This is a genomic window from Microbacterium sp. BWT-B31 (assembly GCF_041379855.1).
In the GTDB taxonomy this organism is placed as follows: Bacteria; Actinomycetota; Actinomycetes; order Actinomycetales; family Microbacteriaceae; genus Microbacterium.
Genome location: NZ_JBFECU010000012.1, coordinates 56,960 through 109,667, shown reverse-complemented (window position 1 = coordinate 109,667; position 52,708 = coordinate 56,960). Strand labels below are relative to the sequence as shown.

Sequence of the window (52,708 nt, the reverse complement as noted above, 5' to 3'; positions counted from 1 at the left end):
GCGTCGCCGCCAGACTCCTCGCCCTCGCCGCCGGCATCTGGCACAACTGGGTCACCGGCGCCCCCGCCAAACGCTCCCTCATCGCCTACGACCACTGAAGACGATCGGACTCACTCATCTAGGAGGCTTCCGACCCGGCGCGGGTTCAGAAGATGTGTGCTCAGAGCTCAGCGCCTGACACAGCGACATCGGAGTTGTCGTCTCGCTGCGCTCACTCAACCACCGACGCGAAGGGAGCAACCTGCGACCCCCGCCCCTACTCGACGAGCGACCCGAGTTCCTCGCTCACCGAAGCGGCGGCGAAGCGGTCGGTCGCAGCGCGGAGCGCAGCGGCGATGCCCGGCTCGGATGCGAGGTGCGCGGCATCCGGAACCATCGTGAAATCGGCCTCCGGCCACGCGCGATGCAGGTCCCACGCGGTCATCGGGGGCGCGCAGATGTCGTAGCGCCCCTGCACGATCGCTGCCGGAAGGTGGCGGATCGAATCGACGCGGGCGATGAGCTGCCCCTCTTCGAGCCACGCCCCGTTGAGGAAGTAGTGGTTCTGCAGCCGCGCAGAGGCGACGGCGCGCGAAGGCTTCAGCAGCTTCTCGACGGCCTCGGGCTGCGGCAGCAGCGTCGCGAGGGACGCCGTCCACCGGGTCCATGCGACAGCTGCGGGAACGTGCACGGCCGGGTCGGGGTCCGTCAGGCACCGGTGGTACGCCTCGAGCAGGCGCGCGCGCTCGAGCACCGGGATCGGCGCGATGAACTCCTCCCACAGGTCGGGGTAGATCGCTGCGGCACCGCCCTCGTACATCCACTCGATCTCGTGCCGGCGCAGGGTGAAGATGCTCCACAGCACCAGTTCGCTCACCAGCTGCGGGTGGGCTTCGGCGTACGCGAGGGCGAGTGTGGAGCCCCACGAGCCGCCGAACAGCTGCCACTGCTCGATCGCGAGGTTGCGCCGCAGCAGTTCGAGGTCGGCGACCAGGTGCCACGTGGTGTTGTGACGCAGATCCGCCTCGGGTTCGTGCGCGGGAGGGGTGCTGCGGCCCGCGCCGCGCTGGTCGAGCTGCACGATGCGGTACACGTCCGGGTCGAAGAAGCGGCGGTACGACCCGCGCGACCCCGATCCCGGACCGCCGTGCAGCACGACGACGGGCTTTCCGTCAGGCGAGCCGCTCTGCTCCCAGTGCACGCGCTGACCGTCGCCGACGATCAGTTCGCCCGTCTCGTAAGGCTTGATCGGCGGGTACAGGATCCCGTCGAGATGCGTCATCATAGGCTGCCCCCCGGCACCGCGAACGTATCACAGACCCTCACACCTCCCTGGTATCCCGCGGCGAACCAGCGCTGACGCTGCTCGCTGGAGCCGTGCGTCCAGCTCTCGGGATTCACGAAGCCGCCCGACTCCCGCTGGATGTGATCGTCGCCGACGGATGCCGCGGCGCCCAGGGCATCCTGCAGCTGCTGCGGTGTCGGCTCCTGCATGAACGGCACGCCGTTCTGGTCGACCTGCGCGGTCATGTCGGCGATCCAGGCCCCTGCGAAGCAGTCCGCCTGCAGTTCGGTGCGCACCCCGTTGCTGCCTGCCCCGGTGCCGTTGTTCGGGTTCCTGGTCATGGTCCCGGTGATGTTCTGGATGTGGTGCCCGTACTCGTGCGCGAGCACGTACAGCTGCGCGAGGGGGCCCGCCGTCGCGCCGAACTGCTCGCGCAGCAGCGCGAAGAAGGTGGGGTCGACGTACACGCTCTCCTCGGGCGGGCAGTAGAACGGCCCGGTCTGGTTCGACGCCGTGCCGCACTGGGTCGGCGTCGAACCGTCGACGATGATCAGCTGCGGTGCGCGGTAGTCGTCCACGACGCTTCCCCAGTACTGGTCCAGATTGAGGGATGCCGCGGCCAGCCGGCAGTCGTCACGTGCGTTCGCATCCGCCCCGGTCTCGCACTGTGCGATCTCGGTCTGGCCGCCGCCGCTGCCACCGGCGATCGGCGCGCCTCCCCCGCCGAGAAGGCTCGTGAAGTCGCCGCCGGTGAACAGGCTCAGCAGCAGCACGGCGATCGCGCCGATGCCGCCGATACCGCCGACCGCGATCCCCGCCCCGGCGCCGCGCCGACGCGCCCGGTTTGCGCCGACGCTGGCGTTGTCGTTGAAGGTCATGCCGTCACGGTACCGGGCATAGGCTCTGCACATGCAGCCCTTGACTGTGCACCGCCGCGCCGCCCACCCGGAGGCCGCACGGTGAACGAGGAGTCGCTGATCTTCGCGATCATCGCGATCGTGGTCATCGCGGTCGCCACCGCGATCGCGCCGAAGCTGAAGATCGCCGGACCGCTGATCCTCGTCATCGTGGGGCTCGGGGTGAGCCTGCTCCCCTTCGTCCCGGCCATCACGGTCAATCCCGACCTGATCCTCGTGGGGGTGCTGCCGCCGCTGCTGTACTCGGCGGCGGTGTCGCTGCCCGCGATCGAGTTCCGGCGCGACTTCTGGCCGATCGCCGGGCTGGCGGTGATCCTCGTGGCGGTGAGCGCCATCGTGCTGGCGCTCTTCTTCCGCGCGATGATCCCGGGTCTGGACTTTCTTCTGGCACTCGGGCTCGGAGCGATCCTCAGCCCGACCGACGCCGTGGCCACGTCGATCGCCAAGCGCATGGGCCTCGGACGACGCGTCATCACGATGCTCGAAGGCGAGAGCCTGCTCAACGACGCGACCTCGCTCGTGCTGCTGCGCACGGCTGTCGCGGCATCGGTCGTCGGAACCGCCACGGCGATGCAGGAAGAGGCCGCGGTCGCCCGACCGGGGTTCTTCGGCGCGTTCGTGTGGGGCGTCTTGGTGGCGCTCATCGTCGGCGGGATCATCGGCTGGGTCAACCTGCGCGTGCGCGCGCTCATCTCGAACCCGGCCGCCAACACCGCGATCGGACTGGTCGTGCCGTTCGCCGCGTTCCTGCCCACCGAGCAGCTCGGCGGCTCGGGGCTCGTGGCGGCGGTCGTGGCCGGCATCGTCACGGGGCAGGGCGCCGCGCGGCGCTTCACACCAGAGCAGCGCCTCTCAGACGAGCTGAACTGGCGCATGGTCGAGGTCGTGCTCGAGGGCGCGGTGTTCCTGCTGATGGGGCTCGAGCTCAAAGAGATCGTGCGGGCGAACGGCGAGAGCGAGTCCGGCATCTGGCACGGCGTGTGGCTTGCGGCCGCCGCGCTCGGGATCCTCCTGGCGGTGCGCGCCGGGTACGTCGCGATACTCGTGTGGGGGCAGGCGCTGCGCGCCCGGCGGGATCCGCGTCGCGCCCGCAGGCTCGACGCGTTCTCGCAGACGCTGGACGTCGTCGCCGCCGCACCGCCGACACCGCCGCCGGGTGACAAGGCGCGCGACCCGGCGCACCTGCAGCGGCGCGTGGGCGCGATGCGCAGGCGCCTCATGAGCTCGCGAGCAACCCTCGCCTACTATCGCGACTCACCGATCGGCTGGAAGGAGGGGGCGGTCATCGTGTGGGCGGGCATGCGCGGCGTCGTGACCCTCGCCGCAGCCCAGACCCTCCCGGCCGAGAGTCCTGAGCGACCGCTGCTGGTGTTCGTCGCGTTCCTCGTCGCCGTCGGCAGCCTGATCCTGCAGGGTTTCACGCTGGGGCCGCTGGTGCGGGTGCTGCGCATCGAGCCGGCCGACGAATCCCTCGACCGCAACCAGCAGGCCCGCCTGGACCTCGAACTGCGCCAGGCCGCCGCCGCGACCCTCACCGCGACCGCGCTGCGGCGCGACGACGGCACGCCGTTCCCGGCCGACCTGGTCGAAAAGGCGTCCTCCCTGCTCGTCCGGCCGCCGGACGAGCAGAACCAGGCGTTCGTGAACGACCTCCTCGGAGTGCGCATCGCGATGATCGAGGCGATGCGCGCGCGACTGGTCGAGCTGTCGTCGGGGGGCCAGTACAGCTCCGCCAATCTGCGGCACGCTCTGGCGCAGCTGGACGCCGACCAGCTGAGCCTGCAGATCCGCCTCGACGAGGCTTGAGCAATCCGGCGCGGAGCCCGCCCGAGACGGGGCACAATGGGAGGAAATGAAGGGCAGGACATGAGCGACACGGGCACCACGAATCCGGCGGCGATGCGACCGCCCGGCGAGCCCGCGCCAGAGACGAGCCCGCTCGACCTGCCGCACCCGGCCGCCGAGTGCCCCAAGTGCTTCACCGAACTGCAGCGCGACCGCGACTGGTGGCTGGCACGGCCCGACGGCGCACACCTGGTCGGACTCGTCATCGCCCGCGAGGGGATGCCGTCAGTCGTCGAGCAGCGCGACCTGCTGACGCACTTCGGGGTGCCGATCGAGGGGTTCCGGCATCCGGCGCCCGAGTCCCTCGAGACGTGGGAGGAGCGCCTGACGCGCCTGTTCGGGCGACTCGACCGCGGCGACGTGCTCGTGGTGGCCAACGTGCACGCGCTCGGTCGCGACATCGACGAAGAGACCCGCACCGTCGCCGAACTGCGCCGCCGCGGCGTGCTCATCAAGGTCGTGGCGCACGGCGCGCGGCACCTGCACGACTCCGGCCGCTGAGCCGGTCGGGCCCCGCGCCCGGCTTCAGCCGAGCCGGACGCTCGAGACGATGCCGCGGATCTGCGGCAGCGACGTCTCGTAGTCGGCGGGCGTGGCCGTGCCGGTGAGGCGCAGCACGTCGACGACGTCGCCGTGGTCGACGACGCTCACCGCGACCACCTGGGCGACCGTGCCGGCGGCGTCGGTCGAGTAGGCGAACTCGGTGACCCACCACTCGGCGCCGCCGAAGTCGACGCGCGCGCTGTCAACCGGGGCGACCTCGGGAAGCGACTCGATGTGCTGGGCGACCGCGGCCGCGGCGGCCTCAAGGGTGTGACCGGCGCCCACGCGCGTGATGCCGAGCACCACGTTCGGCGAGAACGCGCTGCCGCGGTCGTCGATCGCCGCGAGGAAGGTGCCGGGCACCGCACGCGGCTTCCAGCCTTCGGGAAGATCGATCGTGACGGCCGGCAGCGCCGGGAACGCGTCGCTGGGGAAGGATGCCTCGGGCATGTCGTCCTCTCAGGGTGTGGGTGCCGGCTGTCAGCCGAACAGGTTCATGATGTCGTGCGCCATCTCGGACGGACTGAAGCTGATGGAGGGCTTGATCGTGAACCCGACTCCGAGCGCAGCACCCAGCTCGAACTCCAGCTCCACATTGTCGAACGAGAACTGGGCGTTCGCCCCGGCGTCGATGCCGATACCGGCGCGCACACCGACCTCGAGGTCGCCGCCGACGCCGAGCACCTCGGCCTCGACTCCGGCCTTGGCCTCAGCCCCCGCGAACGCCCCCGCGCTCGCCCCGAGCTGCAGCCCGTTCTCACCGATCGACGCACCGCCGCCGATGTCGGCACGGGCTCCGGCCATCGCCTCGCCGCTGACCCCGGCCGACCCGTAGCCGGCGTCGAAGCCGGCCGAGCCCTCGGCCCACGCGCCCGCGATGGCCGAGGCCTCGCCGGAGGCCTCAAGCCCGGTCTTGTTCTTGGTGATGTCGGCGCCCCAGTGCTTGGGGTCGCCCTTGCCGTCACCGATGAGGCCGTTCTCGTGGATCGGCCCGCGCTTGACGTCGTCCTCAGTGCCGAAGCTGTACGACCCGCCGGCGTGGGCCTTCACGCCCGCCCCCACCTCGCCCTCGGCCTTGCCGTCGGCGCCGAAGAAGTCGCCCTCGGTCTCGCCCTTGGCGTAACCGCCGAGACGCCACGTGGCGCCGTCCTCGCCGACCTCGCCCTCGCCGCCCCACCCGGTGCCGTGCCACGGCCGGTTGTCGGCCGTGCCGTACCCCTGCGTGATCTTCGGGATCTCACCGGGACCGTACGAGCCCCCCGGGCCCCCGTTGGAGCCTGCTCCACCCTGATGCGCGCCGCCGGATCCGCCGGCGCCCCCCGGGCCGCCGTCCGACATGCTCGTGGCCTCCTGGTCGTCGGCGTTCGCGCGCAGCGACTTCGCGGCCTCGCGCAGCCGCGTGGAGGCGTCGGCGATGCGCCGCGAGTAGTCCGTGTCCCAGTGCGAGCGGAACTGCGTGGCATCCGCCCCCTTCCACGGCGCTCGCGAGAGCTCGCCGCCCAGCAGCGACCCGATCGACTCGAGTGCGCTCGCAGCGCGTTCGAACTCAGCCGCCGTGCCGCGCAACTGCGCGATGTCGGCACCGTACAGGCCCATGTCACCCCATTCTCGACGAGTGGATCAGAGGCTCTGACGAAACATCGGGGAGCGACCGTACCGGCCGCCCCCCGACGCTTCGCGCGTCAGAGCGAGCTCGAGGTGGACTCCTGCGCGCTGGCGTTCTTCGAAGCCTTCTGCGCGGCGTCGTGCAGAGCGTTGATGACGTTCTTCAGCGACGCGGTGTGCTGACCCGACCACTCGTTGCGGAAGCGCTCGGCGTCGGGGCCGTTCCACTGCGTCGAGCTGAGCTTCGAGCTCAGCTGCGTGAGGATCTGCTGGATCTCGCCAGCCTTCTGGTTGAGCTGCGACGAGAGCTCGCGGACCTGCTGAACGTCAAGACCCCAAACGGCCATGGTTTTCTCCTTCGTGCGATGTGAACTGGTTGTGTTTTCCCGACCCGGCCCGGTGTGCCGGGGAGTCCTTCCGAGAGGCTTCCCTCCCGTTGTCTACGACGCTAACGCGACGCGGGACGGACGGTCGATGGGGAGATATCCCCAGCGGTCGCGCGGAGTCACACAGGTGCCTCCGCGACGGCCACCTGGAGGCGCCGGGCGCGCCCCTGGTGGATGACGAATCCCCGGCCCGGGGGGAAGTCCGCGCGACGCACCCGGCCGAGCGACGTGCCGAACAGCCCCTCGCCGTCGACGTCGCTGGGCGCCAGTGCGAGGCCGCGGCGGGCCGCCTTGAACGGCTGCGCGAGGGTCCACGCCTGCCCCCAGGTCGAGGACTCCGCCTCGCCGACGACGAACGCCTCCGCCCGCACCGCGACGCGGATCAGGCGATCGAGCGAGGACTCGGCCTCGGTGCCGGTGAAGTCGGTGACATGCTCGATGAGAATCACCGGCGCCACGAGCAGTCCCGCCTCGATCGAATCGGCGACCCGCTCGGCGAGCTGGGCGACCGACTCCGGGTCGTGAGCCGCGTAGCGCGCCTCGGTCGACAGGCGCGGCGACAGGCGCCGCGGCGACAGATGCACGATGGCGCGTCGGGTCTCGGCCCTGCGGATGGCCGCGGCGATGGTCGCGAGCGCCGTCGTGCGGCCGCTGCCGGGAGGGCCCGAGAGCAGGAACGCGCCCGTGGCCTCGATCCCGGCCGGGTCGAGGTTCTCGTCGCCGAGTCCGATGACGATCTCGCCGGATGCCGCCACCGCCGCAAGCGCGGACAGCTCGACGTGCGCGGGCAGGCGCCCGACCGGCGGCGCCTCGGGCACCCCCTGCCGGCGCATCGCCTCGGCGAGCCGCTCGAGCTCGCGCGACTGCACGGCCATGTTCGAGCTGCCGCCGAGCACGGCGAACTGGATCTCGTCGCCGTCCACCATGCCGCGGCCAGGCGGAGAGGCAGGGCTCAGCACGTCCTTCGGCACGCCCAGCAGCAGATAGTCCTCTTCGGTCGCCAGACGCAGCACGAAGCGCTTCTGCACCGTGGAGGCGATCGAGGTGGGCAGGGCGCTGGGCCGGTCTCCGGTCATCACGAAGTGCACGCCCACCTGGCGGCCGTCGACCGCGAGCTGCGAGAAGAGGGTGAACCAGCCGCTGGTGCCGCTTGCGAACTCGTACTGCTCGCGGAAGGCTCCGAGCCCGTCGATGAGCACGATGATGCGCGCCTCGTCGGGACGGTTCGCGAGCCGGCGGTACTCGGCGATCGTGCCGGCCCGCACCTCGCCGTAGCGCACCGAGCGCTCGTCGACGATGTCGCGCAGCATCCGCAGCAGTCGTGTCACGCGCTCTTCGTCGTCACCGGCGATGATCGCGCCGACGTGCGGCAGGTCTTCGAGCATGCGCAGGCCGCTGGCGCCGAAGTCCAGGCCGTAGACCTGCACCGGCCCGCCGCGCGGGGTGATCGCCGCCGACACCGCGATCCCGCGCAGCGTCGTGCTCTTGCCCGAGCCGCCGGTGCCGAAGATCGCGACGTTGCCGTCGCGGTCGGGCTCGTAGAACGCGGTGGGCTGGGACTGCGTGCTCGGGTCGTCGAGCACGCCCACCAGCAGCCGCTCGTCGGTGCGCGGGCTCGGCAGTCGCGCGAGGTCGTACGCCGCGGCGAGCTCGTCCAGCCACGGCCGGCGCGGGGCCGGGATCTGAAGGCCGGATGCCGCGGTGCGCACCGACCGCACGATGCGGGCGATGTCGCTCGGGCCGGGGTCTGCGACCTTCGCCACCGCGGGGGCGGGGACCTCCCACGTGGCGCCCGCCCCGAAGTCCAGCTCCTGGATGTCGATCTGCGGACGCGGCTTCTCGCCCGTGGTCCAGCCGCCGACGTAGCCGGTCTGGAACGACACGATGCGTCCGGGACCGGTCTTGGCGGCGCCGCGCCCGGGGATCGACGGGTCGAAGTGGGCCGCCATCGGTGTTCCGAGAATGTCGGACGAGTCCTCGGCGTCGGCCATGCGCAGCGCGACGCGCAGGTTCGTGTTGGCGCGCAGGTTGTCTTTGATGACGCCGGCCGGGCGCTGCGTGGCGAGGATCAGGTGCAGTCCCAGCGAGCGGCCGCGCTGGGCGACATCCACGACGCCGTCGACGAACTCGGGCACCTCGCTCACGAGGGCCGCGAACTCGTCGACGACGATGATGAGGCTCGGCGGCGTCTCGGGGTCGCCGGTGCGCTCGAGCGACACGAGGTCCTTGGCCTTCTTGCGGTTGAGCAGGTGCTCGCGGTAGCGCAGCTCTGCGCGCAGCGACGTCAGCGCACGGCGCACGAGGTGCGGCGACAGGTCGGTGACCAGGCCCACGGTGTGCGGCAGGTCGACGCAGTCCGCGAAGGCCGAACCGCCCTTGTAGTCCACGAACAGGAACGTCACGCGGTCGGGACTGTGCGCCGCCGCCATGCCGAGCACCCACGACTGCAGGAACTCGCTCTTGCCCGCGCCCGTCGTGCCGCCCACCAGCGCGTGCGGCCCCTGCGAGCGCAGGTCGAGCTGGAACGCCCCGGCGCCGGCGTACCCGACGAGCGCGCGGAGGTTGCCCTCCTTCGCGCGGCGCTGCGGCGCGCGGCCGTCGCGCGGCGTGATGGAGTCGTTCTCACGCCAGCGGTCCACGATCGCGCCCGGGTCGCCCCCGATGTCGCTGCCGACCAGGTCGAGGTACGACACCGAGCGCGGAAGGTCCGACTCATCGTCGACGGGGGTGCCGGCATCCACCGTCGGCGACAGCACGCGCGCCCATGCGGTCGCCGAGTCCTCGTCGAGCAGCTCGACCCGCACCGGCGTCGACGACAGGCCGCGGCGCACGATGCCGGCGGCCGTGCCCGAGGCTTCGGCCGCGACCGTCAGGAACGTGCGGCACGCGGCCGGGAGCGCCCCGGAATGCGCGGCCACCCACACCAGGTGCACGCCGACGCCGGGGCCGCGCTCGGCCAGGCGTGTGAGGCGGGCGCGGTCGACGGTCGCGTCGTCCTCGACCAGCACGACCACCGCGGGGGTCTGCGGCGGCGTGCTCTCGCGCGCCTTGCCGGTCTCGATGGGGCCGCGCAGGTCGCTCGAGAGCGATCCGGGCGAACTCGACGCGATGCGCGCCTCGACCAGGCCCTCCACGCGCGACAGCAGCGCCGCGCCGGTTCCGGGGCCCGCCGCCAGATGCGCCCCCTCGAGAGGCGTGTGGGGGGAGCTGGTGTGCGGCAGCCACTCCAGCCACGACCACGCCGGACGGGTCGCCGGAGACGTGAACGCCGCCACGACGAGCTCGGCGGGCGAGTGCGTCGCGACCAGCTGCATCACGAAGGCGCGGGCCGCGGCATCGGCCTGCCCCCTCGCACCCGCGATGCCGACGTTGCCCGCCTCGCGCAGATCCGCGACGACCGGCACGTCGTCGATGCCCGCGAAGCGCTCGCGCAGCGCGATGAGGCGGTCGGCGAACTCGGGCAGGGTTTCGTCGAGCCCCGTGACGTCGATGCGGGCGCGGGAGGGCAGGCGCCCGGTGCCGAGCCGGGCCGTCAAGAAGAACGGATGCTCCGGCCGGTGCGTCCACGTCAGGTCGCCCCACGACGACAGCGACGACAGCGCGTCGGCCAGCGCCGGCACCTCGGCGGTGCGCACCGCCCGCTCCTCGACCTGCTCGGCGGCCATGAGCTTGTCGAAGTGCTCCATGCCCGCGTCGAACTGCTGGACGGCCTGCTTGTGCTCGCGCCGCGCCGTGAGGCGGTTGTCGATCCACGCCGCGATCATGATGAGCGGGCTCAGGGCGACGAACACGACCGCCAGGATCTGCTGCGTGAACGCGAACAGGATCGCGCCCATGATGAGGGGCGCGATCAGCGCGATCAGCGGAAGCCGATGCGGAGCCTCGGGCTTGGGCGGCTTGGGCGCCTTGAACTCGGGCTTCTCGTACCGCGGCACGACGCGCGGCGAGCGCACGACCTCCACGACCGGCGACGCGACGTGCGCGACGCCGGGGCGGCTGAGCGGGATCACCGAGATCTCGGTGGAGCCGAGAGTCACGGCATCCGCCGGCGACAGCGCCGTGCGCGCGATCTGCTCGCCGCCCATGACAAGCCCGTTGGCCGAGTTGAGGTCGATGATCTCGACGCCGGCGTCGACGTTGATGCGCGCGTGGCGCTTCGAGATCAGCGGGTCGTCGATGACGATGTCGGCGCCCGGATCGCGGCCCACGATGCTCGAGCCAGAGCGCAGCGGGCGCTCGGTGCCCGCGCGCGGGCCGGAGAGGATGCGCAGCACGGCGGCCGGCGCCTCGTCGCCCGCGAGCGCGGGAGCGGGCGTGACCTGCACCGTCGAACCCGAGCGGATGCCGGACTCGGCCACCGCGCGATCGGGATCGACCAGGCGCCCGCCACCGGACTCGGCGACGGTCAGCGTCACCGCTCCGGGGTCGCCGCCGCCGCCCGGATCGGCGAGCACCAGGGTGCGGGCGAGGTCGCCCACCGTCGAGGTGCCGTCAGCGGTCACCTCGAGGTCGACGGGCGCGCCGGGCCTGTGCAACGTGAACTTGAGCTTCACGCGTCGTCATCTCCCTGGGAATCGTGCTCCTCGTCGAGGAGGGGAAGGTCTTCGCGCGTGACCAGTCGCGCCGAGATCGCGTGCTCGACGAGCCGCACACGGCGGTTCGTCGCGAACGAGCGCACGCCGCCGCGCATGCCCGGCACGCCGATGCGGTCGAGCTTGTCGCACACGTTGTCGAGCTTGCGGTTGAAGCGGGTGAGGGTCCAGCCCAGGCGCTGGGCTGCCTGCGCCGACGTCGGCAGCTCGCTCATTCCGGTGCCCTCGCGCCGCAGCACCGGCTCGGCGAGGGCGAGGATCATGAGCCGCTGGCTGGGCGTCAGCGGCACGGCGCCGATGGTCGACAGCCCGTCGGACTCGTCGGCGGGCTGCGTCTCGCGAAACATCGGCTCGGCGGCGTGGATCGTGAGCTCGTACGTGGTCGGACCGGCGCTGAAGATGACGGTGGTGGCCGCGAACACGAGCGGCAGGCGGGCGCCCGGCGCGAGCCACGCCTGCACGCGGCTTGCCGAATCGGTGACGGTCGCCGACAGCCGGCTGCCGACGTTCGAGAGGATCCACAGCCCGCCGAGGTGCTCGATCGTGAGGAAGTTGCGGTGCAGGAACAGGTTGTCGTCGATCGAGAGGTCGCCCTCGCGGCCCACGGTGAACGGCCGCTGCGGGTCGACCTGGAACAGCTCCCCCGCGAAGTCGACGGTGAGCTCGTCGGTTTCGGCGCCCGTCACGGCGTGCACCCCTGCACTGCGTCGGAGTACGTGCCGTTCGCGCGCACCGTCATCACCTTCACGCAGGTGCGCCCGGACGGATCGGCGGCCACGACCGCCGTCGGCTCGGTGACCGGCTGGTAGTCGATCTCGGCGGCATCGAGAGTGACCACGCCGATCTGGTAGCGGTCGCCGTCTTGCGGGTCGGGGTTCGTCCAGGTGAACACGACGCCGTCGGCGCCCGGCGCCCCGGCGAGGTCGATGGGCGGGGCCACTGTCGTCGAGATCGGGTCCTTCGGGTCGCTGGTCGCGTCAGGGGTCGCCGCGGGGTCGGGCGCGCCGCCGAGAAGCCCCGGCAGTGACACAGCGACGACGATGACCACCAGCACGGCGACAACGCCCGCCACGATTCCGACCACGAGCGGCGTGCGCGACTTCGCGCGGGGGGCCGCGGCGGCGGAGTCGAAGTCGGCCGAGGCGCGCACGATGGTCTCATCGAGGGTCCCCGCGCCCGCTCCGAACGCCGCTGACGCGGCGCCCGGGGCCTCTGGGCGCGTGGCCCCCGCCGCGGGCGCGAACGCCGATCCGGGGCGCACCGTGTCGTCGACGAACGCGGCGGGCGAGGCATCCCTTCGCACCGTGTCTGCCGGCTCGTACGCGTCGACGCGCGGCGGCATGACCACCGGCTGCGCACGGAAGCCGGGAGTCGCCGACGGCTGGGTCGGGCCGGCCGCGGGCCTGGTCTCGGGTGCGATGCTGACCACGCCGCGCACGCGGGTGAGGCCGTCGTCCTCGTCTTCCGGCACGTCGTCGATCGCGGCGTCATCGAGGATGTCGATCGGCGTCACCGAGAGCGACAGCTCGATCTGCACCTTCTGCAGCGCGCGGGCGAACGCGAGCGCGCTCTCGTAGCGGTCGGCGGAGGACTTCGCCATCCCCTGCGCGAGCGTGTGCTGGAGGGATGCCGGCACGTCGGCGCGCGCGAGGGGGGGAAGGGCCTGCCGCTCGATGCGCTGGATCAGGTCGGCGGCGGTGTTGCGCTCGCCCGGCTGCTCGAACGGCGAGTGTCCGGCCAGGAGCGTGTACACCGTCGCGCCGAGCGCCCACACGTCGGAGCGCGGGTCGCTGCGCGGCACATCGGCGAACGACTCGGGCGGCGACCACGGAATCGAAAGGCCCGCCGACTCGGCCGCGGCGCTGGTCGTCGAGGCGATGCCGAAGTCGGTGAGGGCGGGCCGGTTGTACTCGGTGACCAGGATGTTCGCGGGCTTGATGTCGCGGTGCAGCACCCCGGCGCGATGGGCGGTCTCGACCGCGGCCGCGACCTGCACGCCGACCCGCAGCGCCTCGGCGACCGAGAACGGCTCGCGGCGGTAGCGGGCCTGCAGGTTGGGCCGAGGGCAGTACTCCATGACGAGGTACGGCCGCCCGTCGCGCGAGACCCCCGCCTGGTAGATCGTGACGATCGCCGGGTGCGTCGACAGCATCGCCATCACGTTCGCCTCGGCGGTGAACTCTGCCACCGACCCGCTCGACATGCGCTCGGTGAGCAGCACCTTCACCGCGACGCGGCGCTTGGGCAGCTGCTGCTCGTACAGGTACACGTCGGCGAACCCGCCCGAGCCGAGCACGTCGACGTACGTGAACCCGGGAAGGTCGGGCGGCGACATCGCCGCGCGCCGGGCGCTCACGAGGGATCCTCGACGGCCACGGTGATGCCGTCGCCGAGGTCGATCACGTCGCCGGCGACCACGATGGTGGCCTCCCCCGGGTGCAGGCGCATCGGCTCGCTCCCCGGACGGCGCAGGGTGGTGCCGTTCGTGGTGCGCAGGTCTGTGGCCAGGATCGCGCCGCCCTCGACGCGGATCTCGACGTGGCTGCGCGAGATGTCCTGCTGCGGGCTGTCGACGGCGACCAGGTGCGGCAGATCCGTGCCGGTCATGCGCGTCGCGCGCGGACGCCGGCCGATGACGACCGTCCGGTCGAGCACGAGCACCTGGCCGGTCGACATGCGCAGGCGCCCCGGCGCCGGCAGCCGCGGCGGGGCGAGCGGCGGCGGCGCCGAGTCGGCGAGGCCTCCGCGCATCGCGCGCAGCTGGGCGACCGAGATCGTCGCGCCGTCGTGGTCGCCCTCGTCGGATGCGGCGGTCCCCACACCTGCTCCAGACGCCGACGCAGCGCCCGGAGCCTCCCCGCGCGCGGCCTCGGTCGCCTCGTCGTCGGCGACCTCGCGCACGGCCGCGTCTTCGACAGACCGCACGACGGTCATTCCCCACAGGTGGTCGTAGCCGGTGGTGGCCTCCACCGCCTCGGCCGTCGGCTCGTCGCCGCGATCGGCGGGGCGGGGCGGGATGATCGTCGACGCCGTAGGAAGCAGGGTGTCGGCATCCACCGCCGAGAGCACCGCGGCGGAGCCGACGAGAGCCGGCTCGTGCGCTGCGGGTGCGGGCGGGACGGGCACGGGCGGGACGGGCGGCGGGGTCGCGGCCAGCGCCGACCACGGGCCGCGCGCGGGGAGGGCGGGCCGCTCGGGTGCAGGCTGCGCTGCGGAGTCGGCCGGGCCGGGCGCCCGCTCGGCAGGTGCGATGGGCTCTGCGGGCGCTGCGGGCTCTGCGGTCTTGAGGAGCGGATCGACGGCGGGAGCGAGCTCGGACGACGGGTCGACGGGCTCGGCCGAATCGACCCGCGCGTCGAACGCGGGCTCAGGCTCAGGCTCAGGCTCGGGCTCGGGGTTCAGCGCGTGGAGGGAAGGGAACGCGAGCGGCGCGGGCACGAACGCCTCGGGCTCGGCCAACGGCGCGGGCGAACCGCCGTCGGTCGCAAGCGACGCCGGCGAGACAGTCCCCTCCGGCCCTCCAGACGTCGCTGTCTCGGCGCCCGGAGCCTCGGCGGGCGCGGAACCGGCACCGGCTGCCGCACCCGGAGTCCACTCCGCGCCCGACGCGAGCACGACGCCGTCGACGATCGGAAGATCGAAGGTCGAGGCTGGGTCCACCCGCCCGGAGGCTCCGGGCGCCGCGTCAGCGGCGTCTGGAGTGGGCGTGGGGACCGTCGCCGACTGCCGTAGCGCGACGCGCGTCACACCCTCGATCACACGCTCGACCCACGTCGTGACGCCGACGCCCGAGATGGACTCGGTGCCCGCGGCCGACGTCACCGTCACCGCGAGGCCGCCGCGCACGGCCAGGCGCACGGCCGAGCCGTCGGCGAGCGCGACCGCGAACGGCGGCAGCGCCGTCAGCGAAGCGCCGTAGACGTCGGTGAGCGCCTCGAACACGGCCGCGAGGCCCTGGCCGTCGCGCACGCGCTGCCAGATGAGGTCGGCCAGCGCCACGGGCACGTCGGAGGGCAGCGCGACCAGACCGCGCGCGGTGACGGCGACCGGCGCGTCTCCGGGACAGTAGTGCACAGACATCAGATGGCTCCTCTCGCGGCGGTGCGCGGAAGCGTGTCGCCCTCGACGACGTCGACCTCTGCGCCCGGCGCACTGTGCGACGGACGGGTGTCCTCGAGATCCGCGATCTTGGCTCTGGCGCCGACCCGCAGCGCGTCCACCACGATAACGGTCACGTTGTCGCGCCCGCCCCGCTCGACCGCGGCGGCCACGAGGCGGTCGGCCGCGACCTGGGGGTCGGGCTCGGTCGTCAGGATCGCGCGGATCTCGCTTGCGGCGAGCTCGCCGGGAAGCCCGTCCGAGCACACCAGCATGCGGTCGCCGACCTCGGCGGGCAGGAGCCAGTAGTCCGGCTCGGAGGCGCTTCCGGCGCCGATCGCGCGCGTGATGACGTTGCGGCGTGAGTCGGTGGCGGCCGCGGCGGCCGCCAGCTCGCCCGAATCGACGAGCTCCTGCACGACGGAGTGGTCCACGCTGATCTGCTCGAGCTCGCCGCCCGACAGACGATAGGTGCGCGAGTCTCCGAGGTTGAGGGCGAGCCAGTAGCCGGCGCCCTCCACGTCGGCGATGACGACGCCGGTGAGCGTGGTGCCGGCCCCTGCTCCGCCGCCGGCAGGCAGCGACTCGACGCGGTGGCGTGCCCGGCGGAACGTCGCGTGCACGTCGTCGATCGTCAGGCTCGGACGTCCCGCGAGCTGCGAGAACTCGGCGACGACCGCGGCGCTGGCGATCTCGCCCGAGTTGTGACCGCCCATGCCGTCGGCGACAAGGAACAGCGGACCCTCGGCGAGATGGGAGTCCTCGTTGATCGTGCGGCGGCGGCCGGGGTCGGTCGCGGCGCCGAAGGCCACAGCGACCGGGCGGGTCTGGGTGGTCACGTCGCGCTGACCGTGGCGCTGCGGTCGCCGAACTCGAGACGGTCGCCGGGCCGCAGCGCCGTCGACGTGCCGGCGACCAGCGCCGAGCGCGCGCCGTCGCGGACCAGGGTGGTGCCGTTCGTGGAGTGGCGGTCGACGACCCACAGCCCGGATGCGTCGCCACCCACCTCGAAGTGCGTCTTGGACAGCGACAGGGTCTCGTCGCGCACCGCGATGACCGTGGCATCGCCCTCGGCCGCCGGGTTGCGCCCGAACAGGGTGCGGCCGTACACCGCCGCACGCGTGCCGTCGTCCCACGTCAGCACCGCGAGAGCGGCCGATTCGCGCACGCTCGCGGGGCGACCCGCGCCGCCGGGCGCGACGGCCCGCGTCGCGTCGAGATCATCGGCGACCGCGGTCGAGGCGGCGCCGGTCGCGACACCACCGGGCGCCGGAGGCGTCGCGCGCGCGGCGGCGGCCTGCTCGGAGGTCACGCCGGGCACGACCGAGATGAGCCCGGACTGCGCAACGGCAAGCGCGCCGGTGGGTGCGGCCGGTGCGGCCGGAGCGGCGAAGCCGCCGGGCCCCGCCCCGCCGGGCGCCGGCACCGGCGGGGCGGGTCGCGTGAACTGCGGGACGGGCGGAGACGGGGATGCCGGCGGCGCAGCGACCGGGGCGGCGCCAGCGGGCGGCGGAAGGTACGGGTTGGCCACCGCAGCGGCGACCTCCGGTTCGGGGCGGGACGAGGCATCCGTCGCCTTCGCATCGATCACGACCGCCTTCGCGACCAGATCATGCCAGCCCTGGCGGCGCCCGCTCGAGTCGAACAGGGGCGAGAAGTAGCCGACGACGATCGAGCCGGCGAGCGCCCAGATGATGTTGCGCCCCAGCGCGCGCCCGAAGCCGATGCGCGCGCCGGTGCCGGCGTCGGCCAGGCGCAGTCCGAGCGCCCGCTGGCCGATCGAGCCCCTGCCGCCCTGCATCGCCGTGTAGACGAACGCCCACGCGAGCGACGCGACGCCGACGAGCAGGTACATGAATAGCAGCGCCACCGCCAAGGAGCGCTCCTCGCGGTTGGCGCCGCTGCCGATGACGACGCCCGCGCCGATGCAGACGAGCACGACCTGGATGCCCCAGGCGATGGCGATGTCGATCGCGTACGCGCCGACGCGGCGTCCGAGGGACGCCGGGACGGCGGCAGTGGCGGAAACGGTGGTCATGCATTCTCCGGGTTGTCGACGGGGGAAGAGGATGCCTCGGCCGCGGGCTTCGGCTCACGCACGGGCTTCGGAGCGCGCGGCGTCTTGGCGGGCAGCGCGAAGCGGGTGTCGGCCAGGAGCGAGCGCAGCGACAGCCGCGCGCCCAGACGGCGCCAGAACGACGACCGCGAGCTCATCGTGCCGACCATCTCGTCGACCTGACGCCAGAACTCGGCGATGTCGGCCTCGTCGGGCTCGGCCGGGCCGAACACCTCGGCGTCAGCGCGCACGGCGAGGGTCGCGACGGCAGGCTCGGCGAACGCGGTGCTCACGACCGCAGCGTCCTCGAGGCGCGTCGCCCCGGGGCGCACGGGCGTGCCGAGGTCGCTCGCGCGGTCGACGAGCTCGTCCCAGCCGCCGCTGATGCGGTCGGAGGGGCGCTCGGCGGCACGGCGACGGCGCCGGCGACCGGCCTTCAGCGCGCCGATCACCACGAACGGGGCGGCGAGCACCAGCAGGATGCCGATCGAGCCCGACGCGATGCCGACGATCAGTGCGAGGTCGGCGCCCTCGGCCCCGTCCTTGTCGTCGTCCTCGCGCTCGTCGGGGATCGTCGGGGGCAGGTCGACCGGCTCCTCCTGCGGGGGCGGCGGCTGCAGCACCTGCGGCTTCGGGTCGGCCTTGGGCTTGGTGGTCTGGTCGCTGGGGATCTGGTCCTCGGGCGGCGTCGGGTCGAACGCAACCCAGCCGAACCCGTCGAAGGCCACCTCCACCCATGCGTGGACGTTCTCGCCCGTCGCGTCGAACACCGGTGCGGGCGCGGCGTCGGGGTCGGGATAGAAGCCGAGCACGACCCGCGAGGGGATGCCGATCGAGTCGGCCAGCAGCGCCATCGCGACCGCGTACTGCTCGTCGTCGCCGACCATCTGCTTGGCGCCGAGCATCGATGCGATCCGCTCCGCTCCGTGACCGGCGCGCGAGGGCGGCTCCCCCTCGAGGCCGTGGCTGAAGAAGCCCGTCGTCGAGAGCATCGTCTGCAGTGCGCGCACCTGCTCGATAGGGGTCGTCGCCTCGGCCACGGCATCCGAGGCCATCTCGGCAATGCCTTCGGGAACGCCCTCCTGCGCCGGGATCTTCACCGGGGCGAACTCCGCGTCGGCGAGGGCGTCGTCGGTCGGCATGGTCGGCACGACGACGTGCAGGTCGTACGCGTCTCCGCTCTTGAGCCGGGAGACCACCACCCCGGTTCCGGTGGACGGGTTGTAGTAGGCCGAACGGCGCAGCGCCTCCGCGCGGTCGCCGTCGAACGTGACGTCCTCGATGGCGCCGACGCCCGGCATCCACACGCCCGACAGCTCGCCGATCTCGACGCGCACCTGCGCCGGGGTGCCCAGGGCGTCCGGCGACATCTCGCCGCGCACCGGGGTGAACGCGCTCGACGAGCCCGCCCCCATGTCGGACACGTTGTAGACCGTGCCCGAGTAGGCGTCCATCGCGGCCAGACGCACGCGCGACCCTTCGGGCATGCCCGACACGGTGAACAGGGTCTCGTCGCGCGAGTCGCGCACGAGGGAGCGGAACGACTGCAGCGGGCTCGCGTACTCGCGCACGTCGAACGGCGGGATCACCACGTCGCGCAGCACGTACCGGGGGCCGGCCGGGGCCGCGAATCCGCTGAGGACCACGCCGACGATCACGGCGACGGCGACCACGCCCGAACCGAGCACGAGGCGCCGGCCCCTGCCACCCGACGCGCCGCGCTCGCCGAGCGAGACGGCGTCGCCCTGCGGCGCCCAGGCCTGACGGATCGCGAGCCACCCGATCGCGGCGACCGCGAACACGACGCCTTCGGCCACGGGGAGGGCCGGGTCGGACGTGCCGAGGGCGATCTGCGCGGCGAGGAAGCCCGTCGCCGGCACGAGCGCCCACGCCGGCACGGGCGCGCGCAGCGCAAGGCTCACCGTGAGCACCGAGGCGACGAGCGCCAGCAGGAACGGCACGATGAGAAAGCCCTCGCCCGCCGGGACGGGCGCGACGGTCGTGAGCAGCTGCTTCCACGAGTCGACCGCGCCGACCGCCAGGAGGCGCCACGACTCGAGCGTCGGAACGACCCGGGCGATCGTCGAGTCCGACACGGCCAGCGCGGGCCCGAGGAGCAAGTACGCCAGCACGGTGAGACCGGCGAGGATCAGGATGCCCCAGCGCTGCCACGCGGCGACGGCGGCGATGGCCGCACCCACGAGCAGGCCGCCGACGGCGGCCACGAGGTATCCGGCCGTCGCGTAGGTCGGCCAGAAGCCGACGATCGGCACCGCCAGCAGCAGGGCCGAGGCGCCGAGGTCGAGGCACCAGCGGCGTGCGGAGGCCTTCGCGGCGCTCATGCGAGCACCTTCCGCAGGGCCCCAGGGAGCTGGTCGAGCGCGCCGATGGTGATCACGTCGGCATCGCCCACGCGGCGCAGCGACGCCCCGGCGCCGGCATCGGCCACGATCGCCAGCACGCGCGTGCCATACGGCTGCCGCGCGCACGCCTCGTGCAGTGCGGCGGCGCGCACCTTCGCGCCGCACACGAGCACGACGACGCTGGCTGCGGCCACGTTGGCGGCGACGGATGCCGCCAGCTCACCGATCCCGCCGTCGCGGGGGCGCGAGTGCCCCACGCCCGAGAGGGCGTCGAGCAGGCGCTTGCCGGTCGTCGCCGAGATGCTGCGGCCGGGCAGGCGCAGGTCGACGTGACGGGAGTCGCGCGCGGCGCGCAGGCCGAGTGATCCTGCGGCCGAGACCGCAAGCTCGAACTCGTCGTCGTTCGCGTAGTCGGCGGGGCTGCACGACAGGCCGAGCACGAAGTGCGAGCGGCGGGTCTGTTCGTACTGGCGCACCATGACATCGCCGGTGCGGGCGGACGAGCGCCAATGCACATGCCGCAGGTCGTCGCCCGGCTGGTACTCGCGCAGCGCGTGGAACGAGATGTCGTCGCGCGAGAGGTCGCGCACCGTCATGCCCTCGAGGTCGCGCACGAACCCGATCGAGTGGCCCTCGAAGGACACCGTGCGGGGGTGGACGAAGAGGTCGACGGGCTCGTCGCGACGGTGCACGCGTTCGAACAGGCCCAGCGGATCGCCGCGCACGACGCTCACCGGGCCGACCGAGAGCACCGCGCGGCGCGTGGTCGGGATCGCGAAGAGCTCCTCGATCGTGTCGCCTCCGGCCAGGCGGCCGATCTCGAAGACGCCCCGGCCCGCGCCGACGGGCAGGATCACGCGAGACGGCAGGATCGCCCGGTCGCCGGAGTTCGACAGCGTCAGGGCGCCGACGGCGCGCTCCCCCACCACCACATGCGTGCGGTTGAGGTCGAGCGAGACGTCGTACGCGGTGCGGCCGATGAGAAACAGCGCGCACAGCGCGAGCACCGCCGTCACCACGACCGCCGCAACCGTCAGCTCCCACCAGCCGAGCACCTGGCCCGCCCACCACAGCGCGATCGCGCCGGCGATGAGCACCCACGCGACCGGTCGAACGACCCTCACCACGCCGCTGGCGCGACGCAGAAGAGCGGCGGCCGCCGGCCCACCGGTCTCGGTCCACCACGAACGCCGCTCCCGAGCCTCGGGAGCGGTACGCGTGAGCGAACTCGATACACCGCCGATGGCGGCACTCGATCCGGCGGCCTCCGCCGTCATCAGGCGGCTGCCCGGGCCTGCGGCGCGGCGACGGCGGCGAGGGTGCGTCCGATGACCGTCTCGGCGGTCGTGCCCGAGAACTCCGCCTCGGGGTCGAGCACCAGGCGGTGCGTCCACACCGGACCGGCGAGCGCCTTGACGTCGTCGGGCGTGACGTAGTTGCGGCCCTGCGCGGCCGCCCAGACCTTGGCGATGCGGATCATCGCGATCGCGCCGCGCACCGAGACGCCCAGGCGCACCGACGCGTCGCCGCGCGTGGCCTCGGCGAGCTGCGCGGTGAAGCGCAGCACGGCGGGCTCGACGTGCACGGTCGCGGCGAGGTCGGCCATGTCGGCGACCGCGGCGGTCGTGATGAGCGCGGACAGGTGCGCCGACGGATTGCGGTCGGAGGCGCCCGCGAGGATGCGCTCGGCGACGGCCAGGTCGGGGTAGCCGATGCTCGTCTTGATGAGGAAGCGGTCCAGCTGCGCTTCGGGCAGCTTGTAGGTGCCGGCCTGCTCGATCGGGTTCTGCGTCGCGATCACGAGGAAGGGGCGCCCCGCCTCGTGCGCGGTGCCGTCGACGGTCACACGCGACTCCTCCATCACCTCGAGCAGCGCCGACTGGGTCTTGGGCGAAGCGCGGTTGATCTCGTCGGCGAGCACGATCGAGGCGAACACCGGGCCCTTGTGGAACTCGAACCGGTGCGCGGCCTGGTCGTAGATCGTCACGCCCGTCACGTCCGACGGCAGCAGGTCGGGGGTGAACTGGATGCGGCTGGACGTGCCCTGCACGGTGGCGGCGAGCGCCTTGGCGAGACTGGTCTTGCCCGTGCCCGGGGCATCCTCCAGCAGCACGTGACCCTCGGCGAGCATCGCGGCGAGCACCAGGCCCACCACCTCGCGCTTTCCCATCAGCGCCTGGTCGACGTTGTCGACCAGACGGGAGAAGGTGCCCTGGAACCAGTGGGCCTGTTCGGGGGTCATGGTCATGTCGGTGTCTCTCGTTTCTGAAAAGGGAAGGAAGGGGACGGATGCCGCGGCGCGGTCACCAGGTGAGTCGTTGCGCCTCACCCCAGCCCTGGATGTCGACCCACGCCTGCTGTCCGGGGTAGCCGAAGTAGCAGGTGAGCTCGACCGTGCCGTTGCGCGGCAGGGACACCGTGCGCCAATTGTTCGGGCCGTCGGCGCTGTCGTTGCATCGCACGCTGTAGCTGCCCTCCGGGAAGTCCTGCACAGTGACCGCCAGGTAGGCGCAGTACTGCGAGCCGCAACCGGATTGTCCCTGAGCGGAGCCGCCCTTCGTCGTGCGCGCCGTCGGCTGCGGCGGGTCGTTGGTGCGGGCGGAGGCGGAGGCGACCGCACTGGTCTGGCCCTCGGTGTCGATCGCGCGAACCTGGATCGAGTGGGTCTGCTGGTAGCCGTCGCCGACGACCGCGCTCCCGCCGGAGGCGCCTCGGTTCTGCCAGCCGCCGCCATCGATGTTCGTCTCGATCCGCGCGATGGGCCTGCCGTTGGCCGCCGGGACGCTCCACGAGACCGTGACCGACGTGCCGTTGTTCGTCGCGCCCGCGCCCGGCGTGTTCACCGGTCCGTACGGCTTCTGCGCGGCGAAGGCGGCCGAGGCGGCGCCGTCGTAGCGCACACCGTCCATCGACGTGTAGGCGCGCAGGCGCACCGAATAGTCCGTGCCATTGGTGAGACCGGTGATCGTGGAGCCGTTGAACGCGGCCCAGCCGCCGCCGTTGAGCGAGTACTCGTAGCGCAGCTCGGTGTCGTTCGCACCGTTGCCGGCCGCCTTGGTGAATCCGACGGTCAGCTGGTGGTCGCCCGGCTGAACCGACGTCACCGTCGGCTCTCCCGGCGCGACGAACGCGCGCCGCGGGGCGGAGGTCGCACCCCACTCGCCCCAGCCGGCCTTGTTCGAGGCCCGCACCCGGAACGTGTAGTCGGTCGTCGACGTGCCGACCACGACGGCCTGGGTATGCTGCGTCGGAGCGATCCCCGGGATCGTGCGGACAACGGTTGATCCCTGCATCACCTGCAGCTCGTAGCCGGTGATCGCCGCGCCGTTGGTCATCGGCTCGTCCCACGACACCTCGAGCTGAGCCTGTGCGCCGACCGGGTCGAGCCGCGCGACGCTGGGCGACGCGACCGGCTCGGGCGCCTTCGCGGGCACCTCGGTCGCCGACCACCCGCTCCAGCTCGACGGTTCGGGCGCGCGGTTGTGCGCCATGACCCGCACGCGGTAGGCGACGCCGTTCTCGAGTCCCGTCCAGACGTAGTCGTTGCCCGTGAGGTCGGCCTTCTGCGAGATGCCCGACGGCGGGGCCGGCGAGATCTCGAGGGTGAACTTCTCGACCGGCGAGCCGGGCGTCGTCGGGGTGACCCACGCAATCGACAGGCTCTTGTCGCCGAACGCCGTGAACGTCGGCGGGTTCGGGGTGTCGGGCCGCGCGTCGGGGCGCGCCGTCTCGGACGGCGGCGACGGGTCGGAGTCGGCGACGCGGTTGGTCGCGATCACTGTGAAGTTGTACTCGACGTTGTTCGTCAGCTTGTCGAGCGTGCACGTCGTCGCCGCGCACTCCTTCGTGTAGTCGCCGTTGACCGACGACACCGTGTACGAGGTGATCTCGGCGCCGTTGTCAGCCGGCGGGGTCCACGACAGCACCACGGTGCGGTCCTGCACGCTCGACACGGTCGGCTTGCCCGGGGCATCCGGCCGCCCCTGCACCGTCACGAGGATGCGACCTTCGACCTCGCGGTCGACGTCGGCGGTGGCGTCCTGGATGCGGTAGCGCACGACCATCGATCCGAAGAAGGTCTTGCCGGGGCTCACCTCGACCTTGTCGCCCTTGACCTCGGCCGTGCCCTCGCCGGTCTCGGTGACCGCACCCACCACCTTCAGCGGGGTCTCGGGGAACGGGTTGAAGTCGTTGGCGAGCACATCGACGGTCACTGTCTTGCCCTGGTGCGCCTCGTCGACGACGTCGTCGGTCGCGGTGGGCAGCGAGCGGGTGGATGCCGTCACAGTGACGAGGATCGTGCCCTCGATCGGCTCCGTCTCGCCGTCGTCGATGCGGACCTTCAGCGTCGCCTGGGTGTCCTTCGGCGTGTTCGAGGCGGCGCCCACGCTCAGGATCGACCCGGACACCGACGCGGTCAGGCCCGCCGGCGCACCGCCGATCAGCGTGTAGGTCATCTTGGCGACATCACCGGGGTCGGGGTCGGTCGTGAGGGGACGCAGGTCGAGCGTCGTGGCGTCCTCACCGGGGGCCACGCTCACCTGCCCGTTGAGGAAGGTCGGCTGCTGGTTCGCCGGGGGCAGCACCGTGATCGGGATCGTCAGCGTCGCCTTGCGGCCCTCCGGGTCGTCGGGCCCCGTGCCGTCGGTGACCTCGAAGGTGATGGCGTCCTGACCGAAGTACCGTTCGGCAGAGGTGTAGACGAGCGTCTTCTGGTCCTTCACGAGGTTCGCGCCGTTGGAGTGCGCGGCGACGACCTTCGCCGCCTCGGTGATCACGACCGGGTTGCCTCCGGCGGCGCGCACATGGTCGGCGAGCGGAATCTCGATCGTCTCGCCCGAGACGACCTCGATCGGCTTGGTCGAGGCGAGGGTCGGCGGCAGATCGGCGAGCGCGGGCACCCGCACGAACGCCGTCGCGGTGAGGCCGTCCTCGTCGGTGATCGTGTAGGTCAGCAGGCGCTCTTCGTCGTCGAGCGTGATGCGCAGCCTCTTGTCGGCGAGAAGCTTGGCCTTGTCGCCGAAGACCTCGACCTTCAGCGCGTCGATCGTGCCGTCCGGGTCCTCGTCGTTGGCGAGGATCTCGAGGTCGACGGTGTCTTCCTCCACGTCGTGGGCGAGCACGCGATCGTCGCGCGCGATCGGCGCGAGCAGCGGCACGTCTTCATCGACCGACACCTGGATGACGGCGACCGACCGCGCACCGCGGGCGTCGCTGATCGTGTACTGCAGCGAGGTCTGCATCGGGGAATCCGGCGCCGTGACGAGCACGCGGTCACCGAGCACCGTGGCCTTCAGGCCCGGCACGTCGGGCAGGATGAGGCCGTTCTTCAGCAGCGAGAGCTGGTCGCCCTCGGGGTCGGAGTCGTTCGCGAGCACGGGGACGGCGACCGTGCGACCCGGGCGCATCACCACGGAGTCCTTCACCGCATACGGGGCCTGGTTGCTCTCGCCGGGCGGCGCGATGCCCACCTGGATCGTCGCCGTCGCCTCTTTGCCGAGGTGGTCGCGCACGCGGTACGTGAACTCGTCGAGGCCTGAGGCCGAGGCATCCGCCCGATAGGTGATCGTCGAGGCGGTGATCTCGTCGATGCGCCCCTTGCCCGGCGCCGATGCGATGCCGAGCAGCTCGACCGAGTCGCCGTCGGCGTCGATTCCGTCCAGCGGCACCGAGACCGTGACGGTCGACCCGGCAAGGACCCGGGTCGTCAGGTCTCGGGGCCGCGGGGCCTGATTGGTCTCGAGATTGACCGGCAGCACCTGGATGGTGAGGTACGCCGCGTCTTTCTGACCCGTGCTGTCGACCGCCTCGTAGGTGGCGTAGACGGTGCCGGGCTGGTCGGAGGCGTGGAAGCGCACGGTGTCCTGCGAGACGAAGATCTCGCCGTCCTCGGCATCGGGCAGCGGTGCCACCAACTGCGGAGCGACGTGGATCGTGTCGCCGTTCGGGTGATAGTCGTTCGCGAGCACCGGGATCGTCACGATGTCGCCCGCGCGCACCACGACCTCGTCGTCGTTCGCAACCGGCGGCAGCAGCTTCGACGGCGCCGGGATCGGGATCACGACGACCTCGCCCTCGGCACTGGAGCGCCCGTTCGAGATCGTGTAGCGGATGGTCACCTGCTCGCTGAGCGCGCCCTGGTCGCTGACGCGGAGGGTCTCGTGGCCGAGCACCGACACCGAGATGCCGCTGCCGGGGTCGACCTGCACCGACTGCACCACGAGAATGCCGCCGGCGGGGTCGGTGTCGTTCGCGAGCACGTTGACGAGCGTCTCGCGGCCGCTCGGCAGCAACGCGATGTCGCGCACCGCGATGGGAGCGGCATCCGGATCGATCTCGTCGCCGATGACGTCTACGCGCACCACGCCCGCCGCGGTGGGCACGCCCGCCGAGACGAGGTACTGCACGTAGTAGACCCCGACGGCGGTCGACGAGAACGTGAAGGTGCTGTTGGCGAAGTCGGGTGAGATCGTGGCGCCGGCCACCTCGTCGACGCGGCTCAGTCGCAGCGGCTCGCGGCTCGCGTTAGTGTCGTTGAGCAGCGGCGAGACCGTCACGGTCTTTCCGGCGCGCACCACGACGTGGTCGGCGTTGGCGATCGGCAGCGTCGAGCCCACGGGCCGCACGTCCAGGCGCAGGACGCCCTCGGTGATCTCGGTGCCGTCAGACACGAAGACCTTGACGTCGACGCGCCCGAGCGCTCCGCCGATCGCGCGGTAGGTGATGCCGCCGTCGGGCGTGATGTCGACCTCGTCGCCGGGTGCGGGCTCGACCGATGTGAGCACCACGTCGTCGCCGTCGGGGTCGATCCAGTCCGGCAGCACGTTGTAGGTGAGCACTCCGCCCGACTCGACAGTGAGCGCCGTGACGCGCTTCTGCTTGGGGGCGGCGTTGCGATCCCAGTCGTGCACGCTGACGGTGACCGAAGCGGTCGCCGTGCCCTGGCGCCCGTCATCGACCTGATAGGGGAACGATGCCGAGCCCGTCGCGCCCTCGGGCACGGCGATCTGGAACCCGGCGCCGTTGTCGATCACCTGAACCTCGCCGAGCGAGGGCTGCCCGTCGCTGAGGCTGACGGTGAGCACGTCGCCGTCGGCGTCGCTGTCGTTGTCGAGCACCGGGAGCAGCGTCGTGCGCCCCGGGCGGACCCCGAACTCGTCGTCGGTGGCGACCGGCGGGGTGTTGATCTCGGACCGCTCGGGAAGGGTCGTCTCGACGGTCTCTTCGACCGTCTCTTCGTCGTTCTGCTCCGTCTCGCCCTCAGGAGGAGTGATGTCGTCCCAGTTGTCGACCTGCTGAAGGGTGTCGCTCGCCGTCCAGGCCGAGCCGCCCACCACGTCGTTGAGCACGATCACATCGCGGTTCACGCGGAACGCCAGCTCGGCATCGTCCTTCGCACCCGGCACGTCCACCGCGAGATCGTCACCCTCGCCCAGGCAGTCGCGCACGAACCTCAGCGATCCCGACCACGCCCCGTACGCGCACCCGCCGAGATACACCGGCGCCGTCGGCACGCCCTGCGGTCCGGCCGACACCTCGACCGGCTCGGAGCCGTCGAGCGGCACGCGCAGCAGCGCTCCGGCCGTGGCCACCGTGACGGAGTCGGTGGCCGCTCCCGGCTGTTGCAGCACGGCCGTGCCGGTGCTGCCCGGGATCGACGCGCGCAGTCCGCCGGTGCTGTAGAGCGTGTTGTCGGCGCCGTCGAGCACGACCGCCGTGGAGCCGACCGCCGTGATGGTCGCCTTCGACGACGACGAGAGCCCGTCGAGCTTTGAACGGGATGCCTCACCCGGCGCGCCCTCGGCGTCGACCGGGATCGTCACGACCTCGCCGTCTGCGGGCGAGACCGCGTACACGGTCCCGTCGAGGCCGACCGCGGCATCCGCCCCCGCGCCCAGCTTGGCCACGGGCGCGTCGGTGGCCACCTCGAAACCGCCCAGCCCCCTGGCCGGCACGACCCACAGCGCGCCCTTCGTCCGGTCGAGAATCGCCAGCGTCGACCCGCCGAGCACCGTCTTGGCGCCGTTGGGAAGGTGGGCCGTCTCGCCGAGCACGACCATCGCGGGGTCGATGCGGGTCACGCTGGAGGCCTCGGCGTCGAGCACGAAGACGTTCGTGCCCGACTGCAGGATGTCGTAGTCCTTCGTCGCCGTGCGCAGGCCCGCGTCGAGCACGGTCGACTCGTGGTTGAAGTGGCCGACGAGCAGGCCGGACTGCTTCGTCACCCACACTCCGCCGTCGTGAAGGTCGACCTCGGTCGTGGGAAATCCCTCGGAGACGACCGCCATCGTCGCGATGACGGCGGCAGCCACGGTGACGATACCGGTCGACGCGAGCGCGCGCGGGCGCGCTCGAAGCCACGACGACGCTTTCACAGGATTCGGCCTCCTTCGGGCGGGGTCGATGGTCGGCGCGGCGACAGACGAATCGATTCGACAGACACACGGGCACCTCGTGCGTGCAGAGAGCCTGCACAGCCTACCTTGAGCGGCTGGAGCCGCCGATTCGGCTGTGGACAACGCCGACACGCGGCGTCATGGCGCCTCGAGCAGGCTACATTCGAGGCCGCCGCAGCGCCGATGGGCACAAATCCCCACCGGCTGCCGTTCTCACAGGGTCACACCGCGTCGAGGTCGGCCTCGAGCGCGAGAATCGCCGTCTGGGTGCGGTTCGAGGTGCCGAGCTTGGTCATCGCCCCCGCGAGGTAGGCCTTCACCGTCGACTCCGCCAAGAAGAGGCGCCGGGCGATGTCCGCGTTCGACAGGCCCTCGGCGACGAGACTCACCACAGCCCTCTCCTGCGGCGCGAGCGCGTACAGCGCCTCCCGCGCCGCCGCGCGGCCTCCTGAGGCGCTCGCACTCGCGATCATGAGCAGCCGTCGCGCGGCCGCGGGCGACAGCACCGAGTTGCCTGCGGCCGCGTCGCGGATTCCGTGCTTCAGCTCCTCGGGCGTGGACTCCTTGAGGAGGAAGCCGACCGCGCCCGCGCGCAGCGCCGGGACGAGGTACTCGTCGGTGAGATAGCTCGTGAGCACGACGATTGCCACCTCAGGGTGCTCACGGCGGATGCCGATGATGGCGTCCAGCCCGTCCAGCACGGGCATCCGCATGTCGAGCAGAACGACGTCCGGGTGCAGCTCGCGCACCAGCGCGATCGCCTCGGCGCCATCGGCGCCCTCGCCGACCGTTTCGAGGTCGGGTGCGGTCGACAGCAGTCGCACGATGCCGGCCCGCACCAGCTCTTCGTCTTCGACGACCAGAACCCGGATCATGCGCCCTTCCTCGGCAGGCGCGCCCAGAGCCGGAATCCGCCGCCGGACGTCGGGCCGGACTCGAACGTCCCGCCCAGAAGGCCGACTCTCTCGCGCAGCCCGGTGAGACCGAACCCGCCCGTCGTGTGCCCGCTCGGAGGCGAGGCCGGCGCATCGTTCTCCACCGTCACCCCCACCCCGCCGTCCAGCTGTTCCACGACCACCCGGGTCGGCGCGCCGGGCGCGTGTCGCACCGCGTTCGTGAGCCCTTCGCGCACGACCCGCTCGACGGTGCGATCGACGAGATCGGGGGGGTCACTCGTGGCGACGCGCTGGTCGAGCACCACCGGCTGACCGACCAGCCCGGCATCCCTGACCAGGTCGGCCAGTCCCGTGGCGGACACCGTCGCCGCGACGATCGGCGACGCAGACGTCAGCGCCAACAGCATGGTCCGCAGTTCTGAGAGCGCGGCCCGGCCGGTCTCGGCGATCTGCCGCGCCAGACCGTGCACATTCTCGTCGTGCGTCTCGGTGTCGATGATCTCTGCCTCGATCACGGTGAAGCTGATCCGCTGCGCAACCACGTCGTGCACCTCCCTGGCCAGCGCTTCACGTTCGGCGACACGGGCGGCCAGCACCGCCGCCTTGGCGGCGCGCTCGGCCGACCTGCGCTGTTTTCGCTGGAAGCGTCCCGCGGCATAGAAGAACAGCAGTTCGAGGATCGTGCTCCACAGGCCCGCCGAATCGGTCTTCACATCGCTGAGCAACCACGCCGGCAAGGTGATGACGACCGCCGCGAGCGCAGCGAACAGGCCGACCGTGGCTGACCCGACGTAGCAGCCGACGGCGTGCATGGCCACCAGCGCCGCCACCACCGGCGTGACCAGCGCCGCGACCAGGCAGCAGGCGAGCAGGACGAGCGGATGCGACCGCCGCACGAGCACCACGAGCGCCGTGGCGCCCTGCGCGGCGAACTCGACCCAGGGCGGGACCCAGCCGACGCCCGCGTCCACGCGCAGGAACACGACGACCGCACCGCCGGCGGCGCACGCCAGCGCGACGTACGCGTCGACCGGCTTGATCCGGGTGTCCACGCAGTCCACGTTAGGACGGCCGCACTCACCGCGCCACGGGTCGGCCGGCGGCCGGCTGAGCGCGGGCGATGTCAAGCCGGGCGCTACCGACTTTCGACGGTGGCGATGACCTCGTTCGGGCGTATTGCCCGTCCTGGCGAAGCCGAAGCATGGAGGTATCGACCCCCGTTCAGAGAGATGGAATCATGAGAACCCTCAACGTCGTCACCGCAACCGCGATCTCAGCCGGACTGGTGGTCGCGGCACCGATGGCCGCGGTGGCAAACGAAGCCGACCTCGCCGAGCCCCCCGACCCGGGCCCTGTGGCAACGGTCACCGCGCCGGATCCGTCGGAGGATGCCGCAGATGCGGCAGTCGCTCCGCCGGGCGAGCCGGGCGCGGCCGAGACCGCACCCAGCGATCCGCTCGTCGCGCCCGCCCCGGAAGCCCAGCCCGACACCGACACCGCCGACACCGCAGTCGCAGCCGAGACTGCGGGTGATGCCGCAGCCGACACCGCAGTCGCAGCCGAGACTGCGAGTGACGCCGAAGAGGTCGTGCCCCTCGCGACCGATCAGGCGCCCATGCTGGCCGCCGAAACGGCAGCCGTGTATCCCGACCCCGACTACAACCCGCACTGGAACGACGGCGGCGTCGACGGCATCCCTTGCGACTACTGGCGCTTCGCTGAGATCCCCGGTGCCGAGTCGGGCAAGGACTGGTCCGGATGGAACGACCAGCCTCAGCTGCACATCATGCGCCACCAGCTCATCGACGACGACGGCACCACCCGCATGGTCTACGAACGCGACATCGCCGACAGCTGGTACCACGCCCCGGAGGGCCGTGAGACGGTCCGCCCCGACCCCGACGGCATCCACTGGGAGAACAGCGCCGCCCAGCAGACGGTGCTGGTCAACGGCTACCGCGGCGGCAACGACCTCGCCGCCCGCGCTGCCGATGCCCGCGCTCTGCTGGAACGAGCGGGCGCGCGATTCACCGTGCCCGACGGCATGCCCGCGGAGCATCTCGATGGCTACTACGAATACACCGCCTACCAGGCGACGCAGTTCGCGGTCTGGTACTTCTCGACCGGTCACAACGTCATGGGACTGTTCTTCGACGTCGACGAGGCGAACAACGTGACGCTCTCGCAGCAGGCGCTCGCCCAGTTCGAGATGGACGTCGAGAGCCCCTGGCAGAACAGCCACACCAGCGACCGCACCGCGGTCTTGGACGCCGCCGCGTGGCTCATCGAGCAGGCTCTTACGACGAACGCCGTTATGCCGCAGCCCGGGTTCGTCTCCGAAGGCTACGTGCGCAACACGGACGGCTCGACCGACTACGGCTTCACCGCCACGCTCGTCGGCGGCGCGGGCGACGTGCACGTGGAGCTGCGCACCGCCGACGGCTCGTCCGTTCCGGCGGGCGTGGAGCTGGTGGATGCCGCCGGCCGCGTGATCGACGCGGTCACCCCCGGTCAGCGGGTGTACATCCGGATTCCGTCCGGCATGCAGGCTGCAGACCTGCCGGCCTTCCAGCTCTGGGGCTCCGCACAGGGGACCGAGCCGGGCAGCCCGTACTTCTACACCGGCTGGGACCGGATCAACAACGACCCGGGGACGACCGACCCCGACACCGGCGAATGGATCCCGGCGGCCCGCCAGCACTGGTTCATCGGGCTGGGCGACCTGGATCGCGTTGCGACGGCCTGGGACTGGATCGGCCTGGTCCTCGCTGAGGAGCCTTCGGCGCCGCTCGACCCGGGCGACCCCAGCGACCCGGGCGACCCCAGCGACCCCGGCGACCCCAGCGACCCGGGCGACCCCAGCGACCCCGGCGACCCCGGCGACCCCGGCGACCCGGGCGACCCCGGGAACCCGGCCGACCCCGCCGACCCGGTCGTGCGCGGCGACGACGGCAGCATGCGAACCGTCACCGGCACGACGAGCGTCGCGGTCGGCAACGCGCCCACGCGCGAAGCGCTCGCGCAGACCGGATCCGAGACCGGCTCCGAGACCGCGCCGTGGCTCGTCGCCGGAGCGACGATCACGCTGATCGGCACGGGACTGGTGCTGGCGGGTCGGCAGCGCCGCCGCGGGCACGCGGACTGAACCGGCCGACAACAGACAAGGGGCCCGGTGGCGCAAATGAGCGCCCCGGGCCTCTGGCGTGCCCCGAAGCTCGCCGGGGCCCTCCGTCACGCGACCGCGCCTGAGCGCCAGCATCCTTCGATGTGATCGTCGACCATGCCGGCCGACTGCATGAGCGCGTACATCGTGGTCGGCCCCACGAAGCGGAACCCGCGGGCGAGCAGCGCCTTGCTCATCGTCTTGGACTGCGGGGTCGAGGCGGGAACATCCGCGAACGATCGGGGCCGGGGGCCGGCCGGTGGCGCGAACGACCACATCAACGCGTCGAGCTCCCCCTCGCTCATGTCGGCGACCACCCGCGCGTTCGAGATCGTGGCGAGGATCTTCGCGCGGTTGCGAACGATGCCGGCATCCGCCATCAGGCGCTCGACGTCATCGTCGCCGAAGCGCGCGACCGCGTCGGGTTCGAACATCGCGAACGCCTCGCGGAACCGTGGGCGCTTTCGCAGGATCGTGATCCACGACAGTCCCGCCTGGAACCCCTCGAGGCTCAGCTTCTCGAACAGCGCCCGGTCGCCGTGCAGTGCCACACCCCACTCCTGGTCGTGGTACCGGCGATACTCGGCATCGGCCCCGGCCCACGCGCAGCGCGCGACACCGTGCTCGTCGACGACGAGGTCGGCAGAGCGGATGCCAGGACTCACGCCCTCACGCTACCGCGAGACTCCCCCGGCCCCGGCGCGGGGGGCAGACCAAGCAGGCACCTGCTGGTCACCGACCGGTCACCTGCTCGCCGCCGACCGGTCACCCGCAGACCCGGCGCGACGAACCGCCGAATGCGCTTACCGTTAAGGGGTCGGGTCTTTCGCCCGGCGCAGCAAGGGAGGCAACCGCCATGAAGATCGTCGCATCAGCCGACTGGCGGGACGCCATACCGTTCGAGACTCCTGTGCTTGTCGCCGACATCGTCCCGGGCGAGCCGACGCGGTGCTTCACGTGCGGCCCCGAGTCCGAGCCGCGCGAACGCACCGAGCTGTGGGCGCTCAAGCACCGGCATCCGAAGAACCATGACGGATTCGTGCGCTTCTACTGCCTCGACCACCGCCCGGTCTTCACCCGCCCTGTCACGGCCGCGCCCAGTCCTGCTGCGCGCGCGGCGGCCTCCCGTGCCCCGCGACCGCGCACCGAGCGCGTCGCGAAGCCGGTGATCCCCGAGCGTCAGCGCGCGATGTGCCCGAACTGCTTCGTCGAGGTCTCGGCGACCGGCGAGTGCGGCATGTGCGGCTGGTCGGCGAGCTGACCCTCCGACCGACCGCCGGAGAGGAATCGAGGGGACCGCAGCCCCACCTGTGCGGCCCCCTCGTGAAGCGAGCAGCGCTTCATCGGTGCGCTGCGTCCTGCCTTCACCGAAGAAATGACCGGAACCCCCTCATTCCCGACACGTCCTTGTGGAATCGTTACCGTTCCGTGACGCTCACTTCTTCTTCTTGAGCGACTTCTCCGACACCGGGGCGTCCCCCGACGCGGCCAGCGCGCGGTAGTGTTCGCGCGCCTCGTCCTGGCGCTGCTGCTCGGCTCCCGACGCGATCGGCGCGCGCACGTGCTCGGGCTCGAACCCGAAACCGTCGACGAGGTCCTGCGCGTGCGGGCGCAGGCGCGCGACGAGGCGGTCGATGTAGCGCGAGACGGATGCCGCGCGCTGCGTCGACAGGCGCCCATTGATGAGGTGCCACGCGAGGTGCTTCTCGACCAGGTGCAGCCCGAACAGGTCGCGCAGCCACGTGAGCACGAGCTTCGTGCCCTCGTCGTCGATGCGGTGGACGCCGTCGGTGAAGGCCTCCCACTGCAGCAGCTCGCCGTGGGCGCGCGCGGCCTCGATCAGCTCGGCCTGGTGCGCGTTGAACAGGGCCGCCGCCTCAGCCGGCGACAGCTTGCCCGCAGGGCGCAGCGCGGCCGCGACATCCGCGATCATCTGCTCGACGCGACCGGCCAGCAGCGCGTGCTGCTGGTCCTCGCGCAAGCCGAACTCGACCGAACGGGCCGTCGAGCCCAGATCGGCGACGGCCTGCCCGAGCTGGCGCAGTCCCGCGCCGTGGAACACCTTGCCGGCGGCCTGGCGGGCGGCGAAGCGGGCGAGGGTCGCGGCATCTGCCCCCTTGAACTGCTTCGCGTAGTCGTTCAGCAGGCGCTTGCCGACCAGCTGCAGCAGGATGTTGTTGTCGCCCTCGAAGGTGACAAAGACGTCGAGGTCCTGGTGCAGGCCCACGAAGCGGTTCTCGGCGAGGAATCCCGACCCCCCGCACGCCTCGCGGCACTCCTGGATCGTGTCCATGGCGTTCCAGGTCGACAGAGGCTTGAGCGCGGCGGCGAGGGTCTCGAGGTCTTCGCGCTCCTCGGGGGTGTCGTTGCGTCCCGAGAAGACGCCGTCGAACTTCTTCAGCAGCTCGTCGTGCGAGAAGAACTGCGCGTAGGTCTGGGCCAGAAGCGGCAGCAGGCGCCGCTGGTGCTTGCCGTAGTCCAGCAGCACGACCTCGTCGGTGCCGGCGCCCGAGTCGAACTGCCGGCGCTGGCCCGCGTACGTGATCGCGATGTACTCGGCGAGCGCGGCGCCGGTCGTCGACGCCCCGTCGAGCGACACGCGGCCCTGCACCAGGGCGCCGAGCATCGTGAAGAAGCGGCGGCCCGGCGACGGGATCTCAGACGAGTACGTGCCGTCCTCGTCGACCTGGCCGTAGCGGTCGAGCAGGTTGAAGCGCGGCACGCGCACGTGGTCGAACGCGAGCCGGCCGTTGTCGATGCCGTTGAGGCCGCCCTTCACGCCGTCGTCCTGGCTCGTGACGCCCGGGAGCATGCCGCCCTCGTCGTCGCGGATCGGCACGAAGAAGCAGTGCACGCCGTAGTTGACGCCCCCGGTGATCAGCTGCGCGAAGACGGTGGCCGCCTTGCCATGCAGCGCCGCGTTGCCGAGGTAGTCCTTGTACGCGCCGCGGAACGGCGTGTGGATCACGAACTCCTGCGTCTCGGGGTCGTACGTCGCGGTGGTGCCGATGGCCGCGACATCCGACCCGTGCCCGGTCTCGGTCATGGCGAACGCGCCCGGCAGCGACAGGTCGATGATTCCCGGAAGCCACTGGTCCCAGTGCTTCTTGGTGCCGAGCTGATACACGGCCGAGCCGAACAGGCCCCACTGCACGCCCGACTTGATCTGCAGGCTCGGGTCGGCGAGCACGAGCTCCTCGAACCCCGCGAGGTTCGCGCCGTTGTCCTCGCCGCCCCCGTACTCCTTGGGGAACGCGCGGCGCGAGCCGCCGTGTTCGACGAGCAGGTGCAGCTGGCTGAGCACGCGCTCGCGGTGCTCGGGCATCGGCTGGCCGTCGATGCGCCAGAACGCCGGGTCCTTGATCATCTCGCGCGACTCGCGGCGGGTGTGAGCCCACGTGCCGAGCAGCAGATCGGTGACCGCGGCGACATCGATGCGGGGATCGGATGCCTCCTGCGCGCTGTGTGCGGCGGTGGGCGCGCCTCCGGCGGGCGTGCGCTTGCTCGTGGCGGGCTTCTTGGTACGGACGGCGGCGTCAGCCATGGCATCACCTTTTCGGCATCGACAGGGAAGTTCATCCCTGACCGTAGGACTCCCACAACTTCGGACCAAACGGCTTGGCAATCCTCCACAACCACGCCGGACGACGTCGGGCCAGCGGATTGTGCGGACCCGACAGCATCCGGGTGCTCGACCCGCGCCCCCTGCGCTTCTGGCGAGTCGCCGCAACGTGCCGAAGCGGGCAGCGCGTCAGGGCGAGTCGCCGCGAAGCGCGCCGGGGCGGCCGGGAACCAGGCGGCCGGGACTACGCGTCGAGGATGACCTTGAGCGCCTTCGTCTCGGCCGCACGGGCGAACACGTCGTACGCGTCGAGAATGTGCTCGAGTGCGAAGTCGTGGCTGGCGAACTTCGAGGCGGCAAGCTTTCCGGACTCGACCATCTTCAGCAGGATGTCGGTGGTGTCGGTGTTGACCAGGCCGGTCGTGACGGTGATGTTCTGGATCCACAGATCCTGGATCGGGAACTCCACGGGCTTGCCGTGCACGCCCGCGTTCGCCACGACACCGCCCGGGCGCACGACCTCGAAGGCGAGGGCGAGGGTCGCCGGAACGCCGACCGCCTCGATCACGACATCCACGCCGAGCCCGTCGGTGAGGGCGAGGATGCGCTCCTTCACGCCCTCGCCCGACACGACCGTGTCGGTCGCGCCGAACTGCCGGGACTGCTCGAGCCGGTTCTCGTCGAGGTCGACGGCGATCACGTGCGCGGGCCCGTACAGCTGCGCGGTCATGATGGCGGCCAGGCCCACCGGGCCCGCGCCGATCACCGCGACCGTGTCGCCCGGCTTCACGCGGCCGTACTTCACGCCGATCTCGTGGCCGGTCGGCAGAATGTCGCTCAGCATCACCCCGTCGCGGTTCGAGACCGAGTCGGGCAGTTTGTAGACGGATGTCTCGGCATACGGCACCCGCACGTACTCGGCCTGCGTGCCGTCGATGAGATGCCCGAAGATCCAGCCGATGCCCGACGCGCCCTCGTCGCCGAGGCAGTGCGAATAGACGCCCTTCTTGCAGAACTCGCACCGGCCGCACGCCGAGATGCACGAGATGAGCACGCGGTCTCCGACCGCCAGCGTCTCGACGGCATCCCCGATCTCGACGATCGTGCCGACGCCCTCGTGACCGAGGATGCGCCCGTCGGTGACGGCGGGCACGTCGCCTTTGAGGATGTGCAGATCGGTGCCGCAGATGGTCGTCGTGTCGATCTTGACCACGACGTCGGTGGGGCGCTGGATCGCCGCCCTGGGGACGTCCTCCCATGCCTTCTGACCCGGACCGTGGAACACAAGCGCTTTCATGGTCTCCATGGCGCTACCCTACTTACGCGCCGCGGAGCGCAACAGGCACCCGAGCGGCCGCGCAAGGGCTTGACCCGCGCACGGCCCGTTGGTTGCATCGAGTCATGCCGAGTGCGACCTCCGCCGACGGAACCCTCATCGCCTACCACCGGTACGGCGAAGGACCGCCCGTGATCATCGTGAACGGCGCGTTTTCGACGGCCGCCGACGCCGAGCCGATCGCGGACGCGTTCGCGTCCGCGGGGCTCGGCGCGGTCACCTACGACCGGCGGGCCCGGCACGACAGCGGCGACACGCGTCCGTACGCCCCCGAACGCGAGGCGGAGGACCTCGCCGCCGTGATCGAGGCGGTCGGCGGGGCTGCCGCCGTGCTGGGACACTCTTCCGGCGCGGTGGTCGCGTGGGTCGCGGCATCCGTCGGCGTGCCCGTCACGCGACTGTTCCTGTCGGAGCCGCCGCTGCACTTCGGCCAGGACGAGCCCGCCGAAGACCTGCCCGAGCGGCTGCAGGCCTTCGTCGACGAGGCCAGGCCCGAGCAGGCCGTGGTGACCTTCCAGCGCGAGGGCATCGGCCTGCCCGAGCAGCTGATCGAGCAGCTGCGGAACACCCCGATGTTCGCCGGGCTGCTGCCGCTCGCGCAGTCCACCGTCTACGACGCGACGCTCACGCGCGCGGTGTCCACTCCCACCGCGCAGATGCGCGCTGTCGGGGTGCCGGTCACGGTGCTGTGCGGGGTCGAGACGTTCCCGTTCCTGATCGCCGCCTCCCGGCGGGTCGCGGAGTCGATTCCCGGCGCCGAGCTCATCGAGGTGCCCGAGTCGGTGGGTCACCGCGTCGACCCCGAGGCGACCGTGCGCCTCGTCGCGGACCGGCTGCGGACGCCGGCCTGACGGCCGTGGAGACGAACCTCGACCTCACCGGGCGCACCTCCACCGGTTCGGCGTGGAGCGCGTGCGCACCTTCCCGCTCTGAGCTGGCACGAATCGCGGTCAGGCCGGGACGGCGCCCTCGATCGCCGCGATCACGGCCGGGTCGTCGGGCTCGGTGTGCGGGCGGAAGCGGTGCACCTCGCCGCCCGGCGTCACGAGGAACTTCTCGAAGTTCCAGGTGACGCGGCCGGCTTTGCCGGAGGCATCCGTCGCCTTCTTCAGCTCGGTGTAGAGCGGATGCTCCCGCCTGCCGTTCACGCGGACGCGGTCGAACACGGGGAAGGTCACCCCGTAGGTCATCGAGCAGAACTGCTTGATCGCCTCGTTGCTGCCCAGCTCCTGCAGGAACTGGTTGCTCGGAAAGGCGAGCACCTGCAGCCCCCGCGCGCCGTACTCCTGCTGCAGCCGCTCGAGCGTCGCGTACTGCGGCGCGAGGCCGCAGCGCGAGGCGACGTTGACGATCAGCAGCGCCTTGCCGTCGTAGTCGGCGAGCGTCTTGGTCTCGCCGTCCATCGTCTGGAACGGGATGTCGGTCAGCGACGGGGTGTCTGTCAGGGACATGTGCGGGACCCTCCTCGGGGAGCGTGCGTGCACTCAGGCTACGACCGTCGGATGGGGCCGAGGGCCGAGTGCGGCAGTTCTCTGCGAGTGCGGCACAGCTATGCGCCGCAGTTGCACGAAACCGCAGCACTCACCGCGAAATCCGGCCGCCGCGGGGCTCAGAACAGACCGACGATGCGGCCCTCGTCATCGATGTCGATCGTGCCGGCGGCCGGGACGGCGGGAAGCCCCGGCATCGTCATGATGTCGCCGCAGATCATCACCACGAACCCGGCGCCCGCCGCCAGCCGCACCTCGCGGATGTCGATCACGTGGCCCTCGGGCGCTCCGCGCAGGCTCGCGTCGGTCGAGAACGAGTACTGCGTCTTGGCGACGCACACCGGCAGGTGCCCGAACCCCTCGTGCTGCAGGCGGTCGATCTGGGTGCGCGCCGCGCGCGAGGCGGTGATGCCGGATGCCCCGTACACGCGCGTCGCGATGGCGCGCATCTTCTCCCACAGCGTCGCATCGTCGGGGTAGGTGAAGGCGAGCTCGGGGGTGTCCGCCGCGGTGCTCAGCCCGACGACCGCACGCGCCAGCTCCTCGGCGCCGGCGCCGCCCTCAGCGAAGTGCCTCGAGACGATCGCCGTGGCGCCGGTGGCCTCGACGGCGGCGATCAGCGCCGAGATCTCGGCATCCGTGTCCTCAGCCCGGTGGTTGATCGCCACGACCGCCGGGATGCCCCACTCCTCGCGCACCGTCCGCAGATGCCTCACGAGGTTGACGGTGCCGCGCTGAAGGGCCTCGACGTTCTCGGCGGGAAGGTCGGCGACGGCGACGCCGCCGTGGTGCTTCATCGCGCGCACCGTGGCGACGATCACCGCAGCCGACGGGCGCAGGCCCGACGTGCGGCACAGGATGTCGACGAACTTCTCGGCTCCGAGGTCGGCGCCGAAGCCCGCTTCGGTCACCACGTAGTCGGCCAGGCGCAGAGCCGATGCCGTCGCGATGAGCGAGTTGCAGCCGTGGGCGATGTTCGCGAAAGGCCCCCCGTGCACGAACGCGGGCGTGTGCTCGATCGTCTGCACGAGGTTGGGCGCGAGCGCATCGCGCAGCACGGCCGCCATCGCCCCGTGGGCGTTGAGGTCGCGGGCGCGCACCGGGGCGCGGTCGCGCGTGTACGCGACGACGATCTCGCCCAGCCGCTCCTTGAGGTCGCGCAGCGAGCGGGCCAGGCAGAAGACCGCCATCACCTCGCTGGCCACAACGATGTCGAACCCGGACTCGCGCGGGTAGCCGTTGCCGGGGCCGCCGAGTCCGGTCACGATGTCGCGCAGCGCGCGGTCGTTCACGTCGAGCACGCGCCGCCAGGTGATGCGCCGCACGTCGATGCCGAGCGCGTTTCCGTGGTGCACGTGGTTGTCGATGAGGGCCGCCAGCAGGTTCGTGGCGACCGCGATCGCGGCGAAGTCGCCGGTGAAGTGCAGGTTGATGTCCTCCATCGGGAGCACCTGCGCGTAGCCGCCGCCCGCAGCTCCGCCCTTCATGCCGAACACCGGCCCGAGCGCGGGCTCGCGCAGGCAGATCATCGTCTTCTCGCCGATGCGGGTGAGCGCGTCGCCGAGGCCGACCGTGGTCGTCGTCTTTCCTTCGCCGGCGGGCGTCGGCGACACCGCGGTCATGAGCACGAGCCGCCCCGTCGGGCGCTCGCGCAGGCTCTCGAGGAACCGCAGCGACACCTTCGCCTTGTGCCGCCCGTACGGCACGAGCGCGTCGTCGGGAATGCCGAGCCTCTCGGCGATCGCGGTGATCGGCTCGAGCTTCGCAGCCTGGGCGATCTCGATGTTGCTGAGAGCCACGTGTCCTCCCCGGGCGTCGGTGCCTGTGCGGGCCAGCCTAGGGTGCCATCCCGCTCAGCCGGGGCTGCGCCCCTGCTGAGCGGGGAATCCGGGCGCCGTGTCCCGCTTTCGAGCACAACACACCCTGGGAATGAACCGGATCGGGACATGACCGCGCGAGACCGGGACAGGGGCGTGCGGGCGATCGATGCTGCCGGGCGCGGGTCACACCGAGGCCGCGATGACCTCCAGCACGGCCTCGCCGTAGGCGTCGCGCTTCTTCACGCCGATGCCCGTGATGCCGTCGAGGTGCGACATGCTGCGCGGGCGCGTCTCGGCGAGGGCCCGCAGCGTGGCGTCGTTGAAGACGACGTACGCGGGCACCCCCTGCTCGCGGGCGATGTCGGCGCGCCACTCCCGCAGCGCTTCGAACACGCCGCGGTCGACCGGGTCGAGCGTGTCGGCCACCGCCGTGCGCCGCACCGACGAGGCGCCGCCGCGCCTTCCGATCACGTCGCGGCGCAGGGGAACCGGGGTCTGGCCGCGCAGCACGCCGGCGGCCGGCTCGCCGAGCGCGAGGGTGCCGTACTCTCCCTGGGGGACGACGATGCCCCGAGCCAAGAGCTGCCGCACGACGCCCCGCCAGTCCTGCTCGCTGAGGTCGGCCCCCAGGCCGAACGTCGACAGTTCGTCATGCCGCTGGCCGGTGACGCGGTCGGTGCGGATGCCGCGGAGGATGTCGATCAGGTGACCTGCGCCGAACGCCTGGTTGCGCTCGCGTTTGAGCCGCACGATCGTCGAGAGGAGCTTCTGCGCCGGCACGAGCCCGTCATAGATCTGCGGCGGCTCGAGGCAGGTGTCGCAGTTGCCGCACGCAGCCGAGTCCTGGCCGAAGTAGGCGAGCAGGTTCTGGCGGCGGCACTGGACCGTCTCGCACAGCCCGAGCATCGCGTCGAGGTGCTGGCCGAGTCGCATCTTGAACGAGCGGTCGCCCGGGCTCTGGTCGATCATGCGGCGCTGCTGCACGACGTCGCCCAGCCCATACGCCATCCACGCCACCGCGGGGTCGCCGTCGCGGCCGGCGCGGCCGGTCTCCTGGTAGTAGCCCTCGACCGACTTCGGCAGGTCGATGTGCGCGACGAAGCGCACGTCGGGCTTGTCGATGCCCATGCCGAAGGCGATCGTCGCGACCATCACGACGCCGTCCTCGCGCAGAAACCGCGACTGGTTGCGCGCGCGCGTCTCGGCGGGAAGCCCCGCGTGATACGGCAGGGCGTCGATGCCCTGCGTGCTCAGGTACTCCGCCGTCTGCTCGACCGATTTGCGGCTGAGCGCGTAGACGATGCCCGCCGATCCCGGCGCCTGCGAACGGATGAACGCCACGAGCTGGCGCCGCGGCTCGGCCTTCGGCTCGATGCGGTACTGGATGTTGGGCCGGTCGAAGCTCGAGACGAAGTGCTTCGCGCGCGGCAGGTCGAGCCGTTCGGTGAGCTCCTTGTGCGTGGCACGGGTCGCGGTCGCGGTGAGCGCCATGCGGGGCACACCGGGGAATCTCTCGGCCAGGTCGCCCAGTGCGAGGTAGTCGGGGCGGAAGTCGTGACCCCACTGCGACACGCAGTGGGCCTCGTCGATCGCGATGACGCTGAGCGTGCCGCGCTGCAGGAGGGCGGTCGTGGCCGCCGCCGACAGGCGCTCGGGGGCGACGTACAGCAGGTCGAGCTGACCGGCCAGGAACGCCCGCTCGACCGCCGCCCGCTCATGCGGCAGCTGCGTCGAGTTGAGGTACGCCGCGCGCACGCCGTTGGCCACCAGCGCGTCGACCTGATCGTGCATCAGCGCGATGAGGGGGCTCACGACCAGGCCCGTGCCCGGTCGCACGAGCGCGGGGATCTGGTACGTGATCGACTTGCCGCCGCCGGTCGGCATCAGCACGACCGCGTCGCCGCCGGCGACCACCTGGGCGACGATCTCGGCCTGGTCGCCGCGGAACTGGTCGTACCCGAAGACCTCCTTGAGCACGGCGCGCGGGTCGGCGCCGGTGCGATCGACGCGGGGGGCGGATGCTGCGCCCCCGGTCTGTTCGAAGACGTCGCCCGGCGGCCCTTCGGCATGCTCAGGAACCGGAGCGTCGTCCTCGGGCGGAACCCACGAGTCGTCGGGCGGGAACCAGTCGTCGTCGGGAGGCGGGGCGGGCTCGGAATCCCACGCCACGTCGACAGAGGGATCGCCGGGTGCCATGCTCACGGTTCCAGGCTAGCCGCGGCGTAGGACACCACCGTCACGCTCACCCGAGGTCGCGCAGTCTCGAGAGCGCCCGGCTCCTGTGGAGGACAGGACGCGCGGCCCGAGGGACCGGCGGGCACGAGAAGCCGCGCAGGCGTCAGACCCGCTCGGGCACGTGGAGTCTCGCGAGGTAGCGGTCGGCCCGCAGGGGCAGGCCGCGGCGGTCCGTGAGCGACACGACCACGACGACGGCGATCGCGAGCGGGATCGTCCAGGCCGCGGGCTGGGCGACGGCGGCGCCGATCCAGCCCGAGCCGGGGTCGATCGCGAAGCCCGCGACCAGCGCGGCGCCACACGTGAGCGCCCCCACCGCCATGCCGGCTACCGCGCCGCGCGCGGTCATGCGCCGCCACCACACGCCCAGCAGCACGACCGGCGAGAGGCTCGACGCCGCGAACACGAAGACCAGCCCGACGCTCGAGACCAGGCCCTCGGGCACGGTCATGAGGGCCACGACCAGTGGGACGGCCGTGCACAGCACCGCCGAGACGCGGAACGAGCGGACGCTGCCCGAGAACACGTCCTGGCTCACGACGCCCGCGAGCGACACGACGAGCCCGGACGACGTGGCGAGGAACGCCGCGAACGCCCCCGCCACGACCAGCGCGGTGAGCAGGTCGCCGGCCAGCCCGGGGATCACTCGCGACGGCAGCAGCAGCACGACGGTGTCGGCCACCCCGGACTGCGCGAGGTCGGGCGCGGCGACCCGTGCGATCAGGCCCATCGTGCTCGACGCGGCGTAGAAGACGCTCACCATCGCGATGACCAGCACCGTCGTGAACCGCGCCGAGACACCCGTCGGGCTCGTGTAGAACCGCACCAGCACGTGGGGCAGACCCATCGTTCCCAGGAGCAGGGCGAGCATCAGCGAAACCGTCGAGTACAGGTCGAAGCTCGCCGGTCCCTGCGCGGCCGGGAACACCAGCGACGCGTCGATGTCGCGTCCGCCGCCGAGGGCGAGCACCAGAAAGACCACCGGCACGATCAGCGCGGTGAGCTTGAGCCAGTACTGGAACGCCTGCACGTAGGTGATCGCGCGCATGCCGCCGGCCGCGACCGCTCCCCCGACCAGCACCGCGACGGTGACCGCCCCGACCCACGGCGGCAGGTCGGCGACGACGCCGAGCGTGAGGGCTGCGCCGTGCAGCTGCGGCACGATGTACAGCCAGCCGATGACCAGCACCACGACGCTCGTCACGCGGCGCGCGCCGAGCGACTCGAAGCGCGCCTGCACGAAGTCGGGGATCGTGTAGGCGCCGCTGCGCCGCAGGGGCGCCGCGACGAACAGCAGCACCAGCAGGTACCCGGCCGCGTAGCCGATCGGAAACCAGAAGCCGCGCGCACCGCCGAGCAGCACCAGGCCCGCCAGCCCCAGGAACGTGCCCGCCGAGAGGTACTCGCCGCTGATGGCCGAAGCGTTCCACACCGGGCGCACGGTGCGCGAGGCGACGAAGAAGTCGCTGGTCGTGCGCGAGATGCGAAGCCCGTAGGCGCCGACCAGAATCGTCGCGACCACCACGAAGGCGACCGCGACGAGGTCGAGGACGGGGTTCACTCGCGCTCCCGCAGAGCCCGGTAGCGTCTCTCGTTGCGCCCGGCGGCGCGCACGTACAGCACCGCGAAGACGAGGATCACCGGATAGAAGCCGTACGCATGCAGCAGCCACGACAGCGGCACGCCCCACAGGGTCGCCCGATCCAGTTCGGGCACGAGCGCCGTCACCAGCGCCAGGACGGCGACCACCACGATGAACCCGACGACAGAGCCCAGGGCGAGGCGCAGCTGAGCGCGCCTGAGCCCGCGGGCGAAGACGGCGTCCGCCTCCTGCGCGGGAGTGCCCGGCAGGGCGATGCCGCGGGTCGCCGTCGACGGGCGGCGAGGCGAGGGTGCGGCCGTCACGCGCTGGCGCGCAGGAGCAGCCGGCGGATGCCGCGGCTCGTCGCTCATCGCGGCGTACCGCCCTCCGGCCGCACGAGCGCCTCGCGCACCGCCGCGACCAGCCGCCGGCTCACCGGCAGCACGATGTCGCCGATCGCGACGTTGGGCTCGGCGCCGCTCAGCCGCAGCGCCGTCACCGATGTGCCGCGCACCAGGAAGGACCGGTGCACGCGCACGAACCCGGCACCTGTCCACCTCTGCTCGAGGTCCGAGATGGGGATGCGCACCAGATGCGAGCCCTGCCCCGTGTGCAGCCGCGAGTAGTCGCCCTGCGCCTGCACGTACCGCACGTCGGAGCGACGCACGAGCCGGATCGTCGAGCCCACCTGCACCGGGAGGGTCTCGTCGTCGTCGGACGCTGAGACCGGCTGCGACCCGCCGGTCGGCGGGACGGATGCCGCGGCCGGCCGCACGATGCGCTCGATCGCCCGCCGCAGCCGCTCGGGGCGCAGCGGCTTGAGCAGGTAGTCCACGGCGTGCACCTCGAACGCCTCGAGCGCCCGCGCCTCGTCGGCCGTCACGAACACGATCGCCGGTGCGACGGCGAACTGCGAGATCGCTCGCGCGAGGTCGAGCCCGGACAGCCCCGGCATGTGGATGTCGAGGAACGCGGCGTCCACCGCCCGCTCCGACAGCGCACGGATCGCCTCTGCGCCAGAGCCCGCCCGCACGATCGTCCCGATCCGCTCGTCGGCGCGCAGCAGGTGCTCGAGCTCGTCGAGCGCGGGGCGTTCATCGTCGGCGATGAGCACATCGATCATGGGTTCGCGACCCCCGGATCGTGCAACGGCTGGGACTTGGGGATCCGCATCCGCACCATGGTACCGGCGCCGAGGTTGGTCTCGACGACCAGTCCGCCCGCATCGCCGTAGAGCTGCCGCAGGCGCGTGTCGACGTTGCGCAGGCCGACGTGGGCGCCGTCGCCGCCGGCGGCGAACAGCCTGCGCAGCGCCTCGGGGTCCATGCCCACGCCGTCGTCGTCGACGGTGATCTCGGTGCGGGTGCCCGCGTCGGCCGAGGTGATCGTGATGGTGCCGCCGCCCTCGCCGGGCTCGAGCCCGTGCCGCACGGCGTTCTCGACCAGCGGCTGCACCGACAGGAAGGGGATCACGGTGCTGAGGGTCTCGGGGGCGATGAGCAGCTTCACCGAGAGCCGGTCGCCGAACCGCGCGTGCTCGAGTTCGAGGTACGAGTGGATGCTCCGCAGCTCCTCGGCGAGGGTGGTGAACTCCCCCTGCCGCCGGAACGAGTACCGCGTGAAGTCGGCGAACTCGAGGACGAGTTCCCGCGCGCGGGGCGGGTCGGTGTTGACGAAGGACGCGATCGCGGTGAGCGCGTTGTAGATGAAGTGCGGGCTGATCTGCGCCCGCAGCGACCGCAGTTCGGCCTCGGCGAGGGCTGTGCGCGAAGCATCCAGCTCCCCCAGCTCGAGCTGCGCCGCGCACCAGTCCGCCACCTCTTCGGCCGCCCGCACGAGCGTCGCCCGCACGGGCGAGGCGAAGGCGACCACCGCCCCGACGACGACACCGTCGATCGCGACCGGCGCGCCCACGGCCTCGAGCCCGTCCGGCGACCCCTCCGGCGCCGGGAAGACCTGGCGGCGCCCGGTCTCGGCGACGCGCTCTGAGATGCGGCGCGCCGCCGCCTCGAGGCCGTCGTGCGGCCCGTCGGTGGCGACGACCTCGTGCCCGCCGTCGCCGTCGCGCCGCACGATCGCGACGGCGGTGCTGCCCAGCAGCACGCGCAGGTGCTTCGCGGCCCGCGCGACCTCGGCAGCGCGCAGCCCGCCGCGCAGGTGACCCGCGGCGAGGCTCGCATGATGCAGCGCGCGATAGGTCGCCTGCTCCGCGTCGCTGCCCAGTTCACGCGATCCGCGTGCCAGGCGCCACGCGAACAGCAGGGTGACCGCGACCACGGCACCGCCCAGCGCGCCGAGCGCTGCGGCCACCACGATGTCGGTCATGCGATCGAGCCTAGGGTTCGCGGCGGCGACGCGCTCAGCAGCAGCGGGCGCCGGGATTGCGGTCCTGGTCGTCCATCTTCTGCTTCCAGAAGGCGCGCTCCGTCAGCGGCTGCTGGCCTGGGTGACGCGCACGATGGTGGGCGACATAGGTGTCGTAGGCGCGGTCGCCCATGAGGTTGGTGACATACCAGCGGATGCCGCGACCGGCCCGCACCGCCAGAGCCCAGGGGCTCTCGCGGTGCGGCGCGGCCGCGGCATCCGTCCGGTTCATGCGTGTGCCGCCCTCAGTGGGCGCCGACCTTCGGACGGTCGGCCTCGGGAAGCTCTTGCCACTGCTTCTCGATCTGCTTCTCGGTGCGCGTGGCCAGGAAGCCCGACGGGGCGAAGCGGCGCGAGACCACCGCCGGGTCTTCGTGGCTGTCGCCTCCGCCCTTGACGATCGCGCGGGCGGTCACGATCACCGAGGCGACGATGACGAAGATCGCGAGCGTCACGAAGATGATCGACAGCGTGCCCTGCACGGCCGTGTTGCGCACGACGGCCTCCATCGCCTCGACGCTGGGCGCCGTGCCGAACGACGTCTTGCCGTCGGCGAGCGCCTGGCGGAAGGCGGCGTTGTTGGCCCAGTACCCGACCTGAGGCACCGGCGAGAAGATCTTGTACATCGACGCGGTGATGGTCACCACCGCGGTGAATGCCAGCGGCACCGCGACGATCCACAGCCACCTGAGGGTGCGCCTGCCGCGCTTGGCGACGATCGCCATCACCACCGCGAGCGCGATGGCCGCCAGCAGCTGGTTGGCGATGCCGAACAGCGGGAAGAACGTGTTGATGCCGCCGAGCGGGTCGGTCACTCCGAGGATCAGGATGTAGCCCCAGCCGGCGACCATGATCGCCGTGCAGATCCACACCCCGGGCCGCCACGAGACGTCCTTGAACTTCGGGAAGACCGCGCCCACGGCATCCTGCAGCATGAATCGCGCCACGCGCGTGCCCGCGTCGACCGCCGTCAGGATGAACAGCGCCTCGAACATGATGGCGAAGTGGTACCAGAAGGCCATCAGCGCCTGCCCGCCGAGGGCCTGCTGCATGATGTGCGCGAGTCCGAGCGCCAGCGTCGGGGCGCCGCCGGTGCGCGAGATGATGCTCTCTTCGCCGACGGCGGCGGCCGTCGAGGTGAGCATGTCGGGCGTGAGGTTCACGCCTGTCAGCCCGAGCGAGTTGACGAAAGCGACGGCGCCGTCGACCGTTCCGAGCGTGGCGGCGGCCGACGCGTTCATCGCGAAGTAGATGCCCCGGTCGATCGAGATCGCCGCGACGAGCGCCATGATCGCGACGAACGACTCCATGAGCATGCCGCCGTAGCCGATGAAGCGCGTCTGGCGCTCCTTCTCGACGAGCTTCGGCGTCGTGCCCGAAGCGATCAGCGCATGGAAGCCCGAGAGCGCTCCGCACGCGATCGTCACGAACAGGAACGGGAAGATCGGACCCGAGAACACCGGGCCCAGCTCGCCGCCGGCGAACTCGCTGAACGCGGGGACGCTGATCTCGGGACGCACGAGCACGATCGCGCCGGCGAGCACGACGATGACGCCGATCTTCATGAACGTCGACAGGTAGTCGCGCGGGGCCAGCAGCAGCCACACCGGCAGGATCGCCGCGACGAAGCCGTAGATGATGATGCCCCACGCGATCGTCGTGCGGTCGAGGTGGAACACCGCGTAGCCCCAGTCGGTGCCGGCGACCCAGCCGCCGGCGACGATCGCGGCGATCAGCAGCACGAAGCCGATGATCGAGATCTCGGTGATGCGCCCGGGGCGGATCCACCGCAGGTAGCAGCCCATGAACAGCGCGATCGGGATCGTCATCGACACGCTGAACACGCCCCACGGGCTCTCACCGAGGGCGTTGACGACGACCAGGGCGAGGATCGCCACGATGATGATCATGATCAGCAGCGACGCGATGATCGCCGCGGTGCCGCCGAATCGGCCGAGTTCGTCGCGCGCCATCTGGCCGATCGAGCGGCCGCCGCGGCGCATCGAGAAGAACAGCACGAGGTAGTCCTGCACGGCGCCGGCGAACACGACACCGACGATGATCCAGAGCGTTCCGGGGAGGAACCCCATCTGCGCGGCCAGGACCGGGCCCACCAGCGGCCCGGCGCCGGCGATCGCGGCGAAGTGGTGCCCGTAGAGCACGCGACGGTCGGTGGGGACGTAGTCCTTGCCGTCCTGCCTGTACTCGGCGGGGGTCGCGCGCCGGTCGTCGGGTCGCGTGATGTACTTCTGGATCACCTTCGAATAGAAGCGGTACCCGATCAGGTACGTGCACACGGCCGCGAACACGAACCAGACCGCGTTGACGGTCTCGCCGCGAACGATCGCGAGCATCGTCCAGGCCACGCCGCCCAGCAGCGCGATCGCCGCCCACAGGGCGATCTTGGGCCCGGTCCACTTCGCCTCGCGCTCGCGCTCCTGTTCGGGCACGGCGATCGGCGGAAGGCTGGGGTCTTGGACGAGCACGGGCTCGTCGTCATCGAGCACGGCTTCTTGCGAGCCGCGGGGGGAGGTGGCAGTCATCGGATCTCCTCTTGGACGCACCGTTGCGTCTTGACAGGCTAGGAATCCGGATGCCCCGTCAGGCCGGTCCCGCCGCTCGCCGGGCGAACATGCGACGAGCGGTCGCGACGATGCGACGAACGGCGACGCCCACAGCCGGTTACAGCCGCACGACCTCGGTCACCCGCACCACGGCGGTGCCCGCCTCTTCGGAGGCGACCAGGTCTACGACCGCGCGGATGCGCCAGTCGTGGTCGCCCGCCGGGTCGTCGAGCACCTGCTCGGCGCGCCAGACGCCGGCGGCGGCATCCGTCTCGTCCACCGTCACCAGCCGCGGCGAACGGGCCGCGCCGCCTGTCAGCAGCTCGTCGTGGTCGTCGTAATAGGCGTCGAGGGCTGCGGGCCACGAGGCGTCGGGATCGAGCTCGACGAGTTCGTCGTCGCGCTGCAGCGCGGCCAGCTGCACGCGCCGGAACAGCTCGTTGCGCACCAGCACTGCGAATGCTCGGCGGTTCGTCAGCACCGACGGCGGCGCGGGGGGCACCACGGGCGCGGACGGGTCGTCGAGAGGGTTCACCAGCGCCGACCACTCGTCCACGAGCGACGAGTCGACCTGCCGCACCAGCTCGCCCAGCCACTCGATCACGTCGACCAGCTCGGGAGTCTGCGCCTCGGCTGGCACGGTCTGCCGCACGGCGCGGTAGGCGTCCGACAGGTAGCGCAGCACGAGACCCTCGCTGCGGCCGAGCTGGTACAGCGACACGAACTCGCCGAACGACAGCGCGCGCTCGAACATGTCGCGCACGACCGACTTCGGCGACAGCTCGAAGTCGCGCACCCACGGCTGGCTCGACGCGAACGTGTCGAACGCCTGCGCGAGCAGTTCGGCGAGGGGCTTGGGATACGTGACGTGCTCGAGCAGCGCCATGCGCTCGTCGTAGTCGAGGCCGTCCTGCTTCATCGCGGCGACCGCCTCGCCGCGGGCCTTGTACTCCTGCTGCGACAGGATCGCCCGCGGGTCGTCGAGGGTCGCCTCGATGACGCTCACGACATCGAGCGCGTAGTGCCCGGTGCCGACGGATGCCGCTGCAGAACTCCTTCGATCCGCACCGGATCCGTCCGATTCCGGCAGGGCGGCGCCCGACCCGCCCGATTCGGAGGAGTTCTGCAGACGCAGGGGCGTGTCGTCGGGGTCGAGCAGCCCGATCGCGGCGAGCGCGAACGGCGACAGCGGCTGGTTGAGCGCGAAGTTCGGCTGCAGGTCGACAGTGAGACGGATGCCCCCACCCGCGGCATCGGCCTCGACGATGCCCGCGTCGCGGAGCGTGCGGAAGATCGCGAGCGCACGGCGCGCGAGCGCGTACCGCTGCGCGCGGGTCTGGTGGTTGTCGAAGACCAGCGAACGGACGTTCTCGAAGACGTCGCCGCCGCGTGCGATCACGTTGATGAGCATGGCTGCGGTCAGCTGCAGCTGCGGGACGAGCGGCTCGGGGGATGCCCCGACCAGGCGCTCGTAAGACCCCTCGCCCCAGTTCACGACCCCGGTGGGGGCCTTCTTGCGCACGATCTTCTTGCGCTTGGCGGGGTCGTCGCCGGCCTTGGCGAGCGCGACGGCGTTCTCGATCTCCCACTCCGGGGCCATCACGACCACGTTGCCGTACGGGTCGTAGCCGGCGCGGCCCGCCCGACCGGCGACCTGGTGGAACTCGCGCGCGCTCAGCTGGCGCATCTTCGTGCCGTCGTACTTCGACAGAGCCGTGATCACGACGGTGCGGATGGGAACGTTGATGCCGACGCCGAGGGTGTCGGTGCCGCAGATCACGCGCAGCAGCCCCCGCTGCGCGAGCGTTTCGACCAGGCGCCGGTAGCGCGGGAGCATTCCGGCGTGGTGCACGCCGATGCCCGCGCGCACGAGCCGCGACAGGGTCTTGCCGAACCCCGTCGTGAACCGGAACCCGCCGATCGCCGCGGCGATGGCGTCGCGCTCTTCGCGGGACGCGACGCGCACCGACGCGAGCGCCTGCGCGCGCTCGAGGGCCGCGGCCTGCGAGAAGTGAACGATGTACACGGGCGCCTCGCGCTGCTCGAGCAGGCGCTCGAGCACGTCCTGCACGGGTCGGCGCTCGTACGAGAAGTGCAGCGGCACCGGGCGCTCGACGCCGGTGATGAGCGCTGTGGAGCGCCCGGTGCGGCGCGAGAGGTCGTCGGCGATCGCGGTCACGTCGCCGAGCGTGGCCGACATCAGCACGAACTGCGCACGCGGCAGCAGCAGCAGCGGGATCTGCCACGCGCCGCCCCGCTCCGGATCGCCGTAGTAGTGGAACTCGTCCATCACGACCTGGTCGACGCGAGCCTCGGGCCCCTCGCGCAGGGCGAGGTTCGCGAGGATCTCGGCGGTGCAGCACACGATCGGCGCATCGGGGTTCACCGACGAGTCGCCCGTGACCATGCCGACGTTCGCCGCGCCGAAGATGTCGACGAGCGCGAAGAACTTCTCGCTCACGAGGGCCTTGATCGGCGCCGTGTAGTAGGTGCGGCCGCCGCGCGCGAGGCACGCCGCGTGAGCGGCGACCGCGACGAGAGACTTGCCGGTGCCGGTCGGGGTCGCCAGCACCACGTTCGCGCCCGACACGATCTCGATGGTCGCCTCGTCCTGCGCGGGGTAGAGCGCGAAGCCGCGATCTGACGCCCACTCGACGAAGCCGAGGTAGGCGGCATCCTCATCCGCTCCCGGCGGCACGGCGTCCAGAATCGACAGCGGCATGGTCCGAGTCTGCCAGGCGCATCCGGCGCCGCCGCACCTGGCGGAACACACGCGCGCCCCCGTACGTTGAAGAGCAAGGACGAAAGGATGCCGATGCCCGCCTCCACCGACAAGCTCACCGTCACGCGCAACGATGACGCCGGCCGATACGAGATCCACGTCGGCGACGTGCTCGGCGGCTTCAGCGAATTCGAGATCGCACCGAATGGGGAGCTGATCTTTCCCCACACAGAAGTCGACCCGGCTTTCCGCGGGCGCGGGCTCTCGACGGCGCTGATCGCCGCGGCGATGAACGATGTCGCGAGCCGAGGCGAGCGGATCGTCCCGCTCTGCCCGGTCGTTCGCCGCTATGTCCGCGAGAACCCGGTCGAGGGCCTCGACGTCGACTGGTCGGTGCCCGGAGAGCACTGATGACCCGGCTCGACACCGACAGCACGTTCTTCGCCGAAGCGCCCTCTGACTGCGACGGCGCGCGCGAGATCCTGCTGGAGGCGCGCGAGGTCCCGCTCGGCGGGGTCCGCGCGATGTCGGTGCACCGGGCGCTGCCGCAACGCGACCTGCCGCTGGTGGGCGCGTGGTGCTTCCTGGACCGGTTCGGACCGCAGGTGACGCGCATGCGCGTGGAGCCGCATCCGCACATCGGCCTGCAGACGGTCACCTGGCCGCTCACCGGCCAGATCCGCCACCGCGACACCGTCGGCAGCGACACGCTCGTGCGCCGGGGCGTGCTGAACCTCATGACGAGCGGGCACGGCATCGCGCACTCCGAGTACTCGGTGGGCGAGGGCCCCGCGCCGCTGGACGCGCTGCAGCTGTGGATCGCGCTCCCCGAGTCCCGCCGCCACGGGGCGCCGGCGTTCGAACGGCACGAGAACCTTCCCGCCGTCGCCGTGGACGCACTCGACGGCC

General features: G+C 71.7%; 37 protein-coding genes and 1 pseudogene (1 of these 38 only partly in view). 8 read left to right on the top strand and 30 right to left on the bottom strand.

Features of this window, described 5'->3' with window-relative positions:
- Positions 1-98, top strand: a pseudogene (locus tag AB1K54_RS13095) (IS982 family transposase); the annotation flags it as partial.
- Positions 99-256: 158 nt separating this feature from the next.
- Here the strand turns inward: AB1K54_RS13095 and pip are convergent.
- Positions 257-1,264, bottom strand: a complete 1,008-nt coding sequence (gene pip, locus AB1K54_RS13090; RefSeq protein WP_371203195.1) for a prolyl aminopeptidase — start codon at positions 1,262-1,264, stop codon at positions 257-259.
- Positions 1,261-2,142: a neutral zinc metallopeptidase gene (locus AB1K54_RS13085; RefSeq protein ID WP_371203194.1), complete on the bottom strand. Its 882-nt coding sequence runs from the start codon at positions 2,140-2,142 to the stop codon at positions 1,261-1,263. The genes pip and AB1K54_RS13085 overlap by 4 nt, the downstream gene beginning before the upstream one ends.
- 81 nt (positions 2,143-2,223) lie before the next feature.
- Between AB1K54_RS13085 and AB1K54_RS13080 the strand changes: the two genes are divergently transcribed.
- The gene (locus AB1K54_RS13080; protein WP_371203193.1) at positions 2,224-3,987 is read left to right on the top strand and encodes a cation:proton antiporter; all 1,764 of its coding nucleotides are present in this window, start codon (positions 2,224-2,226) and stop codon (positions 3,985-3,987) included.
- 60 nt (positions 3,988-4,047) lie between these two features.
- The gene (locus tag AB1K54_RS13075) at positions 4,048-4,527 is read left to right on the top strand and encodes a recombinase family protein (RefSeq protein WP_371203192.1); all 480 of its coding nucleotides are present in this window, start codon (positions 4,048-4,050) and stop codon (positions 4,525-4,527) included.
- Between the two features lie 24 nt (positions 4,528-4,551).
- On the opposite strand, the gene AB1K54_RS13070 is transcribed toward AB1K54_RS13075, so the two are convergent.
- From AB1K54_RS13070 to AB1K54_RS13000, 15 genes are all read right to left on the bottom strand, one after another.
- Complete coding sequence (locus tag AB1K54_RS13070; RefSeq protein ID WP_371203191.1) at positions 4,552-5,019, bottom strand: hypothetical protein; 468 nt, start codon at positions 5,017-5,019, stop codon at positions 4,552-4,554.
- Positions 5,020-5,049: 30 nt separating this feature from the next.
- The gene (locus tag AB1K54_RS13065) at positions 5,050-6,165 is read right to left on the bottom strand and encodes a WXG100 family type VII secretion target (RefSeq protein ID WP_371203190.1); all 1,116 of its coding nucleotides are present in this window, start codon (positions 6,163-6,165) and stop codon (positions 5,050-5,052) included.
- A gap of 86 nt (positions 6,166-6,251) precedes the next feature.
- Positions 6,252-6,521, bottom strand: coding sequence for a WXG100 family type VII secretion target (locus AB1K54_RS13060; RefSeq protein WP_371203189.1), 270 nt, complete (start codon positions 6,519-6,521; stop codon positions 6,252-6,254).
- Between the two features lie 158 nt (positions 6,522-6,679).
- The gene (locus AB1K54_RS13055) at positions 6,680-11,113 is read right to left on the bottom strand and encodes an FtsK/SpoIIIE domain-containing protein (RefSeq protein ID WP_371203188.1); all 4,434 of its coding nucleotides are present in this window, start codon (positions 11,111-11,113) and stop codon (positions 6,680-6,682) included.
- Complete coding sequence (locus AB1K54_RS13050; RefSeq protein ID WP_371203187.1) at positions 11,110-11,838, bottom strand: hypothetical protein; 729 nt, start codon at positions 11,836-11,838, stop codon at positions 11,110-11,112. Before AB1K54_RS13050 ends, AB1K54_RS13055 begins: the two co-directional genes overlap by 4 nt.
- Positions 11,835-13,508, bottom strand: coding sequence for a serine/threonine-protein kinase (locus AB1K54_RS13045; protein WP_371203186.1), 1,674 nt, complete (start codon positions 13,506-13,508; stop codon positions 11,835-11,837). Before AB1K54_RS13045 ends, AB1K54_RS13050 begins: the two co-directional genes overlap by 4 nt.
- Positions 13,505-15,232 carry an FHA domain-containing protein gene (locus tag AB1K54_RS13040; protein ID WP_371203185.1) on the bottom strand — a complete coding sequence of 576 codons (1,728 nt, stop codon included), beginning with the start codon at positions 15,230-15,232 and terminating at the stop codon, positions 13,505-13,507. The genes AB1K54_RS13045 and AB1K54_RS13040 overlap by 4 nt, the downstream gene beginning before the upstream one ends.
- Positions 15,232-16,089 carry a PP2C family serine/threonine-protein phosphatase gene (locus AB1K54_RS13035; protein WP_371203184.1) on the bottom strand — a complete coding sequence of 286 codons (858 nt, stop codon included), beginning with the start codon at positions 16,087-16,089 and terminating at the stop codon, positions 15,232-15,234. Before AB1K54_RS13035 ends, AB1K54_RS13040 begins: the two co-directional genes overlap by 1 nt.
- A complete protein-coding gene (locus tag AB1K54_RS13030) occupies positions 16,086-17,288 on the bottom strand; it encodes an RDD family protein (RefSeq protein ID WP_371203183.1) in 1,203 nt (400 codons plus the stop codon). The genes AB1K54_RS13035 and AB1K54_RS13030 overlap by 4 nt, the downstream gene beginning before the upstream one ends.
- Complete coding sequence (locus AB1K54_RS13025; protein ID WP_371203182.1) at positions 17,285-19,648, bottom strand: transglutaminase family protein; 2,364 nt, start codon at positions 19,646-19,648, stop codon at positions 17,285-17,287. Before AB1K54_RS13025 ends, AB1K54_RS13030 begins: the two co-directional genes overlap by 4 nt.
- The gene (locus AB1K54_RS13020; RefSeq protein ID WP_371203181.1) at positions 19,645-20,946 is read right to left on the bottom strand and encodes a DUF58 domain-containing protein; all 1,302 of its coding nucleotides are present in this window, start codon (positions 20,944-20,946) and stop codon (positions 19,645-19,647) included. Before AB1K54_RS13020 ends, AB1K54_RS13025 begins: the two co-directional genes overlap by 4 nt.
- A complete protein-coding gene (locus tag AB1K54_RS13015; RefSeq protein ID WP_371203180.1) occupies positions 20,946-21,917 on the bottom strand; it encodes an AAA family ATPase in 972 nt (323 codons plus the stop codon). The genes AB1K54_RS13020 and AB1K54_RS13015 overlap by 1 nt, the downstream gene beginning before the upstream one ends.
- A gap of 55 nt (positions 21,918-21,972) precedes the next feature.
- Positions 21,973-28,044, bottom strand: a complete 6,072-nt coding sequence (locus tag AB1K54_RS13010; protein ID WP_371203179.1) for an Ig-like domain-containing protein — start codon at positions 28,042-28,044, stop codon at positions 21,973-21,975.
- A gap of 242 nt (positions 28,045-28,286) precedes the next feature.
- A complete protein-coding gene (locus tag AB1K54_RS13005; RefSeq protein ID WP_371203178.1) occupies positions 28,287-28,940 on the bottom strand; it encodes a response regulator in 654 nt (217 codons plus the stop codon).
- Positions 28,937-30,013, bottom strand: coding sequence for a sensor histidine kinase (locus AB1K54_RS13000; protein WP_371203177.1), 1,077 nt, complete (start codon positions 30,011-30,013; stop codon positions 28,937-28,939). Before AB1K54_RS13000 ends, AB1K54_RS13005 begins: the two co-directional genes overlap by 4 nt.
- Positions 30,014-30,198: 185 nt before the next feature.
- On the opposite strand from AB1K54_RS13000, the gene AB1K54_RS12995 reads away from it, so the two are divergent.
- Complete coding sequence (locus AB1K54_RS12995; RefSeq protein ID WP_371203176.1) at positions 30,199-32,106, top strand: Cys-Gln thioester bond-forming surface protein; 1,908 nt, start codon at positions 30,199-30,201, stop codon at positions 32,104-32,106.
- A gap of 86 nt (positions 32,107-32,192) precedes the next feature.
- Here AB1K54_RS12995 and AB1K54_RS12990 read toward each other — a convergent pair whose 3' ends face one another.
- The gene (locus tag AB1K54_RS12990) at positions 32,193-32,789 is read right to left on the bottom strand and encodes a DNA-3-methyladenine glycosylase I (protein ID WP_371203175.1); all 597 of its coding nucleotides are present in this window, start codon (positions 32,787-32,789) and stop codon (positions 32,193-32,195) included.
- Positions 32,790-32,980: 191 nt separating this feature from the next.
- On the opposite strand from AB1K54_RS12990, the gene AB1K54_RS12985 reads away from it, so the two are divergent.
- The gene (locus tag AB1K54_RS12985) at positions 32,981-33,385 is read left to right on the top strand and encodes a glucose-6-phosphate dehydrogenase (protein WP_371203174.1); all 405 of its coding nucleotides are present in this window, start codon (positions 32,981-32,983) and stop codon (positions 33,383-33,385) included.
- A 174-nt stretch (positions 33,386-33,559) separates the two neighbouring features.
- Here AB1K54_RS12985 and AB1K54_RS12980 read toward each other — a convergent pair whose 3' ends face one another.
- Both AB1K54_RS12980 and AB1K54_RS12975 read right to left on the bottom strand, forming a co-directional pair.
- The gene (locus AB1K54_RS12980; RefSeq protein ID WP_371203173.1) at positions 33,560-35,668 is read right to left on the bottom strand and encodes an acyl-CoA dehydrogenase; all 2,109 of its coding nucleotides are present in this window, start codon (positions 35,666-35,668) and stop codon (positions 33,560-33,562) included.
- A gap of 262 nt (positions 35,669-35,930) precedes the next feature.
- Positions 35,931-36,983: a zinc-dependent alcohol dehydrogenase family protein gene (locus tag AB1K54_RS12975; RefSeq protein WP_371203200.1), complete on the bottom strand. Its 1,053-nt coding sequence runs from the start codon at positions 36,981-36,983 to the stop codon at positions 35,931-35,933.
- Positions 36,984-37,087: 104 nt separating this feature from the next.
- On the opposite strand from AB1K54_RS12975, the gene AB1K54_RS12970 reads away from it, so the two are divergent.
- Positions 37,088-37,873, top strand: a complete 786-nt coding sequence (locus AB1K54_RS12970; RefSeq protein ID WP_371203172.1) for an alpha/beta fold hydrolase — start codon at positions 37,088-37,090, stop codon at positions 37,871-37,873.
- Between the two features lie 99 nt (positions 37,874-37,972).
- On the opposite strand, the gene AB1K54_RS12965 is transcribed toward AB1K54_RS12970, so the two are convergent.
- The 10 genes from AB1K54_RS12965 to AB1K54_RS12920 form a co-directional block, all read right to left on the bottom strand.
- The gene (locus AB1K54_RS12965) at positions 37,973-38,473 is read right to left on the bottom strand and encodes a glutathione peroxidase (RefSeq protein ID WP_371203171.1); all 501 of its coding nucleotides are present in this window, start codon (positions 38,471-38,473) and stop codon (positions 37,973-37,975) included.
- Positions 38,474-38,631: 158 nt separating this feature from the next.
- On the bottom strand, positions 38,632-40,311 hold the full coding sequence (locus tag AB1K54_RS12960) for a formate--tetrahydrofolate ligase (RefSeq protein WP_371203170.1): 1,680 nt from the start codon (positions 40,309-40,311) through the stop codon (positions 38,632-38,634).
- A gap of 204 nt (positions 40,312-40,515) precedes the next feature.
- Positions 40,516-42,528 carry a DNA helicase RecQ gene (gene recQ / locus AB1K54_RS12955; RefSeq protein ID WP_371203199.1) on the bottom strand — a complete coding sequence of 671 codons (2,013 nt, stop codon included), beginning with the start codon at positions 42,526-42,528 and terminating at the stop codon, positions 40,516-40,518.
- 142 nt (positions 42,529-42,670) lie between these two features.
- Positions 42,671-44,128 carry a cation acetate symporter gene (locus tag AB1K54_RS12950; protein ID WP_371203169.1) on the bottom strand — a complete coding sequence of 486 codons (1,458 nt, stop codon included), beginning with the start codon at positions 44,126-44,128 and terminating at the stop codon, positions 42,671-42,673.
- A complete protein-coding gene (locus tag AB1K54_RS12945; RefSeq protein WP_371203168.1) occupies positions 44,125-44,520 on the bottom strand; it encodes a heavy metal transporter in 396 nt (131 codons plus the stop codon). The genes AB1K54_RS12950 and AB1K54_RS12945 overlap by 4 nt, the downstream gene beginning before the upstream one ends.
- On the bottom strand, positions 44,517-45,272 hold the full coding sequence (locus tag AB1K54_RS12940; protein WP_371203167.1) for a LytR/AlgR family response regulator transcription factor: 756 nt from the start codon (positions 45,270-45,272) through the stop codon (positions 44,517-44,519). Before AB1K54_RS12940 ends, AB1K54_RS12945 begins: the two co-directional genes overlap by 4 nt.
- Positions 45,269-46,474, bottom strand: a complete 1,206-nt coding sequence (locus AB1K54_RS12935) for a sensor histidine kinase (RefSeq protein ID WP_371203166.1) — start codon at positions 46,472-46,474, stop codon at positions 45,269-45,271. The genes AB1K54_RS12940 and AB1K54_RS12935 overlap by 4 nt, the downstream gene beginning before the upstream one ends.
- Before the next feature lie 34 nt (positions 46,475-46,508).
- The gene (locus AB1K54_RS12930; protein ID WP_371203165.1) at positions 46,509-46,745 is read right to left on the bottom strand and encodes a YbdD/YjiX family protein; all 237 of its coding nucleotides are present in this window, start codon (positions 46,743-46,745) and stop codon (positions 46,509-46,511) included.
- Between the two features lie 13 nt (positions 46,746-46,758).
- Positions 46,759-49,056, bottom strand: a complete 2,298-nt coding sequence (locus AB1K54_RS12925) for a carbon starvation CstA family protein (protein WP_371203164.1) — start codon at positions 49,054-49,056, stop codon at positions 46,759-46,761.
- Between the two features lie 139 nt (positions 49,057-49,195).
- Complete coding sequence (locus AB1K54_RS12920) at positions 49,196-51,799, bottom strand: DEAD/DEAH box helicase (protein WP_371203163.1); 2,604 nt, start codon at positions 51,797-51,799, stop codon at positions 49,196-49,198.
- Positions 51,800-51,892: 93 nt separating this feature from the next.
- Here AB1K54_RS12920 and AB1K54_RS12915 point away from each other — a divergent pair, with 93 nt between their 5' ends.
- Positions 51,893-52,210, top strand: coding sequence for a GNAT family N-acetyltransferase (locus AB1K54_RS12915; RefSeq protein ID WP_371203162.1), 318 nt, complete (start codon positions 51,893-51,895; stop codon positions 52,208-52,210).
- Positions 52,210-52,708 carry the 5' end (the start) of a pirin family protein gene (locus tag AB1K54_RS12910; protein WP_371203161.1) on the top strand. The gene runs 509 nt beyond the window's last position, so the window shows 499 of its 1,008 coding nt (coding positions 1-499); it begins with the start codon at positions 52,210-52,212; the stop codon falls past the right edge of the window. Before AB1K54_RS12915 ends, AB1K54_RS12910 begins: the two co-directional genes overlap by 1 nt.

Bases quoted from the DNA above. Each gene is read 5' to 3' on its own strand.
- AB1K54_RS12930 (WP_371203165.1), bottom strand. From the start codon at position 46,745: ATGAACCGGACGGATGCCGCGGCCGCGCCGCACCGCGAGAGCCCCTGG.
- AB1K54_RS13070 (WP_371203191.1), bottom strand. From the start codon at position 5,019: ATGCCCGAGGCATCCTTCCCCAGCGACGCGTTCCCGGCGCTGCCGGCC.
- AB1K54_RS12970 (WP_371203172.1), top strand. From the start codon at position 37,088: ATGCCGAGTGCGACCTCCGCCGACGGAACCCTCATCGCCTACCACCGG.
- AB1K54_RS12995 (WP_371203176.1), top strand. From the start codon at position 30,199: ATGAGAACCCTCAACGTCGTCACCGCAACCGCGATCTCAGCCGGACTG.
- AB1K54_RS13025 (WP_371203182.1), bottom strand. From the start codon at position 19,648: ATGAGCGCCGCGAAGGCCTCCGCACGCCGCTGGTGCCTCGACCTCGGC.
- AB1K54_RS12965 (WP_371203171.1), bottom strand. From the start codon at position 38,473: ATGTCCCTGACAGACACCCCGTCGCTGACCGACATCCCGTTCCAGACG.
- AB1K54_RS13085 (WP_371203194.1), bottom strand. From the start codon at position 2,142: ATGACCTTCAACGACAACGCCAGCGTCGGCGCAAACCGGGCGCGTCGG.
- AB1K54_RS12945 (WP_371203168.1), bottom strand. From the start codon at position 44,520: ATGAGCGACGAGCCGCGGCATCCGCCGGCTGCTCCTGCGCGCCAGCGC.
- AB1K54_RS12925 (WP_371203164.1), bottom strand. From the start codon at position 49,056: ATGACTGCCACCTCCCCCCGCGGCTCGCAAGAAGCCGTGCTCGATGAC.
- AB1K54_RS12940 (WP_371203167.1), bottom strand. From the start codon at position 45,272: ATGATCGATGTGCTCATCGCCGACGATGAACGCCCCGCGCTCGACGAG.
- AB1K54_RS12915 (WP_371203162.1), top strand. From the start codon at position 51,893: ATGCCCGCCTCCACCGACAAGCTCACCGTCACGCGCAACGATGACGCC.
- AB1K54_RS12975 (WP_371203200.1), bottom strand. From the start codon at position 36,983: ATGAAAGCGCTTGTGTTCCACGGTCCGGGTCAGAAGGCATGGGAGGAC.
- AB1K54_RS13005 (WP_371203178.1), bottom strand. From the start codon at position 28,940: ATGATCCGGGTTCTGGTCGTCGAAGACGAAGAGCTGGTGCGGGCCGGC.
- AB1K54_RS13015 (WP_371203180.1), bottom strand. From the start codon at position 21,917: ATGACCATGACCCCCGAACAGGCCCACTGGTTCCAGGGCACCTTCTCC.
- AB1K54_RS13065 (WP_371203190.1), bottom strand. From the start codon at position 6,165: ATGGGCCTGTACGGTGCCGACATCGCGCAGTTGCGCGGCACGGCGGCT.
- AB1K54_RS12935 (WP_371203166.1), bottom strand. From the start codon at position 46,474: ATGACCGACATCGTGGTGGCCGCAGCGCTCGGCGCGCTGGGCGGTGCC.
- pip (WP_371203195.1), bottom strand. From the start codon at position 1,264: ATGATGACGCATCTCGACGGGATCCTGTACCCGCCGATCAAGCCTTAC.
- AB1K54_RS12980 (WP_371203173.1), bottom strand. From the start codon at position 35,668: ATGGCTGACGCCGCCGTCCGTACCAAGAAGCCCGCCACGAGCAAGCGC.
- AB1K54_RS13030 (WP_371203183.1), bottom strand. From the start codon at position 17,288: ATGACCACCGTTTCCGCCACTGCCGCCGTCCCGGCGTCCCTCGGACGC.
- AB1K54_RS13060 (WP_371203189.1), bottom strand. From the start codon at position 6,521: ATGGCCGTTTGGGGTCTTGACGTTCAGCAGGTCCGCGAGCTCTCGTCG.
- AB1K54_RS13075 (WP_371203192.1), top strand. From the start codon at position 4,048: ATGAGCGACACGGGCACCACGAATCCGGCGGCGATGCGACCGCCCGGC.
- AB1K54_RS12920 (WP_371203163.1), bottom strand. From the start codon at position 51,799: ATGCCGCTGTCGATTCTGGACGCCGTGCCGCCGGGAGCGGATGAGGAT.
- AB1K54_RS12985 (WP_371203174.1), top strand. From the start codon at position 32,981: ATGAAGATCGTCGCATCAGCCGACTGGCGGGACGCCATACCGTTCGAG.
- AB1K54_RS13040 (WP_371203185.1), bottom strand. From the start codon at position 15,232: ATGTCTGTGCACTACTGTCCCGGAGACGCGCCGGTCGCCGTCACCGCG.
- recQ (WP_371203199.1), bottom strand. From the start codon at position 42,528: ATGGCACCCGGCGATCCCTCTGTCGACGTGGCGTGGGATTCCGAGCCC.
- AB1K54_RS13020 (WP_371203181.1), bottom strand. From the start codon at position 20,946: ATGACGGCGGAGGCCGCCGGATCGAGTGCCGCCATCGGCGGTGTATCG.